Annotated in this window: 56 protein-coding genes, 1 pseudogene and 1 riboswitch (2 of these 58 running past the window's edge); of the genes and pseudogenes, 32 read left to right on the forward strand and 25 right to left on the reverse strand. The window is 59.5% G+C overall.

Annotated features, from left to right (window positions below):
* The 5 genes from phrB to V5E99_RS13925 all read right to left on the reverse strand — a co-directional run.
* Positions 1–809, reverse strand: the 5' portion of a protein-coding gene (gene phrB, locus V5E99_RS13905; RefSeq protein ID WP_499802940.1) for a deoxyribodipyrimidine photo-lyase. 658 nt of this gene lie to the left of the window's left edge; the window shows 809 of its 1,467 coding nt (coding positions 1–809); it begins with the start codon at positions 807–809; its stop codon lies beyond the left edge, outside the window.
* Positions 809–1,750 carry a MerR family transcriptional regulator gene (locus V5E99_RS13910; RefSeq protein ID WP_499802941.1) on the reverse strand — a complete coding sequence of 314 codons (942 nt, stop codon included), beginning with the start codon at positions 1,748–1,750 and terminating at the stop codon, positions 809–811. Before V5E99_RS13910 ends, phrB begins: the two co-directional genes overlap by 1 nt.
* Positions 1,751–2,710, reverse strand: coding sequence for a YbgA family protein (locus V5E99_RS13915; protein WP_499802942.1), 960 nt, complete (start codon positions 2,708–2,710; stop codon positions 1,751–1,753). It lies immediately after the preceding gene.
* 205 nt (positions 2,711–2,915) lie between these two features.
* Positions 2,916–3,131 (reverse strand): TIGR02450 family Trp-rich protein, encoded by a 216-nt coding sequence (locus V5E99_RS13920; RefSeq protein ID WP_499802943.1) that lies wholly within the window; start codon positions 3,129–3,131, stop codon positions 2,916–2,918.
* Positions 3,128–4,114 carry an NAD(P)/FAD-dependent oxidoreductase gene (locus tag V5E99_RS13925; RefSeq protein WP_499802944.1) on the reverse strand — a complete coding sequence of 329 codons (987 nt, stop codon included), beginning with the start codon at positions 4,112–4,114 and terminating at the stop codon, positions 3,128–3,130. The genes V5E99_RS13920 and V5E99_RS13925 overlap by 4 nt, the downstream gene beginning before the upstream one ends.
* Positions 4,115–4,310: 196 nt before the next feature.
* On the opposite strand from V5E99_RS13925, the gene V5E99_RS13930 reads away from it, so the two are divergent.
* Together V5E99_RS13930 and hemH are read left to right on the forward strand one after the other, a co-directional pair.
* Positions 4,311–5,213: a TIGR01777 family oxidoreductase gene (locus tag V5E99_RS13930; protein ID WP_499802945.1), complete on the forward strand. Its 903-nt coding sequence runs from the start codon at positions 4,311–4,313 to the stop codon at positions 5,211–5,213.
* A gap of 13 nt (positions 5,214–5,226) precedes the next feature.
* Positions 5,227–6,252, forward strand: coding sequence for a ferrochelatase (gene hemH / locus V5E99_RS13935; protein ID WP_499802946.1), 1,026 nt, complete (start codon positions 5,227–5,229; stop codon positions 6,250–6,252).
* 122 nt (positions 6,253–6,374) lie between these two features.
* Here the strand turns inward: hemH and V5E99_RS13940 are convergent, their stop codons facing one another.
* Together V5E99_RS13940 and upp are read right to left on the reverse strand one after the other, a co-directional pair.
* Positions 6,375–7,649: a uracil-xanthine permease family protein gene (locus tag V5E99_RS13940; RefSeq protein WP_092278101.1), complete on the reverse strand. Its 1,275-nt coding sequence runs from the start codon at positions 7,647–7,649 to the stop codon at positions 6,375–6,377.
* A 2-nt stretch (positions 7,650–7,651) separates the two neighbouring features.
* A complete protein-coding gene (gene upp, locus V5E99_RS13945) occupies positions 7,652–8,290 on the reverse strand; it encodes a uracil phosphoribosyltransferase (RefSeq protein ID WP_201193530.1) in 639 nt (212 codons plus the stop codon).
* Between the two features lie 164 nt (positions 8,291–8,454).
* Here upp and V5E99_RS13950 point away from each other — a divergent pair, with 164 nt between their 5' ends.
* The 4 genes from V5E99_RS13950 to V5E99_RS13965 all read left to right on the forward strand — a co-directional run bounded on the left by V5E99_RS13950 (position 8,455) and on the right by V5E99_RS13965 (position 10,467).
* Positions 8,455–9,012, forward strand: coding sequence for a hypoxanthine-guanine phosphoribosyltransferase (locus tag V5E99_RS13950; RefSeq protein ID WP_010458232.1), 558 nt, complete (start codon positions 8,455–8,457; stop codon positions 9,010–9,012).
* A gap of 3 nt (positions 9,013–9,015) precedes the next feature.
* Positions 9,016–9,489: a WbuC family cupin fold metalloprotein gene (locus tag V5E99_RS13955; protein WP_499802947.1), complete on the forward strand. Its 474-nt coding sequence runs from the start codon at positions 9,016–9,018 to the stop codon at positions 9,487–9,489.
* Positions 9,490–9,630: 141 nt separating this feature from the next.
* Positions 9,631–10,116: a hypothetical protein gene (locus V5E99_RS13960; protein ID WP_499802948.1), complete on the forward strand. Its 486-nt coding sequence runs from the start codon at positions 9,631–9,633 to the stop codon at positions 10,114–10,116.
* 63 nt (positions 10,117–10,179) lie between these two features.
* Entirely contained in the window at positions 10,180–10,467 is a 288-nt protein-coding gene (locus V5E99_RS13965) for a PA4642 family protein (RefSeq protein WP_499802949.1), read from the forward strand.
* A gap of 166 nt (positions 10,468–10,633) precedes the next feature.
* Here the strand turns inward: V5E99_RS13965 and mqo are convergent, their stop codons facing one another.
* Together mqo and V5E99_RS13975 are read right to left on the reverse strand one after the other, a co-directional pair.
* Positions 10,634–12,142 carry a malate dehydrogenase (quinone) gene (gene mqo, locus V5E99_RS13970; protein ID WP_499802950.1) on the reverse strand — a complete coding sequence of 503 codons (1,509 nt, stop codon included), beginning with the start codon at positions 12,140–12,142 and terminating at the stop codon, positions 10,634–10,636.
* Positions 12,143–12,880: 738 nt separating this feature from the next.
* Positions 12,881–13,114: a hypothetical protein gene (locus tag V5E99_RS13975; protein WP_169373115.1), complete on the reverse strand. Its 234-nt coding sequence runs from the start codon at positions 13,112–13,114 to the stop codon at positions 12,881–12,883.
* Between the two features lie 204 nt (positions 13,115–13,318).
* On the opposite strand from V5E99_RS13975, the gene V5E99_RS13980 reads away from it, so the two are divergent.
* The gene (locus V5E99_RS13980; protein WP_201193543.1) at positions 13,319–13,903 is read left to right on the forward strand and encodes a YajG family lipoprotein; all 585 of its coding nucleotides are present in this window, start codon (positions 13,319–13,321) and stop codon (positions 13,901–13,903) included.
* A 193-nt stretch (positions 13,904–14,096) separates the two neighbouring features.
* On the opposite strand, the gene V5E99_RS13985 is transcribed toward V5E99_RS13980, so the two are convergent.
* The gene (locus V5E99_RS13985; protein WP_010458215.1) at positions 14,097–14,303 is read right to left on the reverse strand and encodes a hypothetical protein; all 207 of its coding nucleotides are present in this window, start codon (positions 14,301–14,303) and stop codon (positions 14,097–14,099) included.
* A 194-nt stretch (positions 14,304–14,497) separates the two neighbouring features.
* Between V5E99_RS13985 and V5E99_RS13990 the strand changes: the two genes are divergently transcribed.
* On the forward strand, positions 14,498–14,782 hold the full coding sequence (locus V5E99_RS13990) for a hypothetical protein (RefSeq protein ID WP_499802951.1): 285 nt from the start codon (positions 14,498–14,500) through the stop codon (positions 14,780–14,782).
* Between the two features lie 113 nt (positions 14,783–14,895).
* On the opposite strand, the gene V5E99_RS13995 is transcribed toward V5E99_RS13990, so the two are convergent.
* Positions 14,896–16,059: a 1-acyl-sn-glycerol-3-phosphate acyltransferase gene (locus V5E99_RS13995; protein ID WP_499802952.1), complete on the reverse strand. Its 1,164-nt coding sequence runs from the start codon at positions 16,057–16,059 to the stop codon at positions 14,896–14,898.
* 142 nt (positions 16,060–16,201) lie between these two features.
* Between V5E99_RS13995 and V5E99_RS14000 the strand changes: the two genes are divergently transcribed.
* Genes V5E99_RS14000 through V5E99_RS14010 form a run of 3 tightly spaced genes read left to right on the forward strand, consistent with a single transcriptional unit; the run spans position 16,202 to position 17,313 of the window.
* Positions 16,202–16,384, forward strand: a complete 183-nt coding sequence (locus V5E99_RS14000; protein WP_499802953.1) for a CPXCG motif-containing cysteine-rich protein — start codon at positions 16,202–16,204, stop codon at positions 16,382–16,384.
* A gap of 9 nt (positions 16,385–16,393) precedes the next feature.
* Positions 16,394–16,654 carry a putative signal transducing protein gene (locus V5E99_RS14005; protein ID WP_445180970.1) on the forward strand — a complete coding sequence of 87 codons (261 nt, stop codon included), beginning with the start codon at positions 16,394–16,396 and terminating at the stop codon, positions 16,652–16,654.
* 35 nt (positions 16,655–16,689) lie between these two features.
* On the forward strand, positions 16,690–17,313 hold the full coding sequence (locus tag V5E99_RS14010) for an SOS response-associated peptidase (protein WP_499802954.1): 624 nt from the start codon (positions 16,690–16,692) through the stop codon (positions 17,311–17,313).
* A 100-nt stretch (positions 17,314–17,413) separates the two neighbouring features.
* Here the strand turns inward: V5E99_RS14010 and V5E99_RS14015 are convergent, their stop codons facing one another.
* Positions 17,414–19,555 carry a methyl-accepting chemotaxis protein gene (locus tag V5E99_RS14015; protein ID WP_499802955.1) on the reverse strand — a complete coding sequence of 714 codons (2,142 nt, stop codon included), beginning with the start codon at positions 19,553–19,555 and terminating at the stop codon, positions 17,414–17,416.
* A gap of 263 nt (positions 19,556–19,818) precedes the next feature.
* On the opposite strand from V5E99_RS14015, the gene V5E99_RS14020 reads away from it, so the two are divergent.
* Positions 19,819–20,637: a M48 family metallopeptidase gene (locus tag V5E99_RS14020; protein WP_499802956.1), complete on the forward strand. Its 819-nt coding sequence runs from the start codon at positions 19,819–19,821 to the stop codon at positions 20,635–20,637.
* Between the two features lie 121 nt (positions 20,638–20,758).
* Here the strand turns inward: V5E99_RS14020 and V5E99_RS14025 are convergent, their stop codons facing one another.
* The 3 genes from V5E99_RS14025 to V5E99_RS14035 all read right to left on the reverse strand — a co-directional run bounded on the left by V5E99_RS14025 (position 20,759) and on the right by V5E99_RS14035 (position 23,604).
* Positions 20,759–21,340, reverse strand: a complete 582-nt coding sequence (locus V5E99_RS14025) for a TMEM165/GDT1 family protein (protein WP_499803043.1) — start codon at positions 21,338–21,340, stop codon at positions 20,759–20,761.
* A gap of 91 nt (positions 21,341–21,431) precedes the next feature.
* A riboswitch (yybP-ykoY riboswitch) is annotated at positions 21,432–21,556 on the reverse strand.
* A gap of 50 nt (positions 21,557–21,606) precedes the next feature.
* Entirely contained in the window at positions 21,607–22,605 is a 999-nt protein-coding gene (locus V5E99_RS14030) for a methyltransferase (protein WP_499802957.1), read from the reverse strand.
* Positions 22,606–22,638: 33 nt separating this feature from the next.
* Positions 22,639–23,604, reverse strand: a complete 966-nt coding sequence (locus V5E99_RS14035; protein ID WP_499802958.1) for a 2-hydroxyacid dehydrogenase — start codon at positions 23,602–23,604, stop codon at positions 22,639–22,641.
* 242 nt (positions 23,605–23,846) lie between these two features.
* Between V5E99_RS14035 and V5E99_RS14040 the strand changes: the two genes are divergently transcribed.
* The 7 genes from V5E99_RS14040 (at position 23,847) to V5E99_RS14070 (ending at position 33,998) form a co-directional block, all read left to right on the forward strand.
* Positions 23,847–24,476: a LysE family translocator gene (locus V5E99_RS14040; protein ID WP_403027835.1), complete on the forward strand. Its 630-nt coding sequence runs from the start codon at positions 23,847–23,849 to the stop codon at positions 24,474–24,476.
* A gap of 296 nt (positions 24,477–24,772) precedes the next feature.
* Entirely contained in the window at positions 24,773–25,243 is a 471-nt protein-coding gene (locus V5E99_RS14045) for a hypothetical protein (RefSeq protein WP_499802959.1), read from the forward strand.
* Positions 25,234–25,503, forward strand: a complete 270-nt coding sequence (locus V5E99_RS14050) for a hypothetical protein (protein ID WP_499802960.1) — start codon at positions 25,234–25,236, stop codon at positions 25,501–25,503. Before V5E99_RS14045 ends, V5E99_RS14050 begins: the two co-directional genes overlap by 10 nt.
* A gap of 148 nt (positions 25,504–25,651) precedes the next feature.
* Positions 25,652–27,334: a fatty acid--CoA ligase gene (locus tag V5E99_RS14055; RefSeq protein WP_499802961.1), complete on the forward strand. Its 1,683-nt coding sequence runs from the start codon at positions 25,652–25,654 to the stop codon at positions 27,332–27,334.
* A gap of 346 nt (positions 27,335–27,680) precedes the next feature.
* On the forward strand, positions 27,681–29,570 hold the full coding sequence (locus V5E99_RS14060) for a DUF1302 domain-containing protein (protein ID WP_499802962.1): 1,890 nt from the start codon (positions 27,681–27,683) through the stop codon (positions 29,568–29,570).
* A 28-nt stretch (positions 29,571–29,598) separates the two neighbouring features.
* Positions 29,599–30,963 carry a DUF1329 domain-containing protein gene (locus tag V5E99_RS14065; RefSeq protein WP_499802963.1) on the forward strand — a complete coding sequence of 455 codons (1,365 nt, stop codon included), beginning with the start codon at positions 29,599–29,601 and terminating at the stop codon, positions 30,961–30,963.
* 302 nt (positions 30,964–31,265) lie between these two features.
* Positions 31,266–33,998: a winged helix-turn-helix domain-containing protein gene (locus tag V5E99_RS14070; protein WP_499802964.1), complete on the forward strand. Its 2,733-nt coding sequence runs from the start codon at positions 31,266–31,268 to the stop codon at positions 33,996–33,998.
* A 54-nt stretch (positions 33,999–34,052) separates the two neighbouring features.
* Here V5E99_RS14070 and V5E99_RS14075 read toward each other — a convergent pair whose 3' ends face one another.
* From V5E99_RS14075 to V5E99_RS14085, 3 genes are read right to left on the reverse strand one after another with little or no spacing between them, the layout of a single operon-like run.
* The gene (locus V5E99_RS14075) at positions 34,053–34,862 is read right to left on the reverse strand and encodes a PP2C family serine/threonine-protein phosphatase (RefSeq protein ID WP_499802965.1); all 810 of its coding nucleotides are present in this window, start codon (positions 34,860–34,862) and stop codon (positions 34,053–34,055) included.
* 3 nt (positions 34,863–34,865) lie between these two features.
* On the reverse strand, positions 34,866–35,540 hold the full coding sequence (locus V5E99_RS14080; RefSeq protein WP_499802966.1) for a vWA domain-containing protein: 675 nt from the start codon (positions 35,538–35,540) through the stop codon (positions 34,866–34,868).
* Positions 35,541–35,564: 24 nt separating this feature from the next.
* A complete protein-coding gene (locus V5E99_RS14085) occupies positions 35,565–37,421 on the reverse strand; it encodes a hypothetical protein (RefSeq protein WP_499802967.1) in 1,857 nt (618 codons plus the stop codon).
* Between the two features lie 172 nt (positions 37,422–37,593).
* Between V5E99_RS14085 and V5E99_RS14090 the strand changes: the two genes are divergently transcribed.
* Both V5E99_RS14090 and V5E99_RS14095 read left to right on the forward strand, forming a co-directional pair.
* Positions 37,594–38,181, forward strand: a complete 588-nt coding sequence (locus V5E99_RS14090; RefSeq protein WP_499802968.1) for an MBL fold metallo-hydrolase — start codon at positions 37,594–37,596, stop codon at positions 38,179–38,181.
* A 101-nt stretch (positions 38,182–38,282) separates the two neighbouring features.
* Positions 38,283–39,008 (forward strand): YiaD family glycine zipper/OmpA-like lipoprotein, encoded by a 726-nt coding sequence (locus V5E99_RS14095; protein ID WP_499802969.1) that lies wholly within the window; start codon positions 38,283–38,285, stop codon positions 39,006–39,008.
* Positions 39,009–39,246: 238 nt separating this feature from the next.
* On the opposite strand, the gene V5E99_RS14100 is transcribed toward V5E99_RS14095, so the two are convergent.
* The gene (locus tag V5E99_RS14100; protein WP_499802970.1) at positions 39,247–39,681 is read right to left on the reverse strand and encodes a Z-ring associated ZapG family protein; all 435 of its coding nucleotides are present in this window, start codon (positions 39,679–39,681) and stop codon (positions 39,247–39,249) included.
* A 144-nt stretch (positions 39,682–39,825) separates the two neighbouring features.
* Between V5E99_RS14100 and V5E99_RS14105 the strand changes: the two genes are divergently transcribed.
* The 3 genes from V5E99_RS14105 to zapE all read left to right on the forward strand — a co-directional run bounded on the left by V5E99_RS14105 (position 39,826) and on the right by zapE (position 43,021).
* Positions 39,826–40,455, forward strand: coding sequence for an alpha/beta hydrolase (locus tag V5E99_RS14105; RefSeq protein ID WP_499802971.1), 630 nt, complete (start codon positions 39,826–39,828; stop codon positions 40,453–40,455).
* A 24-nt stretch (positions 40,456–40,479) separates the two neighbouring features.
* Positions 40,480–41,835, forward strand: a complete 1,356-nt coding sequence (locus tag V5E99_RS14110; protein WP_499802972.1) for a tryptophan--tRNA ligase — start codon at positions 40,480–40,482, stop codon at positions 41,833–41,835.
* A gap of 91 nt (positions 41,836–41,926) precedes the next feature.
* Positions 41,927–43,021, forward strand: a complete 1,095-nt coding sequence (gene zapE, locus V5E99_RS14115; RefSeq protein ID WP_499802973.1) for a cell division protein ZapE — start codon at positions 41,927–41,929, stop codon at positions 43,019–43,021.
* Positions 43,022–43,132: 111 nt separating this feature from the next.
* Here the strand turns inward: zapE and V5E99_RS14120 are convergent, their stop codons facing one another.
* The gene (locus V5E99_RS14120; RefSeq protein WP_499802974.1) at positions 43,133–44,128 is read right to left on the reverse strand and encodes a GlxA family transcriptional regulator; all 996 of its coding nucleotides are present in this window, start codon (positions 44,126–44,128) and stop codon (positions 43,133–43,135) included.
* 145 nt (positions 44,129–44,273) lie between these two features.
* Here V5E99_RS14120 and V5E99_RS14125 point away from each other — a divergent pair, with 145 nt between their 5' ends.
* On the forward strand, positions 44,274–45,410 hold the full coding sequence (locus tag V5E99_RS14125; protein ID WP_499802975.1) for an acyl-CoA dehydrogenase family protein: 1,137 nt from the start codon (positions 44,274–44,276) through the stop codon (positions 45,408–45,410).
* A 109-nt stretch (positions 45,411–45,519) separates the two neighbouring features.
* On the opposite strand, the pseudogene V5E99_RS14130 reads toward V5E99_RS14125, so the two are convergent.
* Positions 45,520–46,560: pseudogene (locus V5E99_RS14130) on the reverse strand (NADP(H)-dependent aldo-keto reductase).
* A gap of 245 nt (positions 46,561–46,805) precedes the next feature.
* Between V5E99_RS14130 and rplM the strand changes: the two are divergent.
* From rplM to V5E99_RS14165, 7 genes are all read left to right on the forward strand, one after another.
* The gene (gene rplM / locus V5E99_RS14135) at positions 46,806–47,234 is read left to right on the forward strand and encodes a 50S ribosomal protein L13 (RefSeq protein ID WP_007905295.1); all 429 of its coding nucleotides are present in this window, start codon (positions 46,806–46,808) and stop codon (positions 47,232–47,234) included.
* Between the two features lie 14 nt (positions 47,235–47,248).
* Positions 47,249–47,641, forward strand: a complete 393-nt coding sequence (gene rpsI / locus V5E99_RS14140) for a 30S ribosomal protein S9 (protein WP_003216038.1) — start codon at positions 47,249–47,251, stop codon at positions 47,639–47,641.
* A 267-nt stretch (positions 47,642–47,908) separates the two neighbouring features.
* Positions 47,909–48,502 carry a ubiquinol-cytochrome c reductase iron-sulfur subunit gene (gene petA / locus V5E99_RS14145; protein ID WP_054045584.1) on the forward strand — a complete coding sequence of 198 codons (594 nt, stop codon included), beginning with the start codon at positions 47,909–47,911 and terminating at the stop codon, positions 48,500–48,502.
* Positions 48,502–49,713: a cytochrome b gene (locus V5E99_RS14150; RefSeq protein ID WP_499802976.1), complete on the forward strand. Its 1,212-nt coding sequence runs from the start codon at positions 48,502–48,504 to the stop codon at positions 49,711–49,713. The genes petA and V5E99_RS14150 overlap by 1 nt, the downstream gene beginning before the upstream one ends.
* The gene (locus V5E99_RS14155) at positions 49,713–50,495 is read left to right on the forward strand and encodes a cytochrome c1 (protein ID WP_499802977.1); all 783 of its coding nucleotides are present in this window, start codon (positions 49,713–49,715) and stop codon (positions 50,493–50,495) included. Before V5E99_RS14150 ends, V5E99_RS14155 begins: the two co-directional genes overlap by 1 nt.
* Before the next feature lie 150 nt (positions 50,496–50,645).
* Positions 50,646–51,263, forward strand: coding sequence for a glutathione S-transferase N-terminal domain-containing protein (locus V5E99_RS14160; protein ID WP_201193598.1), 618 nt, complete (start codon positions 50,646–50,648; stop codon positions 51,261–51,263).
* Between the two features lie 16 nt (positions 51,264–51,279).
* Positions 51,280–51,693, forward strand: a complete 414-nt coding sequence (locus V5E99_RS14165; protein WP_499802978.1) for a ClpXP protease specificity-enhancing factor — start codon at positions 51,280–51,282, stop codon at positions 51,691–51,693.
* A 165-nt stretch (positions 51,694–51,858) separates the two neighbouring features.
* On the opposite strand, the gene V5E99_RS14170 is transcribed toward V5E99_RS14165, so the two are convergent.
* The 4 genes from V5E99_RS14170 to V5E99_RS14185 form a co-directional block, all read right to left on the reverse strand.
* Entirely contained in the window at positions 51,859–52,440 is a 582-nt protein-coding gene (locus tag V5E99_RS14170; protein ID WP_499802979.1) for a BON domain-containing protein, read from the reverse strand.
* Entirely contained in the window at positions 52,437–53,030 is a 594-nt protein-coding gene (locus tag V5E99_RS14175) for a phosphoheptose isomerase (RefSeq protein ID WP_007904374.1), read from the reverse strand. Before V5E99_RS14175 ends, V5E99_RS14170 begins: the two co-directional genes overlap by 4 nt.
* Before the next feature lie 104 nt (positions 53,031–53,134).
* The gene (locus V5E99_RS14180; RefSeq protein WP_499802980.1) at positions 53,135–53,551 is read right to left on the reverse strand and encodes a YraN family protein; all 417 of its coding nucleotides are present in this window, start codon (positions 53,549–53,551) and stop codon (positions 53,135–53,137) included.
* A protein-coding gene (locus V5E99_RS14185; protein WP_499802981.1) for a penicillin-binding protein activator crosses the window boundary here: on the reverse strand, positions 53,497–55,131 show its 3' portion. It continues 183 nt past the right edge of the window; only the last 1,635 of its 1,818 coding nucleotides appear in the window; its start codon lies off the right edge, out of view — the gene reads right to left on this strand; it ends in the stop codon at positions 53,497–53,499. The genes V5E99_RS14180 and V5E99_RS14185 overlap by 55 nt, the downstream gene beginning before the upstream one ends.

Below are 55,131 nucleotides of genomic sequence, written 5' to 3' on the forward strand. Positions count from 1 at the left end.
CCCTGATTGCTTTGCAGCGCCGCGTGCAAACACTGGCGCGGGGAAATCACCCCGGCGGCCAGATACGCCGAGAGCTGACTGGTGCCGGGTTTGGCCGGGAAGTCGCGTTCACTTTTGTAGTAATCGATTTGCGCGTCGGCAAAGGTCTCGAGACGGCGCCGGGCTTCGGTTTCACCGGCGGGCCAGAGCGCGATCAGGCTGTCGGTGGGGGGTTCGAAACCGTCGACATTTTTCGGGATTTCATCGCTATGGAGGCTCAACGGATCTTGAGCGCCGGGTGCGACCACGAGGCCCGGCAGTGAGCGACGCAAGCGGTCGTAGCAGACTTTGCGGAACTGGCTGAACACCTGGAAGTAGGTGCCGGTCTTGGTCAGTACGGTGCCCGGCGAGAACAGCAATTGATCGAGGTAACTGTGGAAGTCGATGCCCTCGGCTTTCAACGCTTGGGCCACGGCTTTGTCACGGCGGGTTTCGTGGATGCCGTATTCCTCGTTGACGTGCACCGCGCTGATCTTCAATTGCCGGCACAGGTCGAGCAGCACTCGGGGCGCATCGTTCCAGTGCAGCGCCGTGCGGATCAGCAGCGGGATATTGAGCTCGCCCAGCGCCCGGCTCAATTCACTCAGGTTGCGCAGCCAGAAATCCACTTTGCACGGTGCGTCGTCATGTTCGCGCCATTGCTCCGGACTCAGCAGATACACCGCCACGGTCGGGCCGCGCGCTGCGGCGGCCGAGAGAGCGGTGTTGTCGTGTAGGCGCAAGTCGCTGCGCAGCCAGATCAATTGCATGGTGGTATCCGAACTGTTCATTAAATTAGCCCGCGCTGAACCAGGTCCTGATGCGCCGCCAAGGGGTCTTCGGCCAGGAACAAATCAGCGATCTCGGTGGTTCTTACGGACAACTCGGCGTGGTGGATGCATACCGTTGGTCCGACAATCATTTTCGGGCAGTGGATGCCGTTCAACAGTTTTGGCAGCTGTGACAGGTTCATGGCTTTGCTGGAATACAGCAGCACGCCACGGGCTTGCAGGTGATCGACCGCCAGCGCGAGTTCCCCGGACGGCAGCGGCCAATCGAAGACCTCCACCGGGCAGTCGGCGCTGCTGACCAGCCACGCGGTGAGCCACAGGTGCGGTTCCAGGGCCAAGTCCGAGTGATTGATCAGCAGCAGCGGCGCGGTGCGCAATTGACGGTTGTTATGGTAGATGCGCGCGCCAAATTTGCTGCGCAGCCAGGAATAAAAGAACACCCGTTCCATCTGAGCGCCGAACTGGCCTTGCCAGCGTTGCTCCAGTTCTGCCAGCAACGGCATCAGCAGTTGTTCGCACAAGGTGTGCGGCGGGTACAGCGCCATGGCTTGATTGACGGTGTCGTCGAGGGTCCGTTCGGACAGTTGCGTCACCGCTTGAAGCAAGGTGTGGCGCAGGGTGTGCCAATCGTTTTCGGCGGTGTCGGTGAAGGCCTGCGGGGTGTCGAGCAGTTGCTTGACTTGGCTGACGGCCACGCCGCGATTGAGCCAGGTGAGGATCGTCAGGATCCGTTGCACGTGTTCGGCCGAGAACAAGCGATGCCCCTTGGGCGTGCGTTGCGGCACGATCAGGCCGTAGCGCCGCTCCCAGGCGCGCAGGGTCACTGCGTTGACGCCGGTCTGGCGCGCGACTTCGCGAATCGGCAGCCAGCCGTCGTCCAACGCTTTTTTGAAGTCGTCGCCCAGGTCTTCGCTGGCGCTGGTGTCGGTTGTGCTTTTCATTTAGATCGCATTTCGCAGGCTGAGGTTTTCCGGGTGCGGTTGCAGGTAAACCTGTTGCGCGATGTACGGGTCCGGGTGTTGGCGAAAGTAATGTTTGAGCAGCGTCAGCGGCACCACCAACGGCACGATGCCGTGGCGGTACTGGCCGATGACGTGCTGCATTTCCCGTTTGTCTTCAGCGCTGATGGCCTGCTTGAGGTAGCCGCTGATGTGTTGCAGGACATTGGTGTGGGTGCGGCGGGTGGCGCATTTTTTCAGCGCCTCCATCAACTCGCTGAAATAGCGCGGGCCGAGTTCCTTGGGATCGGTCTGGCCCATGTTGCCCAGCAAGTTGCCCAGGGTTTTGTATTGCACCGGGTTGTGGGCCATCAGCAGGTATTTGTAGCGCGAGTGAAATTCGATGAGGCCACGCCGGCTCAGGCCTTCTTCCAGCAATTGTTGCCAGGCGCTGTAGGCGAACACGCGGGTCAGGAAGTTCTCCCGCAGCACCGGGTCGTTGAGGCGACCGTCTTCTTCCACGGGCAGATTGGGATGCTGTTCGCAAAAGGCCTGGGCATAAATACCGCGCCCACCGCCATCCACAGGCGCGCCGTTGGCGTGGTAGACCTTGACCCGCAACAAGCCGCAGGACGGGGATTTCTGCATGAAGATGTAGCCGCAAATGTCGCCCAGTTCGGCGGCCATTTTCTGACCGTACTCGGCGAGCGGCTGGGTGACGTTGATTTCGGGGTGGACGGTGCCGACCGCTTCAGGATGATCAGCATCGCCGACCAGGCGAATCGGTTCGCGGGGAATGCCCAGGCCAATGGCGACTTCCGGGCACACCGGAACGAAATCGAAGTACTCAGCGAGGGTCCGACTGCACAGGCGCGACTCCTTGTGCCCGCCATTGAAACGCACCTCGGCGCCCATCAGGCAGGCGCTGATCGCGATTTTGGGTTTGGCGGGAGCAATGGACATCGAAGCACCTCGAATCTAAACCTGTACAGAACGTGGGTTCTGTACAACATGCCTTCATCATAGATTCAAAGGTGTACAAGTCAAATTGTTTGTATAGGTTTTGTGGCCGACCTCGTAGGAGCTGCCGAAGGCTGCGATCTTTTGATCTTGCTCTTGTCGATAAGGCTGAAGATCAAGATCAAAAGATCGCAGCCTTCGGCAGCTCCTACGCCCAGCCCATCTTCCAGTGGTTTTGGTCGCGCAGCGCCTGCCACTCAAACCGCTCGCTGCGCTGAGTCAACACCGCTTGCAGTTCAACCGCCAGCACTGTGCCGTCCTCATCCCGAAACAGTTCGGTGACCAGAAAATGTTTTTCGCGGTTTTTCGGCTGGGCTGCTGTCCATTTCGACAGCAGCAATTTACTCGGATTGATGCGGTTCACTGCAAGTGCTCGTGCAAACGGCGGGCGGCTTCCTGGCCACTGAGCCAGGCCCCTTCGACGCGACCGGACAGGCACCAGTCGCCGCACACATACAGACCCAGATCGGCGTCGGCCAACACGCCCCATTCATGGCTGCTGGCCGGGCGGGCATAGAGCCAGCGGTGGGCCAGGCTGAAGCTCGGTGCGGGCATCGCGCTGTGCAGCAGTTCGGCGAAAGCACCGTGCAGTTGCTCGATCACGGCTTCCTTGGACAGGTCGATGTGTTGCCGGCTCCAGGCGCTGGTCGCGTGCAGTACCCACGTGTCCTTGGTGTTATCGCGCCCCGGTTTACTGCGGTTGCGCGCGAGCCAGTCGAGGGGGCTGTCCTGCACAAAGCAGCCTTCCATTGGGGTGTCCAACGGGGTGTCGAAGGCCAGGGCGATGGCCCAGGTCGGGTCCATTTTGACCCCGGCAGCGGCGCCCGCGAGTTTCGGGGCTGAGGCCAGCAGCGCGGTGGCCTGAGGCGCCGGCGTGGCGATCACCACATGACTGAACGGACCATGGGTGAAGCCTTCGGCGTCCTGCAAATGCCAGTGTTCTTCACCGCGATAGACCTCGGTGATCCGGCAGGCAAAATGCACTTCCAGGTCACCGAGCAGGGCGCGGGTGATGGCGCTCATGCGTGGCGTACCGACCCAGCGGGTTTGCTCGTCCGGCGACAGGTTGAGCTGCCCGCCCTGGAACGTATAGAGCTGTGGGGTCCATTCGGCGACCCAGCCATTGGCTTGCCAACGCTGGACTTCGGTGACGAAGCGCCGGTCACGTGCCGTGAAATACTGCGCGCCCATGTCCAGCGCACCGGCATCACTGCGCTTGCTCGACATGCGACCGCCGCTGCCACGGCTTTTATCGAAAAGTTGAACGACATGCCCGGCCTCCGTGAGGGCCTGGGCGGCTGAAAGTCCGGCGATGCCGGTGCCGATGATTGCGATAGGTACAGTCATAGGGGCCTCGTTTACCTTTCTGTACAGACTACGCCGTGGTTTAAACCTGTACAATATTGTTTTTTGGTATAACTTTTAGCGTTCTCGTTCTGACAGCTTGGCCTATTGTTAAACACAGACACTGCCCGATACCAAAGATCCCTGCTTATAAAAATAGACTAGTGATCACGGTAAAACGCCACGCGAGGAAGAAGTCATGCACATATTGCTGACCGGCGGTACTGGTTTGATAGGACGTCAGCTCTGCCAGCACTGGTCGAGCCAGGGACATCGCCTCACGGTCTGGAGTCGCTCACCTGAAAAAGTGGCGAAAATATGTGGTGCTCAAGTCCGGGGTATTGCCCGTCTCGACGACGTCGGCGAAGAACCGGTGGATGCAATTATCAACCTGGCGGGGGCGCCGATTGCCGATCGGTTGTGGACGAGTCGGCGTAAAGCGTTGTTGTGGAGCAGCCGCATCACCCTGACCGAAACCCTGTTGGCCTGGATTGAAAGCCGCGAGCAAAAGCCCGGGGTGCTCATCAATGGTTCGGCGGTCGGCTGGTATGGCGACGGCGGCGAGCGGGAATTGACCGAGCAATCGCCCCCCGTGATCGATGATTTCGCCAGTCAGTTGTGCATCGCCTGGGAGGAAACGGCATTGCGCGCAGAGGCGTTGGGCCTTCGCGTGGTTCTGGTGCGCACCGGGTTGGTGTTGTCGGCCGAGGGCGGCTTTTTGTCGCGGCTGTTGCTGCCGTTCAAACTGGGGCTGGGCGGCCCGATTGGCAACGGTCGGCAGTGGATGCCGTGGGTGCATATCAAGGACCAAATCGCCCTGATTGATTTTCTTCTGCATCGCATCGACGCCAGCGGTCCCTATAATGCCTGCGCGCCGAAACCGGTGCGCAATCGAGAATTTGCCAAAACCCTGGGCGCCGTGTTGCACCGCCCGGCGTTCATGCCCATGCCGGCGCTGGCGTTGAGGGTCGGCCTGGGCGAGTTGTCATTGCTGTTGCTGGGTGGCCAGAAAGCCATGCCGGCACGCTTGCTGGAAGCGGGTTTCACTTTCCAGTTCACCGATTTGCGCGCGGCGTTGGACGATCTCTCCAGCCGCCTCTGAAATAGGACGTTGCATGACCGATCACGCATTGCTTCTGGTTAACCTGGGTTCACCGGCCTCCACTTCGGTGGCGGATGTGCGCAGCTACCTCAATCAATTTCTGATGGACCCGTATGTGATCGACCTGCCGTGGCCGGTGCGGCGCTTGCTGGTATCGCTGATCCTGTTCAAGCGCCCGGAGCAGTCGGCCCACGCCTACGCCTCGATCTGGTGGGAGGAGGGCTCGCCGCTGGTGGTGCTCAGCAAACGCCTGCAACAGGCCATGACCGCCCAGTGGAGCCACGGCCCGGTGGAGTTGGCGATGCGTTACGGCGAGCCGTCGATTGAAACGAAACTGCTGGAGCTGGTCGCCCAGGGCCACAAGCGCATCACCCTCGCACCGCTTTATCCACAGTTCGCCGACAGCACTGTGACCACAGTCATTGAGGAAGCCAAACGGGTGGTGCGCGAGAAGAAACTCGACGTGCAGTTCTCGATTCTCCAGCCGTTCTACGATCAGCCGGAATACCTCGACGCATTGGTCGCCAGCGCCAAGCCTTATTTGGCGCAGGATCACGATCACCTGTTGCTGAGTTTCCACGGTTTGCCGGAACGGCACCTGACCAAACTCGACCCGACCGGCCAGCATTGCTTCAAGAATGAAGACTGCTGCAAGAACGCCTCGCCGGCGGTATTGGCGACCTGCTACCGCGCTCAGTGCCTGCGCACGGCGTCCGAGTTTGCCAAGCGCATGGGGTTGGCGGACGGCAAGTGGTCGGTGGCGTTCCAGTCGCGCCTGGGCAAGGCGAAGTGGATCGAACCCTACACCGAAGCACGCCTCGATGAATTGGCCAAAAGCGGCGTGAAGAAGATTCTGGTGATGTGCCCGGCGTTTGTGGCCGATTGCATCGAGACGCTGGAAGAGATCGGCGATCGCGGGTCGGAACAGTTCCGCGCAGCGGGGGGAGAGGAGTTGGTGCTGGTGCCTTGCCTTAACGATGATCCGCAGTGGGCGAAGGCCTTGAACGTATTGTGCGAAAGAGCGCCGTTGGCGCTTTAAAAGCATCGCGGGCAAGCCTTGCTCCTACGGGTTTTGTGTCGATCAAAAAGAACGACGTAATCCCGTAGGAGCGAGGCTTGCCCGCGAAGACATTCTTTCAGACGCCTTAAATTTCAACCTGCTTACAACAACGGATCATCCGCCTTCTTGTGCTTCCAGCTGTCATTGCCCGGCAGCAACAGGTTCAGCGCAATCGCCACCACCGCGCACAGCGCGATGCCTTTGAGGCCGAAGTCGTCGGGCCCGGTGCCGGTGCCGACCAGTACGCCGCCAATCCCGAACACCAACGTCACCGAAACAATCACCAGATTACGCGCCTCGCCCAGATCGATCTTGTGGCGAATCAGCGTATTCATGCCCACCGCCGCAATCGAACCGAACAACAGGCACAGAATCCCGCCCATCACCGGCACCGGAATGCTTTGCAGCAGCGCGCCGAATTTGCCGACGAACGCCAGACTGATGGCAAAGATCGCCGCCCAGGTCATGATTTTCGGGTTGTAGTTTTTGGTCAGCATCACCGCGCCGGTCACTTCGGCGTAAGTGGTGTTGGGTGGACCGCCAAACAGACCGGCTGCGGTGGTGGCAATGCCATCGCCGAGCAGGGTGCGGTGCAGGCCGGGTTTCTTCAGGTAATCGCGACCGGTCACGCTACCCACGGCAATCACGCCGCCGATGTGCTCGATGGCCGGGGCCAAGGCCACCGGAACGATGAACAGAATCGCCTGCCAGTTGAATTCCGGCGCAGTGAAGTGCGGAATCGCAAACCACGGCGCGGCGGCAATCTTCGCGGTATCCACGACACCGAAATAGAACGCCATGGCAAAACCCACCAGCACACCGGAGATGATCGGCACCAGGCGGAAAATGCCTTTGCCGAACACCGCGACGATCAGCGTGGTCAGCAGCGCCGGCATCGAGATCAGCATCGCGGTCTGGTAGTGAATCAGCTCGGAGCCGTCGCCCGCCTTGCCCATCGCCATGTTGGCGGCAATCGGCGCCATGGCCAGGCCGATGGAGATGATCACCGGACCAATCACCACCGGTGGCAGCAAGCGGTCAATGAACCCGGTGCCTTTGATCTTCACGGCGAGGCCGAGGAAGGTGTAGACGAAACCCGCCGCCATCACGCCGCCCATGGTCGCGGCCAGGCCGAACTGGCCCTTGGCGAGAATTATCGGGGTGATAAAGGCAAAACTCGACGCCAGGAACACCGGCACCTGACGCCCGGTGACGATCTGGAACAGAATCGTCCCCAGGCCTGCGGTGAACAGCGCCACGTTTGGATCAAGGCCGGTGATCAGCGGCATCAACACCAGGGCGCCGAACGCCACGAACAGCATCTGTGCACCCGACAGCACCGTGCGCCAGAGCGGATCGTTGAACTCTTCCTGCATGCTCAAGCGTCCTTCTGCTTGGTGCCGAAGATCTTGTCACCGGCATCGCCCAGGCCCGGGATGATGTAGCCGTGCTCGTTGAGTTTTTCGTCGATGGAGGCGGTGTAGATCATGACGTCCGGGTGCGCTTTGCCGACGGCGGCGATGCCTTCAGGCGCGGCGACCAGGACCATGGCGCGGATGTCCCGGCAACCGGCCTTTTTCAGCAGGTCGATGGTCGCAACCATGGAGCTGCCGGTGGCGAGCATCGGGTCGATGATCATGGCCAGGCGTTCGTTGATTTCCGGCACCAGTTTTTCCAGGTAGGTGTGGGCCTGCAAGGTCTGTTCGTTGCGGGCCACTCCGACGGCGCTGACTTTGGCACCCGGAATCAGGCTCAGCACGCCTTCGAGCATGCCGATACCGGCGCGCAGGATCGGCACCACGGTAATTTTCTTGCCGGCGATTTTCTCCACCGACACGGTGCCGCACCAACCTTCGATATCGTAGGTTTCCAGCGGCAGGTCTTTGGTGGCTTCATAGGTCAGCAGGGCACCGACTTCCTGAGCGAGCTCACGGAAATTCTTCGTGCTGATATCTGCGCGGCGCATAAGGCCAAGTTTATGACGGATCAGCGGATGGCGGATCTCTTGGATGGGCATGGGGAAAGGCTCCGGCGGCGGGCAAAAAAACCGGCCTAGATTAATCTATCCGAGGGTGTTGTCCTATAGACATAAGGTACGTTAGTCCACAAACGCTTGATCTGGACGTGCGGGATGCGTACCTTTGCCCGCTTTTCCCGAATCCCGTCCCCCTGGAGAGCGCCATGTCCGCTGATCTCGAGCATATCCGTCAAATCATGCGAGAGGCTGACTGCCTGTACACCGAAGCTGAAGTCGAGGCGGCCATCGCCCGCGTCGGTGCACACATCAACGAACAACTGGCGGACACCAACCCGGTGGTGTTCTGTGTGATGAACGGCGGGCTGATTTTCGCCGGCAAGCTGCTCACCCATCTGCACTTTCCGCTGGAAGCGTCCTACCTGCACGCCACCCGCTATCGCAACGAAACCAGCGGCGGCGACCTGTTCTGGAAAGCCAAGCCGGAAGTCTCGTTCCTGGACCGTGACGTGCTGATCATCGACGACATCCTCGATGAAGGTCACACCCTGGGCGCGATCATCGACTACTGCAAACACGCCGGCGCGCGCAAAGTGCACACCGCCGTGCTGATCGACAAGGACCACGACCGCAAGGCTCGCCCGGACCTCAAAGCCGATTTCGTCGGCCTGCCGTGCATCGACCGTTACATCTTCGGTTACGGCATGGACTACAAGGGCTACTGGCGTAACGCCAACGGGATTTTTGCCGTTAAAGGGATGTAAACGATGACCACGCCGAGCTTTCTCGATCAAACGCTGTTCGCTGAATTGGCGGAGAAGGCCGCCGCTAACCCTCGCGGGCGTCAGCACCACAACTTCCATCAGATGGAAGATGCCTGTCATCGCATGGCGGTGGGTTTGCAGCCTAACACCTACATTCCTCCCCATCGGCACCTGGGCGAAAACAAGGCCGAAACCTTGTTGGTGCTCAAGGGGCGGCTGGGTGTGCTGATCTTTGACGAATCCGGCGTGGTGGTGAAGAAACAAGTCCTGCAAGCCGGTGGCGACTGTGTCGGTGTGGACCTGCCGACCGGCGTGTTTCATGGCCTGGTGGTGCTTGAAGCTGACAGCCTGATGTTCGAATGCAAGGCTGGGCCTTATCGTCCGGTCGGTGAGGGTGAATTGCCTCAATGGGCACCGCGCGAAGGCGAGGCGGGCGTGGCTGAGTATCAGGCCTGGATGCGCGCGCAGTTCGATTGATATTCAAGCAAGATCAAAAGATCGCAGCCTGCGGCAGCTCCTACAGGGTGTACACCATTCCCCTGTAGGAGCTGCCGCAGGCTGCGATCTTTTGCTTTTAAACCCATGCTAGAGTGCCCGGCCTCGCCTTCGGAGCCCGTCATGAGCCTTTTGATCCGCAGTTGCGCCGCCCTGTTGCTGACCCTCAGCCTGCCTCTGGCCGCAGCCCCTGCGCCGATCCACGCACAGTTTTTGCCCCCGGACGACCTGACCCTGCGTGACGCCGAGCCAGAGCAACAGCAATTACTGCAGGTCACCGAATATTCGGTGGTGGTGGGCAGCCAGCGTCAGTCCACGCAACAGCCGATCCCGGTCACCTCGCCATTGTTGATCCGCCTCAAGGGCAAGTCCTTGAACAAAGGCGCAACGATTAGCCAGGTACTGGTCAACTTCGACGGTGAAAGCAAAAGCCTGAAAAAGCCGATCTACGACGAAAAAAGCAAAACCCTGACGCTCTATTACCCGCTGGCACAATACCGGGTGGTGATCGATTTGCTGCGCAATGACACGGTGTATTGCCAGTTCCTCAGCTACGCCAACGGGCATGTCTGGGCTGATCTGCACACTGGCGCTGTTCGTTCGCGTTGAGCCCGGCGTCAATCGGGGGGTAAACTGCCCGCCCCGTGAAATGTCTGCGAGCTGGAGTCGGCAATGCGTAAAGATAAGAAGCAAGTGATTGGTGACGAGATTGGCGATGAGCAGATCAAACTGTTTCTCGATTTTGAGCCGGTCGACGCCACTTCGCCGTCCCTGCACAAACTGATCAAGGCTTATCGCGGTTTGCGCATCGATGATTTCGAGCGGTTCCTGACCTTCTTCGTCGAGGCCGGGTTTGATCTGGATGGCAAGGATGAGCAGGGCAATGATTTCGTCGCGGTGATCAAGGATCAGCGTAACGCCGCCGAGTACATCGAACTGATTGCCAAGGCTCGCGGTTAAAGATTTTAAGATCAAAAGATCGCAGCCTCGTTTCACTCGACAGCTCCTACAGATTGATGCGATCCCGTTGTAGGAGCTGTCGAGTGAAACGAGGCAGCGATCTTTTCAGCCGCACAAAAAAACGTCCCGCTCTCACTGAGAACGGGGCGTTTTTTGTGGGGCCGAATCAAGCGTAGCTTTCGGTCTCGTTGCTGGCTTCAACCAGCTCCAGCGCGACGTTGTTGTGCGCATTGATCTTGCGATACAGCGCCGCGTCGGTTTCCAGGACCTTTTCCCGAGCCGGGAAAATTTCCGCCAGTTTGGCCGCCCATTCACCGGACGCCTTGTTCGGGAAGCACTTCTCGATCAGTTCCAGCATGATCGAAACGGTCACCGAAGCGCCTGGCGAAGCGCCGAGCAGTGCAGCAAGGGAACCGTCCTTGGCCGCAACCAGTTCGGTGCCGAACTGCAGAACGCCGCCCTTTTTCGGGTCTTTCTTGATGATCTGCACCCGTTGGCCGGCCACTTCCAGGCGCCAGTCTTCGGCTTTCGCCTCAGGGTAGAAGCGACGCAGGGAGTCCAGACGCTGCTCCATCGACTGCATCACTTCGCTGACCAGGTACTTGGTCAGGTCCATGTTGTTTTTCGCCACCGCCAGCATCGGGCCGATGTTGCCGGCGCGAACCGACAGCGGCAGGTCCATGAAGGAACCGTGCTTGAGGAACTTGGTGGTGAAACCGGCGTATGGCCCGAACAGCAGGGACTTGTTGCCATCCACCACACGGGTGTCCAGGTGCGGCACGGACATCGGTGGCGAACCCACGGCAGCCTGGCTGTAAACCTTGGCCTGGTGATGCTTGACCACTTCCGGGTTGTCGCAACGCAGCCACTGGCCGCTGATCGGGAAGCCGCCGAAGCCTTTGCTTTCTTCGATGCCCGAGGCCTGCAACAGCGGCAATGCCGCGCCGCCGGCGCCGAGGAAGACGAACCTGGCGTCGACTTCGCGGGTGTTGCCGCTGTTGACGTCCTTGATGCTGACGGTCCAGCCGTTGGCGTTACGCTTCAGACCGGTGACGCGCTTGCAGTACTTGACCTGGGCATCGGGTGCGCTGGTCAGGTGCTTGAGCAATTGATTGGTCAGGGCGCCGAAGTTGACGTCCGTACCGTTCAGCACGCGAGTGGCAGCGAGAACTTCGTCCGGCGAGCGGCCCGGCATCATCAGCGGCATCCACTCGGCCATTTTGGCCTTGTCTTCGGTGTATTCCATGTCGGAAAACGCGTGGTGCTTGCTCAGCACGTCAAAGCGTGACTTGAGGAAGGACACACCGCTGTCGCCCTGCACGAAGCTCAGGTGCGGCACCGGGCTGATGAAGGATTTGCACGAGCCGAAGGTGCCTTTTTTGGTCAGGTACGACCAGAACTGCTTCGACACCTCGAACTGGGTGTTGATGTGCACGGCTTTCTTGATGTCGACGGTGCCGTCGGCGGCCTGCGGTGTGTAGTTGAGCTCACACAGCCCGGCGTGACCGGTGCCGGCGTTGTTCCATGGGTTGGAACTCTCGGCAGCACCGGAATCCATCAGCTCGACGACTTCCAGCTTGATCGCGGGGTCGAGCTCTTTGAGCAGTACAGCGAGGGTGGCACTCATGATGCCGGCCCCAACGAGTACTACGTCGACTGCTTCGTTATGCGCCATTTAACGCGTCTCCAAAATCTGCAGCACCAAATTGTCGGCATAGCTGCCAGGAGTGAGGGGCGTGTCAGTGATGCCCCAGGTACCCATGGCCAGAATCGCCATGTCCGAATCTTCGCAATTTTTCGCAACTTCGACGGACGCTACCGGCCGGGCCTATGAGCGATATGAACTCATTTCAGCACACGACTGGCAATTCGACTTATGGCCGAGACATCCGTTTGTGCAACCAAATCCGTAGCGGACAGGCTTCAGGCTCCGGTACTCGAGGAGTACTCGGTCCTGTGTCGTTGGGCTGTTTCAGACGCTAATGGTGCATGTTCAGACGCAAAACTATTCATTTGCTCGCCACACTCTTGTGAAGTTGTGAAAACCCGTTTTTTTCACGCTCTTTTGAAGACGTGAACCTCAAAAAAGGGCTGTCCCAGCCTGGCACCGTGCCCGGATGGATTGCCGCCATGGGATACATGACTGGCAAATCGGGCAAACAGCTCAGTAACCGAGCGGAATGACAGCTCTGCAGATTCGCGAAAAGTTGGGGTTTTTGCCAAAGGAACAGCAAGCGCGCCAGCTTCACTCGATCTGTGTGGGCGGCTCTCTGTGGGCGGTGCGGGGTGCCAATACCGAGGCATTGACGATGCTGCGAGGCCCGATCAGGAGACGTCCTTATAATCGGGGGGAGATTGTATCTAAGAAACGCAGGGAAATGGTCGTGTTTAATGACTTTTATTAGGCGTCCGGTCAGATGGACAACAGCGCTTGCACCCGTGAGCGAGGCTGGCTCTGCCGGATGCGGGCGCTTGGGGGCAGGGGATGGTGCAGCCAGTTGAGGCGGATTTCTTCGATTTCGACCCAGCCATCGCCCATGGGCTGGAGGCTGCACTGCTTGAACGCCTGGCAGTGGCCGTTGCGGTCGAGCAGGGCAAAGCTGCGGTGCAGTGGGCGTGGTGCAAACAGCGAGATCAGATAACGCATGGCGAAGTACCTTGTGGGGGACTGCTGTGAAGAGTGCCGGGCAGCCGTGACGTGAAAGTGTAAGGACCGTGACATATCTGTGACAGGCACCAACGTCCGAAGGGATTGTCAGAAATGTCGGTAATGTTTGAAGTCCCCTAGTTCGCCGCAGTGGCCCACCGCTATACTGCGGGCCTGTTTGTGCCTGATTCTGGAGAGAAGAGCATGTTGCAACGCCTGTTGTTCGGTTTGATCACTGTGACCAGTTTGACCCTGGTTGGCTGCGCCCACAGCCCGCAACAACTGAGCCCGGAACCGAAGCTGACCACTCAGTTGGCACCGGTTGGCCATGGCCAGCAGGTCGTGGTTCGTGTGGTGGACGGTCGTCCGTCGCCAACCCTGGGGACCCGTGGCGGTCTGTACCCTGAGACCAGCGCGATCACCGTACAGGGCGCGCAAATCCTGCCGAAGTTGCAGGCCCAGGCCGAAGCAGCCGTGCGTTTGCTGGGTTTCACCCCCGTGTCCAACGGCATGAACGCTCCGCAATTGACCGTGACCCTGGCGGAGCTGAAGTATCAGTCGCCTAAAGAAGGCATGTACGTGACCGAGGCCACCATCGGCGCGACCTTCCGCTCCGACGTGCAGAACGCCAACCGTCGCTACAGCGGCCGTTACGGTGCGTCCCTGGATCAGCGCTTCGGTATGGCGCCGAATCAGGAAACCAACACCAAGTTGGTGAGCGACGTGTTGAGTGACGCGCTGACGCGTCTGTTCAAGGACCCGACCGTGGGTCAGATTCTCGGCGAATAAGCTTTCGTCAGATGCAAAAAAGCCCGGTGCCAGTGATGGCTCCGGGCTTTTTCATGCCTGCCGACTATCGCCAATACACCCGAGCCCCTGTAGGAGCGAGGCTTGCCCGCGAAGGCGGTGTGTCAGTCAACATTCATGCAACTGATCCACCGCTTTCGCGGGCAAGCCTCGCTCCTACAGGGGGGCGGTGGGGTCAGGCGGCTTGCGAGTAGAAATCCAGCACACTCACCCCCGTCAGCAAATCCGTCTCCGGCAAGTCCGCATGTTGATGCCCGCCCAGCGCGCAATACACCAGCCAATGGCGGTCCTGGACGTTGAAGGCGAGGCTGCCCACGAGATTCTGCTGTTCGTCGCTTTGGGCGATGAGGTAGAGGCGGTCCTGGTTTTCGGCGTGGAGCATGGTCGGCTCAGTGTCGGTTTCGAGGGGCGACAGACTGGCGCATTCAGATGACGATGGCGTGACGCCGGGCAGGAATCGGCCAAGTGGTTCGTTATTTGTCGTAAAGGGGAGGGCAGGTGCGCAGGCTTTCGGTAGACTTCGCGCCGCAGTCGTCGATCCGGCGCCTGCCACCCTGGTTCTGCCCGAGGTCCGAGATGTCGTTGCATTTGATTTCGTTGTTTACCAACCATCCCGCCAAGTTGATCAACCTGCTGGCCTTGCTGCTCGCGTTCCCCGGCAGTTGGCTGCTGCACGCCACTCGTCGCCGTGAACAACGCGCGTTGGCCGTGCTTGAGGCCGCCACCCAGAACCGTCGTGTCGATGATTCGATGTTGATGCTCGATGGCGCCACCCAGCGCATGAACCGGTTTTTCTATCGCTTCGGCTTCGCTTGCCTGGGCGTGGCGCTGATCGTTTCGTGGATCAGCACACGTTTCTGAATTGCTGAAAGCAAAAGATCGCAGCCTCGTTGCACTCGACAGCTCCTACGGGATGAATACGATCCAGGTAGGAGCTGTCGAGTGCAACGAGGCTGCGATCTTTTGATCTTGCCTTAAAGCGGCAACCCGGCCTTCACCCGATACTGATTCCTCACCGGCGTCGCATATTGCAACACCAGGAACGGCCGATGTTCCTCAGGACAAGCCTCCAACCGGCGCTGCCACTCTTCCTGGGCCTTGGCCAGTTCATCCGCCGCAAACACCTCTGCCGCTTTCGGCACCTGCAATTGCGGGTCGGCGTCTTTCCACTGGGCATAAGCCAGGTAATGCACCGGGAACAACCGGTAGCCACCGAGGATCTGGCGGTCCATTTCGATCGCCAGCAATTTGGTGTCTTCGAACAACTCGGTGATCGGCGCGGCAAAGTTCACATGGACCCGGCCCTTGTAGCCGGTGATGCCCTTGGCAATGCTCACGTCGTCTTCGCCCGGCACTTTGGTGTAGTTGCCGGTGGTGGCGCGGATGAACAGTTCGCGGGCCTTGGCCTGGTCGCACGGGTCGTATTCGTAGCTGATCGACACCGGGGTGAGGTTCAGCGAGCGGATGACCTCGCCAAACGGCTCATCCTTGCGGCTCATGTGGAACATCTTGAGGATCGCCGACTCGGTACGGTCGTCGCCGTCCTTGGCCCGGCCTTCGGCCTGGGCGATCCAGATCGAGGCGCAATCGTTGCGGATCGAGTGATTGATGTAAGCCGACAGCAACTGATAAGCAGCCATTTTCTCGCGGCGACCGGTGATCGAACGGTGCACGATGAAACTCTTGTTCAGGCGCATCAAATCGCTGACAAACGGCTTTTGCAGCAGGTTGTCGCCAATGGCAATGCGTGGCGTCGGCAGGCCGGCGTGGTACACGGCGTAGTTGACGAAGGCCGGGTCCATCACGATATCGCGGTGGTTGGCGATGAACAGGTAGGCGCTGCCGGACTTGAATTGCTCGACGCCGGTGTAGGTCACGCCGTCGGTGGCGCGCTCGATGGTGTGGTCGACGTACACTTCGACTTTGTCTTGCAGCGTAGCCACCGAGTGGACGCCGGCGAACTCACGGCGCAGCCGATGAGCTATAAGAGGTTTGAGCATCCAGCCGAAGGCACCGGCATAACGCGGGAAACGGAAGTGGATGAGGATATCTAGAAACGCCTTGTCGCCGAGCAACCTGTCCAGTACCGCTGGGACTTCGCTGTCGTCGTAAGGTCGGATGGCATCGAATTCGCCCATCATGCTCTCTTGTTAGAAACGGCTAGGGTAAGTAAAGGTTTTGATCGAAAACCAACGGGGCACGGTCTGAAAAGGTAGCCAGACAAAAATAGCCCTGCAAATAGACCGGCGATTATACGCACAAGTCACTTGGGAGACCGCGATGCTGGAAGCCGCACTGTATGAATGTCCGTATTGTGGTGAAGAGGTTGAGACGTCCGTGGATCTGTCGGGTGGGGATCAGACCTACATTGAGGACTGCCAGGTGTGTTGTCGCCCCATCACGTTTGTGCTGCAGGTGCACGGAGAGGAATGGCATCTCGAAGTCTTCAGTGAAAACGAGTGAGAGGCGCGTATGCAGCGAATCTACGAACCGGAAAACCTCATGGAGGGCGAGTTGCTGCAAGGGATGCTGGCCAGCGAGGGGATCGAGGCGCATCTTGTGGGCCGGGATTTGCTCGGCGGGACTGGCGAATTGCCGATCTTCGGCTTGCTGGGCCTGTCGGTGGATAACGACCAGGCCGCTTACGCGAGGGAGCTGATCACCGCGTACAATGCCGCGCTGCCGCTGCCCGGTGACGAACCGGAAAGTTTCCCCGGGACCCTGGTCTGTTAGGCTGACGTTCGTTTTATCAAGAGTCGTGTTGCCCCATGTGTGGACGTTATGCCCTGTTTCGCTGGAACCAAGCCTTCGCGGCCCTGCCTGGCTTCCCTGCCGATCAGCAGGCCCAGTGGAATATTTCTCCCAACGATTCGGTGTTGATGCTGCGTGCCGGCGCGGACGGTCAGCGTGAACTGGCCCGTGCCCGCTGGGGCCTGACGCCGCCGTGGCTGACCGACCTGTCCCGCACCCCGGCCCATGCCCGGGCCGAAACCGTGGCTGAACAACCGATGTTTCGCCAGGCTCTGCGCGAGCGTCGCTGCCTGTTGCCGGCCAATGGTTTCTACGAATGGCGCGGCACCCAACGCAAACGCCCGTTCTGGCTGACGCCGGGGGAGGGCTCGGCGCTGTTCTTCGCGGCGATCTGGGAGGCGTATCCGGTGCAGGAGCAAATCTGGTTGAGCACAGCGGTGATTACCCAACCGGCGGCGAGTCAGCGTCGGCCGTTGATTCTGGATGAGGCGGGGCAAGCGGCCTGGCTTGATCCGGAGACGCCATTGCATGTGTTGCAAGGATTGCTGGCCAGTGAACCCGGCGCGTTGCGCGAGCGGGTGCTGGCGAACCTGGTGAATGATCCGAAGCTCAATGGGCCGGAGTGTCTGACCCCGGGTTGATTGATGGGGTGCCTGGGCTGACGCCTTCGCGGGCAAGCCTCGCTCCTACGGATCACACCGTCCTGTAGGGGCGAGGCTTGCCCGCGAAGGGGCCTTCAGATCAAACCTTGAACTGATTGATCAACCGCCGCTGCTGTTCCGCCAATTTGGTCAGGTCAGCACTGGCCGCGCTCGATTCATCCGCGCCGCCCGCCACTTCATTGGCCACTTGCCCGATATTGATCACGTTACGGTTGATGTCATCCGCCACCGCGCTCTGTTCTTCGGCCGCACTGGCAATCTGCGTATTCATGTCATTGATCACCGACACCGCCTGAGTAATCGTCTCCAGCGCCTCGGCAGCCTTCGCCGCATGCTGCACGCTTTCATCGGTACGGTTCTGGCTGTCTTCCATCACCCGCACCACATCCCGCGTGCCCTGCTGCAACTGCTGGATCATGGTCTGGATTTCTTCGGTGGCTTTCTGCGTCTTTTGCGCCAGGTTGCGCACTTCATCGGCGACCACCGCAAAGCCGCGACCCTGTTCACCGGCTCGGGCCGCTTCGATGGCCGCGTTCAAGGCCAGCAGGTTGGTCTGCTCGGCGATCCCGCGAATCGCGGTGAGGATCGCGTTGATGTTCTCGCTGTCCTTGGCCAGGGTTTGCACCACGGCCACCGCTTTGCCGATTTCCACCGCCAGCACGCCAATCGAATTCGAGGTGTCGCGCACAATCTGTTTGCCTTGGGCCGCTGCCTGATCGGCATGGCTGGCCGCTTGCGCTGCCGACGTCGCGTTGCGCGCCACGTCCTGGGCCGTGGCGGTCATTTCATGCACTGCCGTGGCCACTTGATCGATCTCGGCCATTTGCTTGTGCACGCCGATGTTGGTGCGGATCGCGATGTCGGCGGTGTGTTCCGAGGAATCGCTGACGCTCTGCACCGAGGTCACCACCTGAGTGATCATCACCTGCAACTTGGCGAGGAAGGTGTTGAAGCCTTTGGCGATCGAGCCCAATTCGTCGGCGCGGTCGCTGGTCAAGCGGCGCGTGAGGTCGCCTTCGCCCTGGGCGATGTCGTCGAGCATGGCCACCATTTGCTTGAGTGGACGGGCAATCCCGTGACCCACCAGCCAGATCACCAGCAAGCCGATACCGGCGATCAGCAAGCCAACCATGGCCATGCCGAAGGTGTCGGATTTGCGCTGTTTGTCCAGGTCGCCCTGAAGTTTTTGCAGGTCGGCCATCACGGCGTTCAACGGCAATTGCAGCATCAGCGTCCAGCGTGCATCGGTCTGGCCGATGCCGAAGGGCAGGTACAACTCGATCCGGCCGTTGGCCTTGTCGACGCTGTAGGTGACTTCGCCGCGCTTGAGATTGGCCATGTTGGCAATCTGCTGGCTGTCGAGGATGTCGCTGACCTTCTCGCCGAATTTGCTCGGGTCTTTGGTGTAGGCGACGATCCGGCCATTGCCGCCGATCAGCGCCATCACCCCTGAGCCGCCATACAGTTTCTGGTTGGCGCCCAGCAGCATTTCCTGGATGAAGTTCACCGACAGGTCAGCGCCGACGATGCCCTGGAAGGCGCCGTTGAGCATGATCGGTTCAATAAAGGAGGCGAGCATGACGATTTTGTCGCCGACCTTGTAGGGCGCCGGATCGATCACGCAGGATTTCTTGGTTTCTTTGGAGCACAGGTAGTACTCGCTGGCGCGCACGCCGGTGGACAGGGTTTTCTGGTCGTCGACGTCCACCAGTTTGTCCAGGCCCAGGCTGCCGTCCTCGTTGCGGAACCACCACGGCAGGAAGCGCCCGTTGCTGGCATCGATGCCGACCACTTTGGTGTCGACATAGGCCGCATCGTTGTGGTCCAGGGCGTTTTTTTCCCAGCCGATGTAGGTGCCGAGGATTTTCGGGTTCTTGGTGACGTTTTCTTTGATCAGGCTGATCAGTTGCTCACGGTTCAGGCTCAACTGCGGTTGGCCATCGGCCCCCGGCGTGCCGATCAGTTCGTTGACCCGCACCAGGCCACCGGCAATCAGCAGCGGCGCTTCGAGTTCGCGCTGGATCTGGCTGACCTGGGTTTGCGCCAACGAAGTCAGGCGTTGCTCGATGACTTGTTCGAACTGCGCCTGGGTCCGTTCCTGGACCATGTCTTGCGTCCGGGCGCCGGAAAACAGCGCGTACAGCACCAGCGCCGCCACCACACTGAGGACGATGGCGCCGGCGAGGGCTGCTACGGAAAACTGGATCGACTTGAATTTCATGGGTGCTCCGCACGCAAGAGGACGACTGCGCTGCTGTATCGGCAGGAAAATCGGGGAGCATGAGTGCGTAATGGCGAAATGACTGTTTTGGAGCGCTGGATGTCGCAAATGAAGCAAGGCGGGCGCGGGGTGCAGGCTTATGTGAATTTTTTCCTGCGGCGCTGAAGGACTTATCTGAAAAGTGCGTGCTACACGTCTGTTGTATCTGGCGCCGATACAATTCACCGCCTAGGATACGCGGCATGTTTTCAGGGAGCTTTTTGATGAACAAGACATTGGTTGTAAGTGCACTGAGCGCAGCCTTGCTGCTCGCCGGTTGTCAGTCGGTCAACACCACCAGCGGCGGAGCCGTCGGGGTTGAGCGCAAGCAGTACATGTTCAGCATGCTGTCGAGCCAGGAAGTCGACCAGATGTATGCCCAGTCCTATCAGAAGACCGTAGGCGAGGCGACGAGCAAAGGGGTATTGGACAAGACCAGTACCGATGCCAAGCGCATCCAGGCCATCGCCGACCGGTTGATCGCCCAGGCGCCGAACTTCCGTCCGGATTCGGCCCAGTGGAAGTGGGAAGTCAACCTGATCAAGAGCGACGAACTCAACGCCAACTGCGGTCCTGGCGGCAAGATCATTTTCTACACCGGGCTGATCGACAGCCTGAAACTCACCGACGATGAAATCGCGGCGGTCATGGGCCATGAAATCGCCCACGCCCTGCGTGAGCACGGTCGTGAAGCGATGTCCAAGGCCTATGGCATCGAAATGGCCAAGCAGGGCGCCGGTGCCTTGTTCGGCCTGGGGCAGGACAGCTTGGCCCTGGCCGACACCGTGGCCAACTACGGCATGACCTTGCCCAACAGCCGCGCCAATGAAAACGAAGCCGACCTGATTGGTCTGGAACTGGCGGCTCGCGCCGGCTACAACCCGAACGCCGCGATCACCTTGTGGAACAAGATGAGCAAGGCCTCGGAAGGTTCGCCGCCGGAGTTCATGAGCACGCACCCGGCGTCGGCCAGTCGGATTGCCTCGTTGCAGGCGGCGATTCCGAAGGTGATGCCGCTGTACGAGAAAGCCGCGAAATCCTGATACTCATGGGGCGAGCCTGCTGACGCCTTCGCGGGCAAGCCTCGCTCCTACGGATCGCGTTGTCCTGTAGGAGCGAGGCTTGCCCGCGAAGAACGATAACGCGGTCTACCAACCTACGCCGTCAAACCCAGCCACTGCTCTGCATCGCCTTGTACACCGCGACAATCGCCAGCACGAAGAACGCCGAAGCCGCGAGGCGACGGATCAACGTCAGTGGCAGTTTGTCCGCCGCAAAGTTACCGGCCAGGACCACGGGCACGTTGGCAATCAACATGCCGGCGGTGGTGCCGATGATCACCAGCCACAGATCCGGGTACTGCGCCGCGAGCATCACCGTGGCGACCTGGGTCTTGTCACCCATCTCCGCCAGGAAGAACGCGATCAGCGTGGTCAGGAACGGCCCGAACTTGCGCGCCGTGCTGGCTTCGTCGTCGTCCATTTTGTCCGGCACCAGGGTCCACAGCGCCGTCGCGGTGAAGCTCGCGGCGAGTATCCAGTGCAATGTCGCATTCGAGAAGAAGCTGCCGAACCAGGCACCTACCGCACCGGCTGCTGCGTGGTTGGCCAGGGTCGCGGCGACGATACCGGCGATGATCGGCCAGGGTTTGCGAAAGCGAGCCGCGAGAATGAGCGCGAGCAGTTGCGTCTTGTCGCCGATTTCGGCCAAGGCAACGATTGCGGTGGGAACGAGAAGAGAATCCAGCATCAGGGTTTTCCTAAGGGGCGGGTCGACACGGCTATGACACGTACAGCCTCCCCGCCCCGGGTAAGGTGTTCGTGTCATAGGTCTTGTCAAACCCTGGCGATCCGTCTGTGCGGACGCTTAGGTCGCATACGCCATGGTCTGTTGACCAAGTATGTTGACGTATGCCGGACGAGCATGGCGCTCGTGGGAGACTACTCCCCTAGGACGGAGCGGATTCTGCCTAGGCAAATCCGATTGGGCAAGCCTCTTTTTTAAAAGAAGTTCTAACCGCGTTTGGCCCGGTAGATTCTGAAGCCCTGTCCTTCAGCCTTGATCGCGCATACTCCAAGGTGCTCTTCGATCAACGGTTGATACTTCAGGAAGCTGTTCGCCACTAGCCGAAGTTCGCCGCCGTTTTTCAGATGTTTGGCTGCTTTTCGCAGCAAGTTCTCGGTGGCGAAATAATCGGTGTGGACGCCGACATGGAACGGTGGGTTGCTCAAAATCGCGCTCAAACCCATCGGCGCGGCATCGATGCCATCACCGGTAATCACCTCGGCTTCCAGACCGTTGGCGGCCAATGTCAGCCGACTGCTGGCCGCTGCAAACGCGTCAACGTCGAGCAGTGTCACCTGATTGTGCGGATAGCGCCGCTTGACCGCCGCACCCAACACGCCGGCGCCGCAACCGAAGTCCAGCAAGTGGCCGCTCGGCAACTTGTCCAGATGCTCCAGCAACAGCGCGCTACCGCGATCCAGTCGACCGTGGCTGAACACCCCCGGCAGGCTGATGACTTTCAGCGGCCCTTCGGCCAAGGGCAGCTCGTATTCCTGGGCCAGGCTTTCCAGGGATTTGGCCTCGGGGGCGTTAGCCACGGTGACCAGCCACAATTGGCAATGCCGCGCGCTGTCAAGCTTGCGCGGTTTGCCGAACGGGTTCAGTTGCTTGGCCGCGCCTTCGATACCACTGCGTTTTTCTCCGACCAGGTACAACTCGCGCCCGGCCAGACGCGAGGCGAGGGCGTTGAGGATGTAATCGGTCAGGTCCTTGGACTTGGGCAGAAACACCACCGCCGTCTCGAACTCGCGCTCGGGCGCATTCACGCCAAACTGGCTGCGCTCGGGGAAGCGTGCGTCCAGCGCTGCTTGATCCCCGGCGTGCCAGCACCAGCCATGGGCGTCGGGCAGGCGACCGAGCAAATCGTCGGCGGGCAAACCGGCCAGCAACACCGAGCCCTGGAATAACTCGGGCTGACGAAGCAGTACTTCACTGCGCGGATCCATACTCTGCTCCTTGAAAAAAAGTGCGGCAGTTTATCAACTGACGACCCGCAGCGCTGTACCGCTGAAGAACGCCTGGGCGTTTTCGGTCAATTGACCAACGATCCGCTGCCGCGCCTCGCGACTGCCCCAGGCGTTGTGCGGGGTGACGATCAGTCGTGGAATGTCAGCGGCCAATAGCGGATTGCCGTTGACCGGCGGTTCGACACTCAGCACATCCGTGGCGGCGCCACCCAGGTGACCATTGCGCAAGGCATCGGCCAGTGCCTGTTCGTCGATCAAGCCACCGCGCGCGGTGTTGACCACGAAGGCACCGGGTTTCATCGAGGCCAGTTCACGGGCGCCGATGAAGTGGCGGGTGTGTTCGTTGAGCGGGCAGTGCAGGGTCAGGGCGTCGATTTGCGGCAGCAATTCATTGAGGGGCAAGCGATCCGGACGGGCCGGGCGACCGGGAATCTGTCCCAGCAACACGCGCATGCCAAAGGCTTCGGCCAGCCGTGCCACCGCACCACCCAATTCGCCGTGGCCGAGCAGGCCAAGGGTTTTGCCTTCGAGTTCGACAATCGGGTAATCCAGCAGGCAAAACTGTTTGGCCTGCTGCCAGCGACCTTCGCCAACGGCTTTCTGATAGTCCGCCAGGCGTGTGGCGAGGTTGAGCAGCAGCATGATCGTGTGCTGAGCCACCGATGGGGTGCCGTAACCCTGGCAGTTACACACGGTAATCCCGTGGGCGCGGGCGGCGGCCAGATCGACGTTGTTGGTGCCGGTGGCGGTGATCAAAATCAGCTTGAGGTCAGGGCTGGCGGCGATGGCTTGGGCATCGATCAGGATCTTGTTGCTGATTGCCACGGTCGCGCCTTTGAGGCGTTCGATTACTTGCTCTGGCGTGGTCTGGGCGAACAGCTGCAAGTCGCTGAAACACTCGCGCAAGGGGCTCAGGTCGAGGTCGCCCAGGTCCAGGGACGGGTGGTCGAGGAAAACGGCGCGGCGAGAGTTCGTCATCAACTGTACCTTTTGTGCAATGAACTGAAGGCGTAATCTGCCGAGCCTACCAGATGAAACAAATGGTTACGCACTGCCGGCCGGACGCTGACCCTTGTGGGAGCGGGCTTGCTCGCGAAGAGGCCCTGTCAGCCAATGCAAATGTCGACTGATACACCGCCTTCGCGAGCAAGCCCGCTCCCACAGGGATGATGGCAAGCCTGTGAATTTCATTTCGACCGATCTGCCCCGGAGGAGCCCCCATGTACTGGACCGAATTCTTGACCGTCGCCCTGATTCACCTGCTGGCTGTCGCCAGCCCCGGCCCGGACTTTGCCGTGGTGGTACGTGAGAGCGTGACCCACGGTCGGCGCGCCGGGACCTGGACCGCGCTGGGTGTGGGCACGGCGATTTTCCTGCATGTGGGTTATTCGCTGCTCGGCATTGGCCTGATCGTGTCCCAGTCGATCGTGCTGTTCAACGCCTTGAAATGGGCCGCCGCTGCATACCTGCTGTACATCGGTTTCAAGGCCCTGCGCGCGCAACCGGCCAAACCGGTGGCGGATGACCTGCACAAGGAAGTCGGTGAGCGCACCGCCCGTGGCGCCTTCACCTCGGGCTTCGTGACCAATGGCCTGAACCCGAAAGCCACGCTGTTCTTTCTGTCGCTGTTCACCGTGGTGATCAACCCGCACACGCCGCTGGCGGTACAGGCCGGTTACGGGATTTACCTCGCCTTCGCGACGGCACTGTGGTTTTGCCTGGTGGCCAGGCTGTTCAGCCAACAACGGGTACGCGCCGGTTTCGCCCGCATGGGCCACTGGTTTGACCGGACCATGGGCGCAGTGCTGATCGCCATCGGCGTAAAACTCGCCTTCACCGAGATGCACTGATAAAGCACAGCCCCCCCCGTAGGAGCTGCCGAAGGCTGCGATCTTTTGATCTTCGGCATCATCAAAAACCCTAAAAGATCGCAGCCTACGGCAGCTCCTACAAAAGCGCGTTCACCGAGATGCATTGATGAGACGCGGATCTCTGTAGGAGCTGCCGAAGGCTGCGATCTTTTGATCTTCGGCATCATCAAAAACCCTAAAAGATCGCAGCCTGCGGCAGCTCCTACAAGGCGCGTTCACCGAGATGCATTGATGAGACGCGGATCTCTGTAGGAGCTGCCGAAGGCTGCGATCTTTTGATCTTCGGCATCATCAAAAACCCTAAAAGATCGCAGCCTGCGGCAGCTCCTACAAAAGCGCGTTCACCGAGATGTATTGATGAGACGCGGATCTCTGTAGGAGCTGCCGAAGGCTGCGATCTTTTGATCTTCGGCGTCATCAAAAGCCCTAAAAGATCGCAGCCTGCGGCAGCTCCTACAAAAGCGCGTTCACCGAGATGTATTGATGAGACGCGGATCTCTGTAGGAGCTGCCGAAGGCTGCGATCTTTTGATCTTCGGCATCATCGAAAACCCTAAAAGATCGCAGCCTACGGCAGCGTATGCCTTCGGTGCCGTGGCGCAATTGAGCATCGGCCGGGTCTTGCATCGGTTCAGCCTGAAATGGCCGTTCATTGTGTTGACGCTGTGCCAGGCGCCGCTGCTGTTCGGGCTGGCCTACGTCAACGGTTGGGCGGTGATGCGTTGGGCACCGCATTCATGTTCGTGATGTTTGGCCAGGTATCGGTGAATGACGCGATGGTCGCCAACTTCGTTGCGCCGCAATGGCAATCCCGGGTCTTCGCCCTGCGTTACTGTTTATCCTTCGGCGCCAGTGCGACGGCGATTCCGCTGATTTCCTTCGTCGAACCGCGCCAGGGGTTTGTAGGGCTTTACCTGATTTTGCCGGGTTTTGCGGCGTTGACCTTCGTGGCTGCCCTGGTTTTCCCACGCACACCGTCTGAGGCCGCCGTAGGACAAACGGCATAACCGGTGACGAAATCCTGCAAATGCTGGCGCAAAGCTAGCATTTGTACGGCTCTGCAAATCATTCCTTTGGCTGATTTGGCTGCGGTATAAGGGCTCTAGAGTGCTTACCTTTAGTTGCCAACACCGTGCAGTCAGAAAAGGGATTCTTATGTTGCAGACTCGCGTTATCCCGCCCGCCGAAGGCGCTTACCAGTATCCGTTGCTGATTAAACGACTGCTGATGTCCGGCGCTCGTTACGAGAAAACCCGCGAGATCGTGTACCGCGACCAGTTGCGCTACAGCTATCCGACCCTGATCGAACGGGTCGCGCGGCTGGCCAATGTGCTGACGGCGGCCGGGGTCAAGGCCGGGGATACCGTGGCGGTGATGGACTGGGACAGCCATCGTTACCTGGAGTGCATGTTTGCCATCCCGATGATCGGTGCGGTGATCCACACCATCAACGTGCGCCTGTCACCCGAGCAAATCCTCTACACCATGAACCACGCCGAGGACCGCTTTGTGCTGGTCAACAGCGAATTCGTGGGGCTGTACCAGGCCATCGCCGGGCACCTGACCACGGTCGAGAAAACCCTGCTGCTGACTGACCTGCCGGAAAAAACCGCCGATCTGCCGAACCTCGTCGGTGAATACGAGCAACTGCTGGCGGCCGCGAGTCCGCAGTATGACTTCCAGGATTTCGACGAAAACTCCGTCGCGACCACTTTCTACACCACCGGCACCACCGGCAATCCGAAAGGCGTGTATTTCACCCATCGGCAACTGGTGCTGCACACCATGGGCGTGGCGACGATCATGGGCGCCATCGACAGCGTGCGCCTGTTGGGCACCAACGACGTCTATATGCCGATCACGCCGATGTTCCATGTGCATGCCTGGGGCTTGCCTTATGTGGCGACGATGCTTGGGCTCAAGCAGGTCTATCCCGGTCGCTACGACCCGGAATACCTGGTGGAGCTGTGGCGCAAGGAGAAGGTCACCTTTTCCCACTGCGTGCCGACCATCCTGCAAATGGTCCTCAACGCCAAGGCTGCGCAGAACACTGATTTTGGCGGCTGGAAAATCGTCATCGGCGGCAGCGCGCTGAACCGCGCGTTGTACGAAGCCGCCAAGGCCAAGGGTATTCAATTGACTGCCGCTTACGGCATGTCGGAAACCGGGCCGCTGGTTTCGTGCGCTCACCTCAATGACGAATTGATGGCCGGCACCGAAGACGAACGCACCACCTACCGGATCAAGGCCGGCGTGCCGGGACCGCTGGTGGAGGCGGCGATTGTCGACACCGACGGCAACTTCCTGCCCGCCGATGGCGAGACCCAGGGCGAACTGGTGCTGCGGGCACCGTGGCTCACCGAAGGCTATTTCAACGAGCCACAGAAGGGTGCCGAGCTCTGGGCCGGCGGCTGGCTGCACACCGGCGACGTGGCGACCCTGGACAGCATGGGCGTGATCGATATTCGCGACCGGATCAAGGACGTGATCAAGACTGGCGGCGAGTGGATCTCGTCCCTGGATCTCGAAGATTTGATCAGCCGTCACGTAGCGGTACGCGAAGTAGCAGTGGTGGGCATTGCCGACCCGCAGTGGGGCGAGCGGCCGTTTGCGCTGCTGGTGATCCGCGAAGGGCATGTAGTCGGGGCCAAGGAACTCAAGGAACACCTCAAGCCGTTCGTTGAACTGGGGCACCTGAGCAAGTGGGCGATCCCGAGCCAGATCGCCCTTGTTACTGAAATTCCCAAGACCAGCGTCGGCAAGCTCGACAAGAAGCGCATTCGCCTCGACATCACCGAATGGCAGGCCAACAACAGCACCTTCCTCTCGACGCTTTAAGCGTTATCCGAGCTCCACTGGCGTGCCCGAAAAGGCACGCCAGCCCCACCAAGCAAGCGCTTGGCTTGTGAAATTTCAATTTTGAGCCATCCTTGCCGTGCCGACATCTGTCGGACTGGCGAAAGGACTGTTCCAGAGTGGCCGGCAGCTGCAAATCACACTTTAGAGGGATCAAGCAGTACTACCTGCTGGCTATAGTCCGCTCAAGGATTTTTAAGAACGGAGCAAACGCACAAACGGGGCGATGCACCTTGGGAATGAATTCGGGACGCCTTGGCTTCCGGTCTTCCACAACGTTTTTAAAAGTACTCACTGCCATAACAATAATGCACATGGAGTAGCGTCGATGACATCAGTAAACCAGTTCTGGCGCCGGGCGAAATTGCCCCTGGCGGTCAGTCTTGCTTCTACGCTCGCCGGGCCCGCATTCGGCGTCAGTTTCAATGTCGGTGAAATCGAAGGTCAGTTCGACTCGTCGCTCTCCCTGGGCATGAGTGTCTCAACCCAGCAGCCGAACAAGAACCTGATCGGCGTCAACAACGGTGGGCACGGCCTGTCACAGACCTCCGATGACGGCCACGCGAACTTCAAGAGCGGCCAGGCCTTCTCGAAGATCTTCAAGGGCATTCACGACCTTGAATTGAAATATGGCGATACCGGCGTCTTCGTACGGGGCAAATACTGGTACGACTTCGCGCTGCAAAACCAGGACCTGGAATTCAAGAACGTCAGCAATGACAACCGCAAGGAAGGCGCCAAGTCTTCCGGCGGGCAGATCCTCGACGCCTTCATCTACCACAACTATTCGATTGCCGATGAGCCGGGTTCCGTGCGCTTGGGCAAGCAGGTCGTGAGCTGGGGTGAAAGTACCTTCATCGGCGGCGGCATCAACTCGATCAACCCGATCGACGTGTCCGCGTTCCGTCGTCCGGGGGCCGAGATCAAGGAAGGCCTGATCCCGGTCAACATGTTCTACGTGTCCCAGAGCCTGACCGAAAACCTCTCGGCCGAAGCGTTCTATCAACTGGAATGGGACCAGACCGTTGTCGATAACTGCGGCACCTTCTTCTCCCAGCCCGATATCGTGGCCGATGGTTGCGATAACAACCTGCGGGTACTGAACAAGCGTTCGCAGATTCCGGCCGTTGCGCTGGGCCCATTGGCCGGTGCGGGTGTCAACGTCAACGAAGAAGGCGTGCTGGTGCGCCGCGGCGGCGATCGCGATGCGCGGGACAGCGGCCAGTGGGGCGCGTCCTTCAAGTACATGTTCGATCCGCTGGACACCGAGTTCGGTGCGTACTTCATGAACTACCACAGCCGGGCGCCGATCTTCAGTGCTACCGGTGCGCCGCAGTCGGTCTATAACACCGCCAAGGCATTGCCAGGACCGTTCGCGGCACTCGCGCCGCTGTTGGTGGCGGGTAACTCGCAGTACTTCATCGAATACCCTGAAGACATCCGTCTCTACGGTTTGAGCTTCTCCACCACCTTGCCTACCGGTACCGCGTGGAGCGGTGAGATCAGCTACCGTCCAAACGCACCGGTGCAACTGAACTCCACCGACATCCTGTTCGCCGGTGTTCGTCCTATCGGCGGCGCGTTGTCCAATGCTTCCTTGCTGACCGGTGTGCCGGGCCAGGACCTGCACGGTTATCGCCGCAAGGAAATCACCCAGTTCCAGACCACCCTGACGCACTTCTTTGACCAAGTCATGGGCGCCAGCCGTCTGACCCTGGTGGGCGAAGTGGGCGTGACCCACGTCGGCGGCCTGGAAAGCACCTCCGATGTTCGTTACGGCCGTGATCCGGTCTACGGCCCGGGTGAATTGCCAGCCACGGGCGGTATCGACACCTGCGCCAACATCCTCAACGCCAGCACCATCAACGGCGCCGGTGCGGGTTCGCCGCAGAACAACCGCAGCCGCAACTGCACCAACGAAGGCTTCACCACGGCCACCTCGTGGGGCTATCGCGGTCGTGCCATCTGGGAATACAACGACGTGTTCGCCGGTGTGAACCTCAAGCCGAACGTGGCCTGGTCCCACGACGTGAGCGGTTACTCGCCAGGTCCTGGCGGCAACTTCGAGGAAGGTCGCAAGGCCGTGAGCCTGGGCGTCGATGCCGAATACCAGAACACCTACACCGCGAGCCTGGCTTACACCAACTTCTTTGATGGCAAGTACACCACCGTGGATGACCGCGACTTCGTTGCGCTCAGCGTCGGCGTGAACTTCTAAGCACTGTTTTTTCAGGACGAACACACATATGAAAATAACAAAGAGTCTGTTCCACGCCGGTGTTCTGGGGCTGTCGCTGCTGGCGACCAGTGTCATGGCGGCGGTGCCTGCGGCTGAAGCGGACAAGTTGGGCAAGAGCCTGACGCCGATGGGCGCCGAGATGGCCGGTAATGCCGACGGTTCGATCCCGGCCTGGAAACCCCTGGCGAAAAATGCCGGCAATGTTGACAGCAAAGGCTTTCTGTCCGACCCGTACGCCAGTGAAAAACCGCTGTTCACCATCACCGCGCAGAACGTTGACCAGTACAAGGAAAAGCTTGCCCCGGGCCAGTACGCGATGTTCAAGCGCTACCCGGACACCTTCAAGATGCCGGTCTACCCGTCCCATCGTGGCGCCACCGTGCCGGATGACGTGTTCGCCGCCATCAAGAAAAACGCCACTGCCACCAACCTGGTGTCCGGCGGCAACGGCCTGGAAAACTTCGAAACCGCCGTACCGTTCCCGATCCCTAAAAGCGGTGTCGAAGTCATCTGGAACCACATCACCCGCTATCGCGGCGGCAGCGTGACCCGTCTGGTGACCCAGGCCACGCCACAGCCGAACGGCTCGTTCAGCCTGGTGTACTTCCAGGACCAGTTCGTGTTCCGCGACAAGATGAAGGATTACGACCCGAAAAACCCGGGCAACATCCTGTTCTACTTCAAGCAAAAAGTGACCGCGCCGGCACGTCTGGCCGGTGGCGTGCTGCTGGTGCACGAAACCCTCGACCAGGTGAAGGAGCCGCGTTCGGCATGGGTCTACAACGCCGGTCAGCGTCGTGTGCGTCGCGCCCCGCAAGTGTCCTATGACGGGCCGGGTACTGCCGCCGATGGCCTGCGGACCTCCGACAACCTGGACATGTACAACGGCGCGCCGGATCGCTACGACTGGAAACTCGAAGGCAAGAAAGAGATGTACATCGCCTCCGACAGTTACAAGCTCGACGATCCGAAGCTGAAGTACACCGACATCATCAAGGCCGGCCACATCAACCAGGACCTGGCTCGTTACGAGCTGCGCCGGGTCTGGCATGTGGTCGCAACCCTGAAGGAAGGTCAGCGCCACATCTATGCCAAACGTGACTTCTACATCGACGAAGACACCTGGCAAGCCGCGGTGATCGACCACTACGACGGTCGTAACCAACTGTGGCGCGTCGCGGAAGCCCACGCCGAGAACTACTACGACAAGCAAGTGCCGTGGTACGCCCTGGAAACCCTGTATGACCTGCAATCGGGTCGCTACCTGGCACTGGGCATGAAGAACGAAGAGAAACAGGCGTATGACTTCGGCTTCACCGCTACCACCAGCGACTTCACCCCGGCGGCACTGCGTCAGGATGGTGTTCGCTAACACTCGCTGAACAGAGGCCGCATCCTCGAAAAACGCCCCGACTGGTTCGGGGCGTTTTTTTTTGAGGGACACAAATCAAAAGATCGCAGCCTTCGGCAGCTCTTACGGATGTACGCCGAATCTCTGTAGGAGCTGCCGAAGGCTGCGATCTTTTCAGTGACAACGAAGAATCAAGAGCTAGACACGTTTGGATGTAGTCTTTTTGTAGCCATTTGTAGCAACTACCTTCAATACCTCTTCGTTTACCGCTAGTCTGCGGACATCTGCAACGCCGACAACAGCAATTCAAACAAGAGCCGGCCATGACTGATCTGTCCCCAATTCCGGGTCCTGCAAGCGTTGCCGTCGCGGCACTGGACGGGCGTTTCTTCCGACCCCCGCTGCCTGACGGCCATGTGCTGCGGCCTCGCCTGTGTGAGCGGCTGAGCGTGGGGTTGGGTGGCCGATTGTTGCTGGTCAGTGCTCCGGCGGGGTTCGGCAAGAGTTCGTTGGCGGTGGAGTTCTGTCAGGGTCTGCCGGCGCATTGGCACAGTCTCTGGCTGGGGCTGAGCCCTCGGGACAGCGATCCCGGTCGCTTCCTTGAGCGTCTGCTCGAAGGCCTTCAGGACTATTTTCCGCAACTGGGCAGCAAGGCCCTCGGGTTGCTGAAAATGCGTCAGCGCCATCAACCGTTTGCCTTCGAAGAATGGCTGGACGGTTTGCTCGATGAGCTGGCCGTGCACCTGTCGCCGAGCACGCCCTTGCTGCTGGTGCTCGATGACTACCACTTGGCCCAAGGCCCGGTGCTCGATCGCTGTCTGCAATTTTTCCTCAATCATTTACCCGATGGCTTGCTGGTCATGGTCACCAGTCGGCAACGTCCGGACTGGCATCTGGCGCGGTTGCGCCTGTCGCGGCAACTGCTCGAACTGCATGAGCAAGACCTGCGCCTGACCCACGACGAAGCCCTGACCCTGCTCGATCGCCACAGCAGTTCGTTGCGCGGCGAGGCGCTGGAAAACCTGATCCTGCGCAGCGAAGGCTGGGTCGCCGGGCTGCGTTTCTGGTTGCTCGCGGCCGCCGAAGGCGATGGCGCGTTGCCCCAGTCGCTGAACGGTGGGGAAGGGCTGATCCGCGATTACCTGCTGGAAGAAGTCATCGATTGCCTGCCCGCCGAGGTCCAGGCTTTTCTCTACGACACGGCGCCCCAGGAGCGCTTTTGCAGCGAACTGTGCGACGCCGTGCGCGAAGCCCATGACAGCGCGGAGATCCTGCGCTTCCTGTCGGCGCACCAGGTGTTTCTGGTGCCGCTGGACGAGCATGGCCACTGGTACCGTTACCACCATTTGTTTTCCGACTTGCTGCGCACCCGGCCCACGACCCAGGCGTTGGTGCCGGCCGCGACCCTGCATTTGCGCGCCTGCCGCTGGTTCAACGCCCAGGGCTTGCTCGATGAAGCGGTGGAGCAGGCCTTGCGTGCCGGGCACCTGGATGTCGCGGCGAATCTGGTGCAAAACCTTTCCGAAGAACAACTGTTGGCGGAGCAAAACGTCGGCATGTTGCTGCGCTGGAAAATGGACTTGCCCGACAGCCTGCTGATCAGCACGCCTCGGCTGATCGTGCTCTATAGCTGGGCGCTGGGGCTGGCCTGTCAACTGGACGCCGCCGAGGAACTGGCCAACCACTTGAGCCGCTTCCTGCCGGCGCCGTCGGCCACCGCGCAGAAGTCCATGCTGGCCCAATGGCTGGCCCTGAGCGGCATCATCGCCCGGGGGCGCGGTAATCGTGAGCTGACATTGCTCTATTGCAACGAAGCGCTCGAAAGCCTGCCGGCCAAGCGTTACGGGCAGCGGCTGATGTGCCTGTCGACCTTGTCCAACCTGGCGATTGCCGACGGCGACTTGTGGCGCGCGCGCGGGTTGAACCGTGAGTCCCTTGAACTGGCGCAGCGCGTCGGCAATCCGCTATTTGAGGCGCTGGCCCATTACGACCGCGCCCGGGTGCTGCAAGCGCGGGGGGAAATCCTGCGTTCGCTGGATGAGGTGCGTCAGGGGCTGCAACGCCTGCACGGTTTGTCGCCACAACGACTCTACGCGGTCCGGGCTCGACTGATCCTGTATGAAGGCTTCCTGCTGGCCCTGCGCTTGCAGCCCCAGGCTGCACGCTTACGCTTGCAGGCCGGTTTGAGTGAAGCCCGAGCCTGTCGTGATATCAGTGTTTTGATCGGCCACTGCGTCATCGCCAGGCTTGAGGGCAGCAGCGGCGAATTCGCCAAAGCCTTCGCCGAACTGGCCGAAGCCGAGCGGCTGATGCACATCTGGGACGTGCCGCCGATCTACTATTTGGCGATGATCACCCTGGTCAAATGCGAACTCTGGCTGGCCCAGGGCCGCACCGACCTGGCCGAAGCCTGGCTCACGCGACTGGGCCAGACCTACAACGGCGAACGCGCAGCCGCACCACCGGAGTTCCATCCACAGCTGCCGCTGCACATCGAATTGCAGCAAGCCTTGCTCGAGGTCATCCAGGGGCAGCCAATGTTGGCGGAAGGGCGATTGAATGCGTTGCTGGAACACGGGCAGCAAACTGGCCGGCAGATGCTCAGCGTGATGGCGCTGACGCAGAAAATCACCTTGTTGTTGGCCGGCGGGCGAGAGCCCGAGGCGCGCCAGGCATTGTCGCAAGCGCTGGAAGCAGCGGCCGGTGGCGTGCTGCAACCGTTCGATGGATTGCTGGCCGAGCATCCAGACTGGATGCGTGGCCAACTGCAACTCTGCGCCCGAACCGCCGTTTCGCAGGACCTTGCAGGAAAACTGCCTGCCGTCGCCTCGCGTCCGACCCTGGAGTTATCCCCAGGTGCAGAAAACCTCAGCACCCGCGAGCTGGCCGTATTACGGCTGATCGCCCAAGGTTGCTCGAACCAGGAAATCAGCGATCAGCTGTTTATTTCCCTGCACACGGTCAAAACCCACGCCAGCCATATCAACAGCAAGTTAGGGGTGGAGCGGCGTACGCAAGCGGTCGCCCGGGCGAAAGAGCTGGGTGTATTGCAGTAAACACCGCGTGAAGACCGCCGGTACAAGGAGGACCTCACGCTCGAAGGTTTCAGGTCATTTCTGTTCTGCGGTACCCACGCTCTTTTCCGGCCCTTCACGCGCCAGGATCGACAGTAGCCCCAAGGAGCAGTCATCCCCGGTCTTGCTGGCGATGGACTGTTGCAGGTTGTCGCCCAACACGACCTTCATTTTTTTGATGGGTAATGTGGTATTCCACTCCAGCAGCTTCAGGATTGCCGGGGCAGGGACGCCGCTTGATTTGTGGTAGAGGCTTTCTGCGGTGCCGTCGCTCATGATTGCAAAGCCAGTCGCGGCTTCAATTTGCCCACGGTACAGCCTGAGCCGTGATGCCGATTTAGGGTCGGTCAGAAACAGCGTGGTATTGGCGTATTCGCCGTTTTCCGGCGTGGACAAGGCCCGGAGTTGTCCGTCTGCATCAACACTTGCGATGACACCGTCGCCCAAGTGGCCTGCCAGGTAGCGACCTTGTGAGTAAGCGACGAACGATAGGGTGCAGGCCAGTTCGTTGATATCGCATCCGAGCTTCGCAGACTTGCGTCGGAACGCGTCCAGGCAGCGATTAACCAGTCGCTGGGCCGCCTTCGCGTTATGTTTGTCCATGTTTTGCCAGAGGCTTTCAAAGTTTTTGCAAACAAAGGCCAGGGTCGCTGTGACCGCGACCTGGGCGCCGACCTCGGATCGGGCTCTGGAGCCAGCCCCATCGGCCAATGCGATGCACGTCACCTCATTCGACTCCCTGGCCGCGACATAGTCCTGGCAAGGCGTTTGAGTCTTGAGGTGTGAGCGGCCCGCGACAAATGCACAAGCCGTTTTGCAACTGAAGTTTACCGGGAGGCCAGGCATGGTTCAGACCTGTGCCCAGGCTTTGATGCCTTCAAAGTCCAGCGTCACTTCATCACCTGGGGTTGACTGAGACGCTCGCGAAACACTTCGGCTCAGCCAGTCAAAAAACTCATTGAAGTTCAAGCCTTTGAGGCGCAGAGGCGGGCGCGCGGGGGAGAACTGCGCGAGCGATTGCAGGTTCGCTGCCCCACCGATCGCGATCGGGAAAACAGTCAGTTTGCGTTTGCTGATCAGGTTGGCCACGCGAGCGGCAGCCGGGCCGATATCATCGGTCGGTTCGCCATCGGTCATCAGAACCATCCAGGGTTGGAAATAATCAACGCCGGTACGTTGATAATCTTCCTTGCGTGCCTCCAGCAAATCCAAAGCGATGCTGACGGCGTGCCCCATTGGGGTCATGCCCGATGCCACCAGTGGGGGAACGTCCTGACGACTAATAGAGCCGAAATCCAGCACTTTTTGCGCCGTCCCGCCGAACGTCACGATGCAGATTTCAGCGGCGTATTGCGCCACCTCGTCGTTACGGATCGCGTCGAAAAACATCTGAACGCCGGAATGCAGTTCGGCAATAGGCTCGCCTTCCATCGACCCGCTGACATCCAGCACAAGGCAAACGGGCACGCGGCTGGTCGGGTTCTCGGCGAGGTCTTCCTGACGAAGGAGATAGTCGTCTTGCATGGGATTATCCTTTTGAGTTGAGCGTTACAAAAAACGCTTCAAGAATCGTTTGAGCCAGTGCACAACGGTGCTTTCTTGGGTGATAGGACGTGCTGGCGCGGATCTATTGGGTTGCGGTCTTGCGCCAGTCGGTTGCGGCTGTTGTGGCAGGCGCGCAGCGGCAGGTGCAGGCACGGGAACAGATATGTTACGCGGTGGTTGTGGTGGTGTCGGGCGAGTTACGACCGCCGCTGGAGGTGGCGCTGCACGCTGCTCTGCCTCTGTGGTTTTCTTTTGGCTTTCTGTGGCCAATTGTCTGAGTTTGGACGCCTGTTTACAGTCCGCGCATCGAGTCGGTTTGCCCGCGGCCTTCATTTTGTTAAACCAGGCTTTGGATTCGATATAGGTTTTTTTACAGCTTGCGCAGACAGCTTCGACCGGATCGGACACACGAAAAGCTGCGGGGAACAGCTCGTCGGAGTGCTTGCCATTGCGCAACTCTTCGCCGTACTGAGTCAGCAGCGTCAGCCAGTCACTGATGGGGCGTCGCTGATTATCTTCAAATGTGCTGCTGAACGCCTGTTTGAGCGGGTACGGCAAATGACTCCAGATATTTTGCCAGGTGCCCACCGGCGCTACGCTGACCTTGCCTTTGCCGCTGTCTTTTTTGAATCGGTAAGGGAAGTTCATGTTCTTGATGTTGTCGGACGCCGTGCCCCCGCCTTGCTGGGAATAGGGTGGTTTACCGGGCAGCAAGATCATGAACAGCATGGTGGCGATGGCGAACAGCTCGTGATCTTTTGTACGCAGGTAGTTGCCGTACTTTTCCCCCTGTTTCTCGGGGGGAGTGAACGGCACGGTGCCCACTTCGCAGGGAAAATGATCGATCTGAAAGCTGTCCGTGTCGACCATCCAGACCTTGTGGCTGTCCGTAGTCACCAGCAGGTTCATCGGGTTGATGTCGCCCACGATGATGTTCAGCGAATGCAGGTAGTGCACCTGTTTCAGAAACGCAATCGCGACATTCACCAGGTCCTGTCGCGTCCAGCGGGGGAACGTTTTCGCCAACAAGGGTTTGACGAATACCGAGGTCTGCAGGGTTTTCCCCTGCGCCAGCGGCATCACATAGCCTACAAACTCTTTATCAGTATTGAACACCAGCTCGGTCGGCCAACAAATTCCGGGTTCAACGATTCGGCGCGTCACCATGAGCTTGATCTTCTCGCGGCGCCGGGTAGTGAGCTTATCGGTGTGGTAAATCTTGCACACTTGCGCGGTGCCCGCCACGGCATAGATTGTCCCTTCGCCACCGGAGCTGATGGACTGGCCAAGGGTCAACTGACTGCCGCTGGATGTACTCAACACCGAGCCTTGCGTGACACTTGCGCCTGTGTTCTGGATAAGGCTGTCGGAGGTCGTGAGGGGCGTCACAGGCAGGTCGAAAGGCACGATCGGGACGATCGGCGCCGGTCCTGTCCAGCGTGTGGCTCTGGCCTCAGTGGCTTTGCACTGAAGGAGTTGTGTTTCATCGCACGTCAGAAACAGCAGGTCGTAGTGAAGGCACCAGTCGACGACGTCACACGGTTGGCTTTGGCCCTGCGACGCCGTGGTTCGCTTCAGCACGAAGATCGGTTGGCCATCGAAAACGCATTCAGCCAGCAAATCGCTGGGGCGCAGTGCTGTCCCTTTAGGGAGTGCACGGAGCGGTCGTGAAGGTTGGCTGGCAAATAACTGGAAAAATCGTCGGGCGTTTTTGTGGGTCTGCTCGTGCCCTTTGGTCAGGGATTGAAGCTCCAGAAGATCGGAGTGGGCGATAAAAGGCAGACCTTTCCTGCCGCGAATGCGGTTGATAATGTCTGGGTCCTTGAAAAGGACGCTTTTATCGACGAGCACGTGTTCCATTGAGGGGGGCATTGGCTTCCTGCCGTCTTGTTTCAAAATAGGCGCGGGGCGAGGATAACCTATCAATTTTGCGGATCACAACCGCAGTACCCAGCTTTGGCGCCAGGACGAAACCCATGCAAACCCCGAACACAGCCCTCATCCGCGAAACCTTCCCCGTCGGCCCACTCCAGTGCAACTGCACGAGATCGGCGACCCGATCACTAAAAAAGCCATCGTTGTCGACCCCGGTGGCAATCACGAACTGATCCTCGCGCGGCTCGATGCCTTGGGTTTGAAGGTTGTCAGCATCATCCACACCCACGCGCACCTGGATCACTTCCTGGCCTCCGGCCTGTTGAAGGAAAAAACCGGCGCGACCCTGCACCTGCACAAAGAAGATCAATTCCTCTGGGACAACCTGGAGATGCAATGCCAGATGTTCGGCGTGCCTTACACGCCAGTGCCACCGCCGGATCGCTGGTTGGCGGACGACGAAGAACTGGCCTGCGGTTGCGGTGTGGCGATTCACACGCCGGGGCATACGCCAGGTTCCATGAGCTTTTGGTTTGCAGAGGCTAAGCTGCTGATTGCCGGTGACACGTTGTTTCGGCGCGGGGTAGGGCGCACGGATTTGTGGGGTGGCGATCAGGCGACCATCGTGCGTTCGATCAAGCAGCGGCTGTACACCCTCGACGAGGAAGCAACGGTAGTGACCGGGCATGGTCCGGATACCTGTCTGGGCGATGAAATGCGCGGTAACCCCTTCGTCAGGGCATGACGGTCGGCGATTGAATTTTTGTCGTCTTCGGTGATCCAACGCCCGCAATGGTCGATTGCCAACCTCCGTTGCACCACAGAATGCAAAAGTAGGAGCTCTTCATGTTCACCACGCCTCGCTTGATTATTGTTGCTACCGCTGTGGCCTTGTTGGCCGGTTGCGCATCGCCGAACCCTTATGACAACCAGGGGCAGGCTGATGGTGGCTCCCAAGGCATGAGCAAAACCGCCAAGTACGGTGGCCTCGGCGCCCTGGCCGGTGCGCTGGCCGGTGCCGCCATCGACCACAACAACCGTGGCAAGGGCGCGCTGATTGGCGCCGCCGTGGTCGGTGCTTCCGCCGCCGGTTACGGTTACTACGCCGACCAGCAAGAGAAAAAACTGCGCGCCAGTATGGCCAACACCGGCGTTGAAGTGCAGCGTCAGGGCGATCAGATCAAGCTGATCATGCCCGGCAACATCACCTTCGCCACCGATTCGGCGAACATCGCTCCCAGCTTCTATCAGCCGCTGAACAACCTGGCAGGCTCGCTCAAGGAGTTCAGCCAGAACCAGATCGAGATCGTTGGCTTCACTGACAGCACCGGCAGCCGTCAGCACAACATGGACTTGTCCCAGCGTCGTGCACAGAGCGTGGCGACCTACCTGACGTCCCAGGGCGTGAGCGGTGCCAACCTGTCGGCACGCGGTGCCGGGCCGGATAACCCGATTGCCAGCAACGCTGACGTCAATGGCCGGGCGCAGAACCGTCGGGTCGAAGTCAACCTGAAGGCGATTCCGGGTCAGCAGTATCAGCAACAGGGCCAGCCTGTTCAGCAGTACCAGTAACAACCTGACTGAACCCCAGGTTTAAACGAGCCCGCCCGATCTCAGCAGATCGGGCGGGTTTTTTTGTCGACAGGTCGGGTGCCTTCGCGAGCTAGCCCGTTCCCACATTTGGAATGCATTCCCCTGTGGGAGCGGGCTTGCTCGCGAAGAAGCCGGAACAGCCAACCCAACAGCACGCCACAAAAAAGCCCCCGGACGATCACTCATCCGAGGGCTTTTTGTGTCGCGCGAAACCTGATTACTTCTTCAGGCCGTAATGCTCATCGAGCATGCCCGGCGCGTTCGGGGCTTTGGGGGCGTAGTCGCGAGGCGGCTCCTGATTGCGCGGCGGCGTCAGGCGTTCCCGTGGCGCCACGGCGGCGTCAGCGTGCAGGGCGGCCAGCAGGCGTTGGCGAGTCTGCTCGTCCAGGGCCAGGCGGTTGGCACCCTCGGCGAGATGATCCTGCACTTCCTGATAGCTCTGGGTCAGTTTCTTGACCAGATTTGCAGTGCTGTTGAAGTGAGTAACCACCTCGTTCTGATAACTGTCGAAACGTTCCTGAATGTCATCCAACTGACGTTGCGTGCTGCTGGGAGCGGCATTCGGCACCAGGCGAGCGATCAGGAAACCAACGGCGACACCCACAACCAGGGCAAGAGTCGGCAACAACCAAACTAAGAGCGAGTGTTCCACGAGTCCTTCCTCTATAAACGGCTTTGCTTTACGTTAACGGCTCGAACCTGCGCTGTATACCGCGATTCACTCGCAATAGATTGGCACAGACAATTTGCTAGACGAGTCGACCCGATTCGAGGTCACGGAGTTCCTTCCTTGCTTATGCGCGAAACCCCTGTAGTGATTGATGGCCCCGTCGGTCAACTGGAAAGTTTGTACCTGGATAACGAACAGCCGCGCGGCATCGCGCTGATCTGCCATCCGAACCCGGTGCAGGGCGGCACCATGCTCAACAAAGTCGTCTCGACCTTGCAGCGCACCGCCCGGGATGCCGGTTTGATTACCCTGCGTTTCAACTATCGCGGCGTCGGTGCCAGCGAAGGCAGCCACGACATGGGCACCGGCGAAGTCGATGATGCCCAGGCGGCGGCCGAATGGCTGCGGGCCAAACACCCGGAATTGCCGCTGACGCTGTTCGGTTTCTCCTTCGGCGGTTTTGTTGCCGCAAGTCTCGGCGGACGCCTGGAAGCCAAGGGCGAGCAGCTCAAGCATTTGTTCATGGTCGCGGCGGCGGTCACTCGTCTCAACGGTTATGACCTGTTGCCGGTCAACTGCCCGTTGACCCTGATTCAACCCGAAACCGACGAAGTCATCGACCCGCAAGCCGTCTACGACTGGTCCGACAAACTCGATCGCCCCCATGAGCTGCTGAAAGTGGCAGAATGCGGACACTTTTTTCATGGCAAGCTGACCGATCTCAAGGATCTGATCCTGCCGCGTCTTTCGAATTGATTGCAGTCTGACAAGCGATTACCCATGACGACTCGTACCCGTATCCTCACCGGCATCACCACCACCGGCACGCCGCACCTGGGCAACTACGCCGGCGCCATCCGCCCGGCGATCGTCGCCAGCCGTGACAGCAATGCCGATTCGTTCTACTTCCTGGCCGACTACCACGCCCTGATCAAATGCGATGACCCGCTGCGCATCCAGCGCTCGCGTCTGGAAATCGCCGCGACCTGGCTGGCCGGTGGCCTGGATGTGGACCGCGTGACGTTCTATCGCCAGTCCGACATCCCGGAAATCCCCGAGCTGACCTGGCTGCTGACCTGCGTTGCCGCCAAGGGCCTGCTCAACCGCGCCCACGCCTACAAGGCTTCGGTGGACAAGAACGTCGAGAACGGTGAAGACCCGGATGCCGGCATCACCATGGGTTTGTACAGCTACCCGGTGCTGATGGCCGCGGACATTCTGATGTTCAACGCCCACAAGGTGCCGGTCGGTCGTGACCAGATCCAGCACGTGGAAATGGCCCGGGACATTGGCCAGCGTTTCAACCACCTGTTTGGCCAGGGCAAAGAATTCTTCACCATGCCGGAAGCGCTGATTGAAGAAAGCGTCGCCACGCTGCCAGGTCTCGACGGTCGCAAGATGTCGAAGAGCTACGACAACACCATTCCGTTGTTCAGCAGCGCCAAAGAGATGAAGGACGCGATTTCGCGGATCGTTACCGACTCCCGCGCACCGGGCGAAGCCAAAGATCCGGACAACTCGCACCTGTTCACCCTGTTCCAGGCTTTCGCCACCCCGGCGCAATCCGACGAATTCCGCAGCGAATTGTTGCAAGGCCTGGGTTGGGGTGAGGCGAAGAGTCGTCTGTTCCAACTGCTGGACAGCGAGTTGGGCGAGTCCCGCGAGCGTTATCACCAGTTGATCGAGCGCCCGGCGGATCTGGAAGACATCCTGCAGATCGGCGCGAAAAAGGCCCGTTCGGTGGCGACACCGTTCCTGCACGAACTGCGCGAAGCAGTCGGCCTGCGTTCGTTCGTGGCCCAGACCCAAGTCGCGGCGACCACCAAGAAGAAAGCCGCGAAGGCCGCGCGTTTCGTTAGCTTCCGCGAAGACGACGGCAGTTTCCGTTTCCGTCTGCTGGCGGCCGATGGCGAGCAATTGCTGCTGTCGCGCCACTTCGCCGACGGTAAAACCGCCGGTCAGGTGACCAAACAACTGCAAGCCGGCCAGCCATTGGACGTGCGCAGCGAAGACCTGAGCTTCAGCGTCTGGCTGGAAGGCGAGTGTGTTGCCGACAGCGCAAGCTTCGCTGACAGCTCGGCTCGCGACCTCGCTATCGACGCCTTGCGCGTGGCGTTGACGCCGGTTCAGGACTAAATCAACGGCTCGGCCCGACCAAGGGCTGATTGCCATTCTTATGGGCCGTCGCTACAGTGGCGGCCCGTTTTTGTTGCCTTGCTAACGAATTATGACGCCCCTAGAACGATATCAAGCTGATCTGAAACGCCCGGAATTCTTCCATGACGCCGCGCAGGAAACCGCCGTGCGTCATTTGCAGCGCCTGTACGACGATCTGGTCGCGGCCTCGCAGAGCAAGCCGGGCCTGTTCGGCAAACTGTTTGGCAAAAAAGACCAGGCGCCGGTCAAGGGCCTGTACTTCTGGGGCGGCGTGGGTCGCGGCAAGACTTATCTGGTCGACACCTTCTTCGAAGCGCTGCCGTTCAAGGAAAAGGTCCGCACTCACTTCCACCGCTTCATGAAGCGCGTGCACGAAGAGATGAAAACCCTGGGCGGCGAGAAAAACCCGCTGACCATCATCGCCAAGCGTTTCTCCGACGAAGCCCGGGTGATCTGTTTCGATGAGTTCTTCGTTTCCGACATCACCGACGCCATGATCCTCGGCACGTTGATGGAAGAGCTGTTCAAGAACGGCGTGACCCTGGTCGCGACCTCGAACATCGTGCCGGACGGCCTGTACAAGGATGGCCTGCAACGTGCGCGCTTCCTGCCGGCCATTGCGCTGATCAAGCAGAACACCGACATCGTCAACGTCGACAGCGGCGTCGATTATCGTCTGCGTCACCTTGAGCAAGCGGAGCTGTTCCACTATCCGCTCGATGAAGCATCCCAGGAAAGCCTGCGTAAAAGCTTCCGCGCCCTGACCCCGGAATGCACGGCGGCCACCGAAAACGATGTGCTGATGATCGAGAACCGCGAAATCCGTGCCCTGCGCACCTGCGATGACGTGGCCTGGTTCGACTTCCGCGAACTCTGCGATGGCCCTCGCAGCCAGAACGATTACATCGAACTGGGCAAGATCTTCCATGCCGTGTTGCTCAGTGGTGTCGAGCAGATGAGCGTCACCACCGACGACATCGCCCGACGCTTTATCAACATGGTCGACGAGTTCTACGACCGTAACGTGAAGTTGATCATTTCTGCTGAAGTCGAGCTCAAAGACCTCTACACCGGTGGTCGCTTGAATTTCGAGTTCCAGCGCACGCTGAGTCGTTTGCTGGAAATGCAATCGCACGAATTCCTGTCCCGGGCGCATAAGCCTTAAGGTTTTCGGCAACTAAAAAAGGGCCTGCATATGCAGGCCCTTTTTTGTGCGCTGAAGATCCCCTGCGCCGATCGTTCCCCGCTCTGCGTGGGGACGATCGGTCGGGCGTGTTTACGCAGCCTGTTGAAACTGCTGCCGATACTGGTTTGGTGACAACTCGGTGTGCTGGCGGAACAGCCGCGCAAAGAAGCTCGCATCGTCGTAGCCGACCTCATAACTGATGGTCTTGATGCTCTTGCGGCTACCGGACAGCAAGCCCTTGGCGGTTTCGATGCGCAGGCGTTGCAGATAATGCAGCGGCTTGTCGCCGGTGGCGGTCTGGAAGCGGCGCATGAAGTTGCGGATGCTCATGCCATGTTCGCGTGCCACGTCTTCGAAGCGGAATTTGTCGGCGAAGTGCTCTTCGAGCCAGTGCTGAATCTGCAGGATGATCACGTCCTGGTGCAGCTTCTGCCCGCCGAAGCCGATCCGCCCCGGCGCGTAGCTGCGCTGCACTTCATACAGGATGTCCCGGGCCACGGCCTGGGCCACGTTGGCGCCGCAGAAGCGTTCGATCAGGTAGATATAGAGGTCGCACGCCGAAGTCGTGCCGCCGGCGCAATACAGGTTGTCGGCGTCGGTCAGGTGTTTGTCCTGATTGAGCTGCACCTGCGGGAAGCGTTCGGCAAACGCATTGAAGAAGCGCCAGTAGGTGGTCGCTTCCTTGCCATCGAGCAGCCCAGCCTCCGCCAGCCAGAACACTCCGGTGGCTTCGCCGCAGAGTACGGCGCCGCGCGCATGCTGCTCGCGCAGCCACGGCAGCACCTGTGGATAACGTTGGCAGAGGGTTTCGAAATCGTCCCAGAAGGCCGGGAGGATGATGATGTCAGCGTTTTCCAGGCCGCCGTCCACCGGCATGATCACATCGCTGAAGCTGTTCACCGGTTTGCCGTCGGGGCTGACCAGCCGGGTTTCAAACGCCGGTGTCAGGCCGTGGCCCAGTTGTTTGCCGTAACGCAGGCTGGCCAGGTGGAAGAAATCCTTGGCTTGCATGAGGGTGGAAGCGAAAACCCGGTCGATAGCCAGGATGCTGACGCGCCGCAGGGGCGTGGAGACTTGGTTAGACATAATTCAACTTTATTCTTATAGGGGAAAGTGGTCACCAGACGGCTGGATCGTCTTATTTTTTGTCTGATGTGTCCAGTGTCCCGTATCGCAAGCGCGGCTTAGTCTCTGAAGGTCAATCCCGGCTAACAATAACCATAGGTGCCGCATGATCCCCAGAACCTTGTTCAGCTCCGAGCACGAACTCTTTCGCGACACGGTGCGAACGTTCCTCGAAAAAGAGGCCGTGCCGTTTCATGGGCAGTGGGAGAAACAGGGCTACATCGACCGCCAACTCTGGAACAAAGCGGGGGAGGCGGGGATGCTCTGTTCGCATCTGCCGGAGGAGTACGGCGGGCTGGGGGCGGACTTTCTCTACAGCGCGGTGGTGATCGAAGAGGTCGGACGCCTTGGCTTGACCGGGATTGGTTTCTCGCTGCATTCGGACATCGTCGCGCCGTACATCCTGCATTACGGTAGCGAAGCGCTGAAGCACAAATACCTGCCGAAACTGGTGTCTGGGGAAATGGTCACGGCGATTGCCATGACCGAACCGGGCGCCGGTTCCGACCTGCAAGGGGTGAAGACCACGGCGGTGCTGGATGGCGACGAGTATGTGATCAACGGCTCGAAAACCTTTATCACCAACGGCTTTCTGGCGGACTTGGTGATCGTCGTCGCCAAGACTGATCCGAAGGCCGGGGCCAAGGGCACGAGTCTGTTCCTGGTGGAGGCCAACACCCCAGGTTTCGCCAAGGGCAAGCGCCTGGAAAAAGTAGGAATGAAGGCCCAGGATACGTCGGAATTGTTCTTCCAGGACGTACGCGTGCCGAAGGAAAACCTCTTGGGCCAGGCCGGAATGGGCTTCGCTTACCTGATGCAGGAATTGCCGCAAGAGCGCCTGACGGTGGCGGTGGGCGGCTTGGCGTCAGCCGAAGCGGCGCTGCAATGGACCCTGGATTACACCCGCGAGCGCAAGGCGTTCGGCAAGGCGATTGCCGACTTCCAGAACACCCGCTTCAAACTGGCGGAGATGGCCACCGAGATTCAGATTGGCCGGGTCTTTGTCGATAAGTGCCTGGAGTTGCACCTGCAGGGCAAGCTCGACGTGCCGACCGCCGCGATGGCGAAGTATTGGGGCACCGACCTGCAATGCAAAGTGCTCGACGAGTGCGTGCAGTTGCATGGCGGTTACGGCTTCATGTGGGAATACCCGGTGGCCCGGGCGTGGGCGGATGCGCGGGTGCAGCGGATTTATGCCGGCACCAATGAGATCATGAAGGAGATTATTGCGCGGTCGCTTTGATTCCAGGTGATGGCTGAAAAGATCGCAGCCTGCGGCAGCACCTACAGGGGATTGGCCTACACCTCGTAGGAGCTGCCGCAGGCTGCGATCTTTTCTCGGGCGCTACAAATTAAGGCGCAGGATTCGGATGATCCTTGTGAATCGCCTCGATCCCTGCCAGCACTTCGTCGGAAAGCTTCAGATCGAAACTCGCAATGTTGCTGTCCAGTTGCTCCAGCGTCGTCGCCCCGATGATGTTGCTGGTCACGAACGGTTGCTGGGTCACGAACGCCAATGCCATCTGCGCCGGGTCCAGACCGTGCTCACGGGCCAGCGCGACGTAACGGCTGCACGCTGCTTCCGACTGGGCGTTGAAATAGCGGCTGAAGCGGCTGTAGAGGCTCAGGCGCCCCTTCGGCGGACGCGCGCCCCCTTCGTACTTGCCCGACAGAAAACCGAACGCCAGGGGCGAATAAGCCAGCAAGCCGCATTGTTCGCGAATGGCGATTTCCGCCAGGCCGACTTCAAAGCTGCGGTTGAGCAGGTTGTAGGGGTTCTGAATCGACACGGCGCGTGGCCAGCCCCGGGCTTCGGCCAGGGCGAGGAAACGCATGGTGCCCCACGGGGTTTCGTTGGACAGGCCGATGTGGCGGATTTTGCCGGCCTTGACCTGTTCGTCCAGCGCTTCGAGGGTGTCTTCGAGCGGCGTGAGGTTGGCTTCGATCTTGTGCTTGTAACCCAACTAGCCGAAGAAATTGGTGCTGCGTTCCGGCCAGTGCAGTTGATAGAGGTCGATGTAGTCGGTCTGCAGGCGCTTGAGGCTGGCGTCTACGGCTTCGGTGATGTGCTGGCGGTTGTGGCGCAGGTTTTTGTCGCGGATGTAGTCGATGGTGTTGCCGGGGCCGGCGATCTTGCTCGCCAGAACCCAGTCGGCGCGGTCACCGCGGCTTTTGAAGTAATTGCCGATGTAGCGCTCTGTGGTGGCGTAGGTTTCGGCTTTCGGCGGCACCGGGTACATTTCGGCAGTGTCGATGAAATTGATCCCGGCGCTTTTGGCCCGTTCAATCTGGGCGAAGGCTTCAGCCTCGCTGTTTTGCTCACCCCAGGTCATGGTTCCGAGGCAGATTGCACTCACGTTCAGATTGGTCCGGCCTAGCTGGCGATAGTCCATCGGGTGCTCCTTGGGCAAAACAATCATAAAAGCAGGTTGAAATATTTTTCGCAATCTGCATAATTGCGCACCTCTTTCTGCAGTGGAAGTGATGCGCCGCCGCCGAAGAATCTTGCCGTTGAACGGACGCGCCGACCCGAGCCCCCGAAAGCGTCTGTATCCGGCTGCCTTTGACTTGTCAAAGTACGCACTATTCAGTAAGATCCGCCGTCTAATTTACAGGGCGGCCCCTGAGGCTATAAAGAATGAAAACTTTTACTGCTAAACCGGAAACAGTACAGCGCGACTGGTTTGTCGTCGACGCTGCAGGTCAGACCCTGGGTCGTCTGGCCACCGAAATCGCGAGCCGTCTGCGTGGCAAGCATAAAGCTGAGTACACTCCTCACGTTGACACCGGCGACTACATCGTCGTTATCAATGCCGAGCAGATTCGTGTAACGGGTGCTAAAACCACCGACAAGATCTACTACTCCCACTCCGGTTTCCCGGGCGGCATCAAGTCGATCAACTTCGAAAAGCTGATCGCTAAAGCCCCTGAGCGCGTGATCGAGACTGCGGTCAAAGGCATGCTGCCTAAGAACCCGCTGGGTCGCGACATGTATCGTAAGCTGAAAGTCTATGCGGGCGCTGTACACCCTCATACTGCTCAGCAGCCCCAAGAACTGAAGTTTTAACGGAATAGTTCATTATGTCGGCGACTCAAAATTACGGCACTGGCCGTCGCAAGACCGCAACCGCACGCGTTTTCCTGCGTCCGGGTACTGGTAACATCTCGATCAACAACCGCACCCTGGAAAATTTCTTCGGCCGCGAAACTGCCCGCATGGTAGTTCGTCAGCCGCTGGAACTGACCGAGACGGTTGAAAAGTTCGACATCTACGTCACCGTTATCGGTGGCGGTGTAAGTGGTCAAGCTGGCGCAATCCGCCACGGCATCACTCGCGCTCTGATGCAGTACGACGAAACCCTGCGTGGCGCTCTGCGCAAAGCTGGCTTCGTTACTCGCGATGCTCGTGAAGTTGAACGTAAGAAAGTTGGTCTGCGTAAAGCGCGTAAGCGTCCGCAGTACTCGAAGCGTTAATTCGCTTCCACGTTCAAAAAGAACGCCCATCTCCTCACGGAGCTGGGCGTTTTTTTATGCGTGCGTTTTCTCAAAGAATTGCTCTGTGACAACTTGCCACAGCCGTAGAGCCCCTATACTACAAGGCTTGGCAGTGGACCCCTTGGGTAATTACCTTGTCAGAATTGGGGCTTTTCATTACCATTCGGCAAAATTTTTATAAGTACATAGTTTTAACTTAGTAGATGCCTGATTTAACAGGCCACAAAGCTGATGGGAGAGGACTGAATGAGCAATGACGGCGTGAATGCAGGCCGGCGTCGCTTCTTGGTAGCAGCCACATCCGTGGTGGGTGCTGCAGGAGCGGTGGGGGCTGCGGTCCCGTTCGTGGGGTCATGGTTTCCCAGTGCCAAGGCGAAAGCCGCAGGTGCACCGGTGAAAGTGAATGTCAGCAAAATCGAGCCAGGCCAGCAGATGATTGCTGAGTGGCGCGGTCAGCCAGTATTCATTGTTCGCCGAACCGCGGAAATCCTGGGGAATCTGAAGAAGATCGAGGGCCAGCTATCTGACCCGACCTCCAAGAACTCGACACAACCGACCTACGTCGATCCAGAAACGCGTTCGATCAAGCCAGAGGTTCTGCTGCTGATCGGTATCTGCACACACCTGGGTTGCTCGCCGACCTTCCGCCCTGAAGTGGCACCTGCTGATCTGGGCAAGGATTGGGTAGGGGGCTATTTCTGCCCTTGCCACGGTTCCCACTACGATCTGGCTGGCCGCGTCTACAAGTCGCAACCTGCGCCTTTGAACCTGCCAGTTCCCCCGCATTCCTATGAGACCGATGAGATTATTGTCATCGGCGTCGATACGGAGAAAGCGTGATGAGCAAGTTCATGGATTGGGTTGATGCACGCTTCCCCGCGACCAAAATGTGGGAAGACCATCTCAGCAAGTACTACGCTCCGAAGAACTTCAACTTCTTCTATTTCTTTGGTTCCCTCGCACTGCTCGTTCTGGTCAACCAGATCGTTACCGGTGTCTGGCTGACCATGAGCTACACCCCGTCGGCCGAGGAAGCGTTTGCCTCCGTCGAATACATCATGCGCGACGTCGAGTACGGCTCGATCCTGCGCCTGCTTCACTCCACTGGCGCTTCGGCGTTCTTCATCGTGGTCTATCTGCATATGTTCCGTGGCTTGCTCTACGGTTCGTACCAGAAGCCGCGTGAGCTGGTGTGGGTCTTCGGCATGCTGATCTACCTGGCGCTGATGGCTGAAGCCTTCATGGGTTACCTGCTGCCGTGGGGCCAGATGTCCTACTGGGGTGCCCAGGTGATCATCTCGCTGTTCGGTGCGATCCCGGTCATCGGCAACGACCTGACCCAGTGGATTCGGGGTGACTACCTGATTTCCGGTATTACCCTGAACCGCTTCTTCGCGTTGCACGTTGTAGCCCTGCCGATCGTGATCCTCGGTCTGGTGGTGTTGCACGTACTGGCGCTGCACGAAGTCGGCTCGAACAACCCGGACGGCGTGGACATCAAGAAGCACAAAGACGAAAACGGTGTACCGCTGGACGGCATTGCCTTCCACCCGTACTACACCGTGAAAGATATCGTCGGCGTGGTGGTGTTTCTGTTCATCTTCTGCTCGATCGTGTTCTTCTTCCCGGAAATGGGTGGATATTTCCTCGAGAAGCCGAACTTTGAAGTGGCCAACGCCTTCAAGACCCCAGAGCACATCGCTCCGGTCTGGTACTTCACACCGTTCTACGCGATCTTGCGGGCGATTCCGGACAAGCTCATGGGCGTTATCGCCATGGGGGCTTCGATTGCACTGCTGTTTGTCCTGCCGTGGCTCGACCGTAGTCCGGTCAAGTCCATGCGCTACAAGGGCTGGCTGAGCAAGATCTGGCTCTGGATATTCTGCATTTCCTTCGTTCTGCTTGGCTGGACGGGTGTGAAGGCTCCGACGCCGACGCTGACATTGATTTCTCAGGTCTGCACCTTCCTGTACTTCGCCTACTTCATTTTGATGCCGTTCTACACCAGGCTCGAGAAGACCAAACCGGTTCCGGAAAGGGTGACTGGCTGATGAAAAAGCTATTTGCTGTATTGATTCTTGCTGCCATGCCAATGTTGTCCTTCGCAGCCGAGCACGGCGGCCCTGAGCTGGAAAAGGTCGACATCGACGTTTCCGATAAAGCGGCGATGCAGGACGGCGCACGGACGTTCGCCAACTACTGCATGGGCTGCCACAGCGCCAAGTTCCAGCGCTATGAGCGCGTTGCCGACGATCTGGATATTCCTCACGATCTGATGCTGAAAAACCTGGTGTTCACCGGCGCCAAGATCGGCGACCACATGAGCATCGGCATGCAGCCCGCAGACGCCAAGACCTGGTTCGGCGCAGCACCGCCGGACCTGACCCTGGTGGCTCGTGTTCGTGGCACTGACTGGCTTTACGGTTACCTGCGTTCGTTCTATGAAGACCCTGCGCGTCCTTGGGGCGTGAACAACAAGGTCTTCCCGAACGTCGGCATGCCTAACGTACTGGCGGGCCTTCAAGGTCGCCAGGTGGTCGGTTGCAAACAGGTTCAAATCGTCGAAGACGGCAAGAAGCAGTATGATCCGCTGACCGGTACGCCGCTGACTCATGAAGCGTGCGATCAGTTGACCATCGTGCCGAAGAGCGGTGCCCTGAATGAAGAGCAGTTCGATGAGAAGGTCAAGAATCTGGTAACCTTCCTCGCTTACTCGGCTAACCCGGTTAAGCTGCAACATCAGCGCATCGGTACCTATGTATTGCTGTACCTGGCGTTCTTCTTCGTATTCGCTTATCTGCTCAAGCGTGAATACTGGAAAGACGTTCATTGATAAAGCTGTAAGCAATTGCTGTTAATCGCGCGCGCCCAGGGGCGTCTCTGAAGGTGTAACGAGTCTGGCGAGCCAGGCGTTACGGGAGGCGTCCTCTGGGCGCGCGCGTTTTTCCGCTTCCGATAATTTCAACAAGCGAGGAGGACCGCCATGGGCGTGACCAATCGGTTGGCCTGTTACTCCGACCCCGCCGACCACTATTCCCACCGAGTACGCATCGTACTTGCAGAGAAGGGTGTCAGCGCAGAGATCATTTATGTGGAAGCTGGTCGTCATCCGCCTAAACTGATCGAAGTGAACCCTTACGGCAGCTTGCCCACCCTGGTCGATCGTGACTTGGCGTTGTGGGAGTCGACCGTGGTGATGGAATATCTGGATGAGCGTTACCCGCACCCGCCTTTACTGCCGGTTTATCCTGTGGCGCGTGCAAACAGCCGTCTGCTGATTCATCGTATTCAGCGTGATTGGTGTGGCCTGGTGGATCTGATCCTGGATTCCCGGTCCAAGGAAGCAGCCCGCGTCGTGGCTCGTAAAGAGCTGCGCGAAAGCCTGACGGGCGTGTCGCCATTGTTTGCCGACAAGCCGTTTTTCCTCAGCGAGGAACAAAGTCTGGTGGATTGCTGCCTATTGCCAATACTCTGGCGATTGCCGATTCTGGGTATTGAACTGCCGCGGCCTGCCAAGCCGCTGCTTGATTATATGGAGCGCTCGTTTGCGCGTGAGGCTTTCCAGGCGAGTCTGTCTGGTGTCGAACGCGATATGCGCTAAGGCTTAAGGAGCCGCTATGAACTCCAGTCGACCTTATCTGGTCCGCGCGCTCTATGAGTGGATTGTGGATAACGATTGCACCCCGCACATGCTGGTCAATTCCGAGTATCCGTCGGTGCAGGTGCCTCAGGGTTTCGCCAGTGACGGACAGATTGTCCTGAACGTATCGCCGGCAGCCGTGCGTCATTTGCACATGGACAACGAAGCGGTCAGCTTCGAAGGGCGCTTTGGTGGCGTGCCACACACCCTGTTCGTGCCTATCGCCTCGATCCTGGGCATTTACGCTCGGGAGAACGGTCAGGGCATGGTCTTCGATCTGGAGTCGCCTATGGAAGACGACGAAGGGATCGGGCCGGATGATGATATTCCTCCACCCGATAGCGAACCGCCGCGTCCCAGCGGTCGACCGAGTTTGAAAGTGGTGAAATAAAAAAAGGCGATCCGAATGGATCGCCTTTTTATTGCTTCACTTTCAAACGTAGGAGCTGTCGAGTGAAACGAGGCTGCGATCTTTTGATGTTGCTCTTCAAAAACAAGATCAAAAGATCGCAGCCTCGTTTCACTCGACAGCTCCTACGGCTCCTGCAGGTAGATGTCAGTCGATGTATTCAAACAGCTTCACGATCTTCTGCACGCCGGAAACGCTCTGCACCAGGTTGGTGGCTTGGGCGGCTTCCTGCTTGGTCAACAGACCCAGCAAATAGACGATGCCATTCTCGGTAACAACCTTGATACGCGAGCCCGGGATGTTCGGGTCGGTGAGCATCTGGGTCTTGATCTTGGACGTCAGCCAAGTGTCGTTCTGGCGAGCAAGGAAGCCGGACGGCGGCAGGATCTGCAGTTCGTTATGAACTGTCTTCACACGCTGGACGGCAGCGGCAGCCTGTTCGGCCTTGGCTTTCAAGTCTGCGCGAGGCGTTTGCCCGGCCAGCAGTACGACGCCGTTGAAGCTGGTGACGACGATGTGCGAATCGTTATCCAGTGCCGGATCGGCCTTGGCAACGTTCACGCCGACCTTGGTGTCGATCAGGGAGTCGTCGATCTTGCTGCCGAAGGTGCGCGTGCCACGGTCATCTTCAATCGGCGCTTCACGGCTGGCGTTAACCACCGAAGTGCAGCCGCTGATGCCGACGAGGCAAAGGGTCAAGGCCAGAAGGCCTAGGCGATTAGGGGTCATTCTTCACTCCCGAACAGTTGGCTGTCGATCAAGTCGCAAAGGCAGTGGATCGCCAGCAGGTGAACTTCCTGAATACGTGCGGTGACATTGGCCGGTACGCGAATCTCGACGTCCTCCGGCAAAAGCAGGGATGCCATGCCGCCGCCATCGCGACCAGTCAATGCTACGACAATCATTTCGCGATCATGTGCGGCCTGGATCGCTTGAATAATGTTCGCCGAGTTGCCGCTGGTGGAAATTGCCAGCAATACATCACCCGGCTGGCCGAGGGCGCGGATCTGTTTGGAGAAAATTTCGTTGTAGCTGTAATCGTTGGCGATCGAGGTGATCGTCGAGCTGTCGGTGGTCAGCGCGATGGCGGGCAGGCTCGGGCGCTCGCGTTCGAAGCGGTTGAGCAGTTCCGACGAGAAGTGCTGCGCATCACCGGCTGAGCCGCCGTTGCCGCAGGAAAGCATTTTGCCCTCGTTGAGCAGGGCGTTGACCATCACCTGGCTGGCTTGCTCGATGTGCGGTGCAAGTACGTCCATCGCCTGTTGCTTGGTGTCGATACTGGCCTGAAAAAGCTGGCGAATTCGGGATTGCATGTCCATCTGTGTGACCTTAATTAGCGCGGCTACTGGGCACATGAATGTGCAGCCCGCAAAGCAAAGAGCAAAAGTGTCGGGTGAAGGTGTCCGGTTCGGGGTGCAAGCGATCAGCTGTCGAAGGCATTCTGCAACCAGTTCAACTGATCAAGGTTGCTGTCGATGGCAACCACGTCGAAACGGCAAGGGGAATTGGCCCAACGCGACTCGCGCTGAAGAAAATACTGCGCGGCGAAAATCAGTTTCTGCCGTTTGCGTTCATCGATGCTGTCGAGCGCGCCACCCCATTGAGTGTTTTTTCGGTAGCGGACTTCAACGAATACTACTGTATCGCCATCAAGCATGACCAGATCAAGCTCGCCGCGTTTACACAACCAGTTCTGCGCCAGCAGGCGCAGACCCTGTTGTTGAAGATGCTCGAGCGCATGGCGCTCGGCATCCTTGCCGCTTTGCTGGCGTGACCTGTCAGGCATTAGCGCGGGGTGTCCGGCAGGCGTTGAACCTGACCGTTGACGAACTGCGCCCATGGCAACTGACGGACTACACGCTGGTTCTGGGTCATGCCGAGGCTGCCCGACTCACCTTCGATGCGGCTGTCCGGCAAGGCCTTGAGCTGGCCCAGGCGCGGCGCCAGGCGATAGGCATCGACACCCATCGCGTAGAGGCGGCCAAGGCTGCCACCGGCCTGTGGCCATTGTGCGGTGACCTGTTTGCGCAGCGGGTCATTGGCATCCAGCAACCACGGGGTTTCGCAGAAGCGCACGCCGTTCATGTCGTTGTACTGGTTGACGTCGCCGCTGGCACTGAACACGTGGGAAGTCGCGTAAACCGGCACGTCACCGGCGTACTGGAAGTTCAGGGTCGGTTTGATCTGTTGCGCCTGTTGCGGGGTGGCCGCCAGGAAGATGAACTCGATGTCCTGACGACGGGAAGGTTGTGCGGCCACTTGCGAGCCAACGGTGCTCTGCAAGGACTTGGCGCGGCCTTCGCTCTGACGCAACTGGAACATGTCGGCAATCTGCTGGGCCAGTTGCACCGGCTGGTCAACGCGTTCGATGGCGACGATGCTGCCACCGTTAGCTTGCCAGTCCTGGCTGAACGCTTTCAGTACACGGTCGCCCCATTCGCCTTTCGGCACCATGGCGGCGGCGCGGTGCAGGCCATCGGCGCGAGCACGACGGGACACTTCACGAGCTTCGTCTTCAGCCGCAAGGCCGAACTGGAACAGTTGCGGCGGACCTTGTTCGCCTTCGCTGTAGTTCAGCGCCAGGGTGGTGATCGGCAATTGCGGGCGAGCGCTGAGCTGCTTGACCAGCGGCTTCTCCAGCGGACCAACGACCAGTTGCACGCCATCGGCCTGGGCCTTGCGATAGAACTCGTCCATCGAGGTCAGTTTCGAGGTGTCATAAAACACGATGGCTGGCGGCTTCTGCCCGGCTTGTTGCGCCTGGTAGTGTGCGGCCATGAAGCCTTCGCGCAGGGCCTTGCTGACGGCGGCCAGCGGGCTGTCGGGGGCTTGAGGCAGCAGCAGGGCGATTTTGCTCAGGGGCTGGCTCGCCAGTTCCTTGAGTTTGGTCAGTGGCAGCGGCAATTGCAGTGCGGCCGGGTGCTTTGGATTCTGCGCGCGCCAGTTGTCGATCGCAGCTTGCTGCTGTTCCAGGGTGCCGGCGGTTTTCACGGCCAGGGCCAGGCCCATCCAGCCGCCGAGGTCGTCGGTGGTGGTCGGCTGCAATTGATCGGTAGGCAGGGAGGCGATCAGGGTCCAGATCGCTTCGTGGTTCTTGCTTGCAGCTTCGCCTTCAAGCATTGGCGCAATAAAGATGCGCTCGCGTGCGGCGGCCAGGGTCTGGCCGTCGGCTTCAAGAGCGCGGGCATGAACGGTGCCGGTGCGTACTTGTTGTTCGACCGGCAATTCGCCCAGGCGTTGCAGGCTCGGGTGGCTCAGGGCCGTCAGCGCCGCTTTGGGCTGGTTGCGCACCATGGCCAGTTCCGCCGCCAGCGTACTGGCGAAGACCTGTTGGCCAGGCTTGAGTTGTTCCATCGGCACTTGTTGCAGGATTTGCGCGGACTGGCCGGCATTGCCCTGACGGTAGGCCAGATCCGCCGC

It is taken from the genome of Janthinobacterium sp. LPB2021202312-11-4 (genome assembly GCF_037049705.1).
In the GTDB taxonomy this organism is placed as follows: Bacteria; Pseudomonadota; Gammaproteobacteria; order Pseudomonadales; family Pseudomonadaceae; genus Aquipseudomonas.

Excerpts from the sequence above, each read along its gene's own strand:
- V5E99_RS14070 (WP_499802964.1), top strand. The coding sequence starts at position 31,266 with ATGACTGATCTGTCCCCAATTCCGGGTCCTGCAAGCGTTGCCGTCGCG.
- V5E99_RS14035 (WP_499802958.1), bottom strand. The coding sequence starts at position 23,604 with ATGACGAACTCTCGCCGCGCCGTTTTCCTCGACCACCCGTCCCTGGAC.
- V5E99_RS14095 (WP_499802969.1), top strand. The coding sequence starts at position 38,283 with ATGTTCACCACGCCTCGCTTGATTATTGTTGCTACCGCTGTGGCCTTG.
- V5E99_RS14125 (WP_499802975.1), top strand. The coding sequence starts at position 44,274 with ATGATCCCCAGAACCTTGTTCAGCTCCGAGCACGAACTCTTTCGCGAC.
- V5E99_RS14160 (WP_201193598.1), top strand. The coding sequence starts at position 50,646 with ATGGGCGTGACCAATCGGTTGGCCTGTTACTCCGACCCCGCCGACCAC.
- V5E99_RS13990 (WP_499802951.1), top strand. The coding sequence starts at position 14,498 with ATGTCGTTGCATTTGATTTCGTTGTTTACCAACCATCCCGCCAAGTTG.
- V5E99_RS14105 (WP_499802971.1), top strand. The coding sequence starts at position 39,826 with ATGCGCGAAACCCCTGTAGTGATTGATGGCCCCGTCGGTCAACTGGAA.
- V5E99_RS14165 (WP_499802978.1), top strand. The coding sequence starts at position 51,280 with ATGAACTCCAGTCGACCTTATCTGGTCCGCGCGCTCTATGAGTGGATT.
- V5E99_RS14065 (WP_499802963.1), top strand. The coding sequence starts at position 29,599 with ATGAAAATAACAAAGAGTCTGTTCCACGCCGGTGTTCTGGGGCTGTCG.
- petA (WP_054045584.1), top strand. The coding sequence starts at position 47,909 with ATGAGCAATGACGGCGTGAATGCAGGCCGGCGTCGCTTCTTGGTAGCA.
- hemH (WP_499802946.1), top strand. The coding sequence starts at position 5,227 with ATGACCGATCACGCATTGCTTCTGGTTAACCTGGGTTCACCGGCCTCC.
- V5E99_RS14020 (WP_499802956.1), top strand. The coding sequence starts at position 19,819 with ATGAACAAGACATTGGTTGTAAGTGCACTGAGCGCAGCCTTGCTGCTC.
- V5E99_RS14180 (WP_499802980.1), bottom strand. The coding sequence starts at position 53,551 with ATGGGCGCAGTTCGTCAACGGTCAGGTTCAACGCCTGCCGGACACCCC.
- V5E99_RS13965 (WP_499802949.1), top strand. The coding sequence starts at position 10,180 with ATGCGTAAAGATAAGAAGCAAGTGATTGGTGACGAGATTGGCGATGAG.
- V5E99_RS13955 (WP_499802947.1), top strand. The coding sequence starts at position 9,016 with ATGACCACGCCGAGCTTTCTCGATCAAACGCTGTTCGCTGAATTGGCG.
- V5E99_RS14150 (WP_499802976.1), top strand. The coding sequence starts at position 48,502 with ATGAGCAAGTTCATGGATTGGGTTGATGCACGCTTCCCCGCGACCAAA.
- V5E99_RS14010 (WP_499802954.1), top strand. The coding sequence starts at position 16,690 with ATGTGTGGACGTTATGCCCTGTTTCGCTGGAACCAAGCCTTCGCGGCC.
- V5E99_RS14000 (WP_499802953.1), top strand. The coding sequence starts at position 16,202 with ATGCTGGAAGCCGCACTGTATGAATGTCCGTATTGTGGTGAAGAGGTT.
- V5E99_RS13960 (WP_499802948.1), top strand. The coding sequence starts at position 9,631 with ATGAGCCTTTTGATCCGCAGTTGCGCCGCCCTGTTGCTGACCCTCAGC.
- V5E99_RS13975 (WP_169373115.1), bottom strand. The coding sequence starts at position 13,114 with ATGCGTTATCTGATCTCGCTGTTTGCACCACGCCCACTGCACCGCAGC.
- upp (WP_201193530.1), bottom strand. The coding sequence starts at position 8,290 with ATGCCCATCCAAGAGATCCGCCATCCGCTGATCCGTCATAAACTTGGC.
- V5E99_RS14015 (WP_499802955.1), bottom strand. The coding sequence starts at position 19,555 with ATGAAATTCAAGTCGATCCAGTTTTCCGTAGCAGCCCTCGCCGGCGCC.
- zapE (WP_499802973.1), top strand. The coding sequence starts at position 41,927 with ATGACGCCCCTAGAACGATATCAAGCTGATCTGAAACGCCCGGAATTC.
- rpsI (WP_003216038.1), top strand. The coding sequence starts at position 47,249 with ATGTCGGCGACTCAAAATTACGGCACTGGCCGTCGCAAGACCGCAACC.
- V5E99_RS14170 (WP_499802979.1), bottom strand. The coding sequence starts at position 52,440 with ATGACCCCTAATCGCCTAGGCCTTCTGGCCTTGACCCTTTGCCTCGTC.
- V5E99_RS13910 (WP_499802941.1), bottom strand. The coding sequence starts at position 1,750 with ATGAAAAGCACAACCGACACCAGCGCCAGCGAAGACCTGGGCGACGAC.
- V5E99_RS14155 (WP_499802977.1), top strand. The coding sequence starts at position 49,713 with ATGAAAAAGCTATTTGCTGTATTGATTCTTGCTGCCATGCCAATGTTG.
- V5E99_RS13995 (WP_499802952.1), bottom strand. The coding sequence starts at position 16,059 with ATGGGCGAATTCGATGCCATCCGACCTTACGACGACAGCGAAGTCCCA.
- V5E99_RS14030 (WP_499802957.1), bottom strand. The coding sequence starts at position 22,605 with ATGGATCCGCGCAGTGAAGTACTGCTTCGTCAGCCCGAGTTATTCCAG.
- V5E99_RS14175 (WP_007904374.1), bottom strand. The coding sequence starts at position 53,030 with ATGGACATGCAATCCCGAATTCGCCAGCTTTTTCAGGCCAGTATCGAC.
- V5E99_RS14040 (WP_403027835.1), top strand. The coding sequence starts at position 23,847 with ATGTACTGGACCGAATTCTTGACCGTCGCCCTGATTCACCTGCTGGCT.
- mqo (WP_499802950.1), bottom strand. The coding sequence starts at position 12,142 with ATGGCGCATAACGAAGCAGTCGACGTAGTACTCGTTGGGGCCGGCATC.
- V5E99_RS14055 (WP_499802961.1), top strand. The coding sequence starts at position 25,652 with ATGTTGCAGACTCGCGTTATCCCGCCCGCCGAAGGCGCTTACCAGTAT.
- V5E99_RS14050 (WP_499802960.1), top strand. The coding sequence starts at position 25,234 with ATGTTCGTGATGTTTGGCCAGGTATCGGTGAATGACGCGATGGTCGCC.
- V5E99_RS14005 (WP_445180970.1), top strand. The coding sequence starts at position 16,394 with ATGCAGCGAATCTACGAACCGGAAAACCTCATGGAGGGCGAGTTGCTG.
- V5E99_RS14080 (WP_499802966.1), bottom strand. The coding sequence starts at position 35,540 with ATGCAAGACGACTATCTCCTTCGTCAGGAAGACCTCGCCGAGAACCCG.
- V5E99_RS13985 (WP_010458215.1), bottom strand. The coding sequence starts at position 14,303 with ATGCTCCACGCCGAAAACCAGGACCGCCTCTACCTCATCGCCCAAAGC.
- V5E99_RS14120 (WP_499802974.1), bottom strand. The coding sequence starts at position 44,128 with ATGTCTAACCAAGTCTCCACGCCCCTGCGGCGCGTCAGCATCCTGGCT.
- rplM (WP_007905295.1), top strand. The coding sequence starts at position 46,806 with ATGAAAACTTTTACTGCTAAACCGGAAACAGTACAGCGCGACTGGTTT.
- V5E99_RS14075 (WP_499802965.1), bottom strand. The coding sequence starts at position 34,862 with ATGCCTGGCCTCCCGGTAAACTTCAGTTGCAAAACGGCTTGTGCATTT.
- V5E99_RS14110 (WP_499802972.1), top strand. The coding sequence starts at position 40,480 with ATGACGACTCGTACCCGTATCCTCACCGGCATCACCACCACCGGCACG.
- V5E99_RS13980 (WP_201193543.1), top strand. The coding sequence starts at position 13,319 with ATGTTGCAACGCCTGTTGTTCGGTTTGATCACTGTGACCAGTTTGACC.
- V5E99_RS13950 (WP_010458232.1), top strand. The coding sequence starts at position 8,455 with ATGTCCGCTGATCTCGAGCATATCCGTCAAATCATGCGAGAGGCTGAC.
- V5E99_RS13925 (WP_499802944.1), bottom strand. The coding sequence starts at position 4,114 with ATGACTGTACCTATCGCAATCATCGGCACCGGCATCGCCGGACTTTCA.
- V5E99_RS14060 (WP_499802962.1), top strand. The coding sequence starts at position 27,681 with ATGACATCAGTAAACCAGTTCTGGCGCCGGGCGAAATTGCCCCTGGCG.
- V5E99_RS13940 (WP_092278101.1), bottom strand. The coding sequence starts at position 7,649 with ATGCAGGAAGAGTTCAACGATCCGCTCTGGCGCACGGTGCTGTCGGGT.
- V5E99_RS13930 (WP_499802945.1), top strand. The coding sequence starts at position 4,311 with ATGCACATATTGCTGACCGGCGGTACTGGTTTGATAGGACGTCAGCTC.
- V5E99_RS14085 (WP_499802967.1), bottom strand. The coding sequence starts at position 37,421 with ATGGAACACGTGCTCGTCGATAAAAGCGTCCTTTTCAAGGACCCAGAC.
- V5E99_RS13915 (WP_499802942.1), bottom strand. The coding sequence starts at position 2,710 with ATGTCCATTGCTCCCGCCAAACCCAAAATCGCGATCAGCGCCTGCCTG.